This window comes from Thiobacillus thiophilus (assembly GCF_055378705.1).
The window spans coordinates 2,316,469-2,370,864 of sequence record NZ_AP042404.1; the positions used below are offsets into that span (position 1 = coordinate 2,316,469).

Annotated in this window: 60 protein-coding genes (2 of these 60 cut by a window edge); 35 read left to right on the forward strand and 25 right to left on the reverse strand. The window is 63.9% G+C overall.

The window, feature by feature from the left end; all coding sequences use genetic code 11:
- The 6 genes from ACZ41T_RS11385 to ffh all read right to left on the reverse strand — a co-directional run.
- Positions 1–47, reverse strand: partial view of a methylated-DNA--[protein]-cysteine S-methyltransferase gene (locus ACZ41T_RS11385; RefSeq protein ID WP_464921509.1) — the start only. 424 nt of this gene lie to the left of the window's left edge; 47 of the gene's 471 nt are visible here — the first part of the coding sequence; its start codon is at positions 45–47; its stop codon lies off the left edge, out of view.
- A gap of 75 nt (positions 48–122) precedes the next feature.
- A complete protein-coding gene (gene rplS, locus ACZ41T_RS11390; protein ID WP_464921510.1) occupies positions 123–518 on the reverse strand; it encodes a 50S ribosomal protein L19 in 396 nt (131 codons plus the stop codon).
- Positions 519–619: 101 nt separating this feature from the next.
- Entirely contained in the window at positions 620–1,387 is a 768-nt protein-coding gene (gene trmD / locus ACZ41T_RS11395; RefSeq protein ID WP_464923965.1) for a tRNA (guanosine(37)-N1)-methyltransferase TrmD, read from the reverse strand.
- A 10-nt stretch (positions 1,388–1,397) separates the two neighbouring features.
- A complete protein-coding gene (gene rimM, locus ACZ41T_RS11400; RefSeq protein WP_464921511.1) occupies positions 1,398–1,904 on the reverse strand; it encodes a ribosome maturation factor RimM in 507 nt (168 codons plus the stop codon).
- 29 nt (positions 1,905–1,933) lie between these two features.
- On the reverse strand, positions 1,934–2,188 hold the full coding sequence (gene rpsP / locus ACZ41T_RS11405) for a 30S ribosomal protein S16 (RefSeq protein ID WP_464921512.1): 255 nt from the start codon (positions 2,186–2,188) through the stop codon (positions 1,934–1,936).
- 74 nt (positions 2,189–2,262) lie between these two features.
- Positions 2,263–3,606 carry a signal recognition particle protein gene (gene ffh / locus ACZ41T_RS11410; RefSeq protein WP_464921513.1) on the reverse strand — a complete coding sequence of 448 codons (1,344 nt, stop codon included), beginning with the start codon at positions 3,604–3,606 and terminating at the stop codon, positions 2,263–2,265.
- Positions 3,607–3,722: 116 nt separating this feature from the next.
- On the opposite strand from ffh, the gene ACZ41T_RS11415 reads away from it, so the two are divergent.
- The 8 genes from ACZ41T_RS11415 (at position 3,723) to ACZ41T_RS11450 (ending at position 11,337) form a co-directional block, all read left to right on the forward strand.
- Positions 3,723–4,478, forward strand: a complete 756-nt coding sequence (locus tag ACZ41T_RS11415) for a cytochrome C assembly family protein (protein WP_464921514.1) — start codon at positions 3,723–3,725, stop codon at positions 4,476–4,478.
- A gap of 46 nt (positions 4,479–4,524) precedes the next feature.
- A complete protein-coding gene (locus ACZ41T_RS11420; RefSeq protein WP_464921515.1) occupies positions 4,525–5,823 on the forward strand; it encodes an HlyC/CorC family transporter in 1,299 nt (432 codons plus the stop codon).
- A gap of 94 nt (positions 5,824–5,917) precedes the next feature.
- Entirely contained in the window at positions 5,918–7,636 is a 1,719-nt protein-coding gene (gene pilB / locus ACZ41T_RS11425; RefSeq protein ID WP_464921516.1) for a type IV-A pilus assembly ATPase PilB, read from the forward strand.
- A 19-nt stretch (positions 7,637–7,655) separates the two neighbouring features.
- Complete coding sequence (locus ACZ41T_RS11430) at positions 7,656–8,876, forward strand: type II secretion system F family protein (protein ID WP_464921517.1); 1,221 nt, start codon at positions 7,656–7,658, stop codon at positions 8,874–8,876.
- Positions 8,876–9,727, forward strand: a complete 852-nt coding sequence (locus ACZ41T_RS11435; protein ID WP_464921518.1) for a prepilin peptidase — start codon at positions 8,876–8,878, stop codon at positions 9,725–9,727. Before ACZ41T_RS11430 ends, ACZ41T_RS11435 begins: the two co-directional genes overlap by 1 nt.
- Positions 9,727–10,335 (forward strand): dephospho-CoA kinase, encoded by a 609-nt coding sequence (gene coaE, locus ACZ41T_RS11440; protein ID WP_464921519.1) that lies wholly within the window; start codon positions 9,727–9,729, stop codon positions 10,333–10,335. Before ACZ41T_RS11435 ends, coaE begins: the two co-directional genes overlap by 1 nt.
- 52 nt (positions 10,336–10,387) lie before the next feature.
- Positions 10,388–11,143 carry a cell division protein ZapD gene (gene zapD, locus ACZ41T_RS11445; protein ID WP_464921520.1) on the forward strand — a complete coding sequence of 252 codons (756 nt, stop codon included), beginning with the start codon at positions 10,388–10,390 and terminating at the stop codon, positions 11,141–11,143.
- Positions 11,144–11,193: 50 nt separating this feature from the next.
- Positions 11,194–11,337: a DNA gyrase inhibitor YacG gene (locus ACZ41T_RS11450; RefSeq protein WP_464921521.1), complete on the forward strand. Its 144-nt coding sequence runs from the start codon at positions 11,194–11,196 to the stop codon at positions 11,335–11,337.
- On the opposite strand, the gene rpiA is transcribed toward ACZ41T_RS11450, so the two are convergent.
- Positions 11,338–11,994 (reverse strand): ribose-5-phosphate isomerase RpiA, encoded by a 657-nt coding sequence (rpiA, locus tag ACZ41T_RS11455; RefSeq protein ID WP_464921522.1) that lies wholly within the window; start codon positions 11,992–11,994, stop codon positions 11,338–11,340. It lies immediately after the preceding gene.
- 81 nt (positions 11,995–12,075) lie between these two features.
- On the opposite strand from rpiA, the gene ilvA reads away from it, so the two are divergent.
- Positions 12,076–13,593, forward strand: a complete 1,518-nt coding sequence (ilvA, locus tag ACZ41T_RS11460) for a threonine ammonia-lyase, biosynthetic (RefSeq protein WP_464921523.1) — start codon at positions 12,076–12,078, stop codon at positions 13,591–13,593.
- 3 nt (positions 13,594–13,596) lie between these two features.
- Here the strand turns inward: ilvA and ACZ41T_RS11465 are convergent, their stop codons facing one another.
- On the reverse strand, positions 13,597–13,785 hold the full coding sequence (locus ACZ41T_RS11465) for a YgaP family membrane protein (RefSeq protein WP_464921524.1): 189 nt from the start codon (positions 13,783–13,785) through the stop codon (positions 13,597–13,599).
- 138 nt (positions 13,786–13,923) lie between these two features.
- Between ACZ41T_RS11465 and ACZ41T_RS11470 the strand changes: the two genes are divergently transcribed.
- The 4 genes from ACZ41T_RS11470 to ACZ41T_RS11485 all read left to right on the forward strand — a co-directional run bounded on the left by ACZ41T_RS11470 (position 13,924) and on the right by ACZ41T_RS11485 (position 19,280).
- On the forward strand, positions 13,924–15,885 hold the full coding sequence (locus ACZ41T_RS11470; protein WP_464921525.1) for a transglycosylase SLT domain-containing protein: 1,962 nt from the start codon (positions 13,924–13,926) through the stop codon (positions 15,883–15,885).
- A 71-nt stretch (positions 15,886–15,956) separates the two neighbouring features.
- A complete protein-coding gene (locus ACZ41T_RS11475; protein ID WP_464921526.1) occupies positions 15,957–16,994 on the forward strand; it encodes a complex I NDUFA9 subunit family protein in 1,038 nt (345 codons plus the stop codon).
- A 14-nt stretch (positions 16,995–17,008) separates the two neighbouring features.
- Positions 17,009–18,238 (forward strand): multifunctional CCA addition/repair protein, encoded by a 1,230-nt coding sequence (locus tag ACZ41T_RS11480; protein ID WP_464921527.1) that lies wholly within the window; start codon positions 17,009–17,011, stop codon positions 18,236–18,238.
- A gap of 295 nt (positions 18,239–18,533) precedes the next feature.
- Entirely contained in the window at positions 18,534–19,280 is a 747-nt protein-coding gene (locus tag ACZ41T_RS11485; RefSeq protein ID WP_464921528.1) for a ferredoxin--NADP reductase, read from the forward strand.
- Between the two features lie 60 nt (positions 19,281–19,340).
- On the opposite strand, the gene ACZ41T_RS11490 is transcribed toward ACZ41T_RS11485, so the two are convergent.
- Genes ACZ41T_RS11490 through ACZ41T_RS11500 form a run of 3 tightly spaced genes read right to left on the reverse strand, consistent with a single transcriptional unit; the run spans position 19,341 to position 20,696 of the window.
- Entirely contained in the window at positions 19,341–19,730 is a 390-nt protein-coding gene (locus ACZ41T_RS11490; RefSeq protein WP_464921529.1) for a hypothetical protein, read from the reverse strand.
- Between the two features lie 49 nt (positions 19,731–19,779).
- Complete coding sequence (locus ACZ41T_RS11495) at positions 19,780–20,364, reverse strand: glycine zipper 2TM domain-containing protein (RefSeq protein ID WP_464921530.1); 585 nt, start codon at positions 20,362–20,364, stop codon at positions 19,780–19,782.
- Positions 20,365–20,399: 35 nt separating this feature from the next.
- Positions 20,400–20,696, reverse strand: coding sequence for a hypothetical protein (locus ACZ41T_RS11500; RefSeq protein ID WP_464921531.1), 297 nt, complete (start codon positions 20,694–20,696; stop codon positions 20,400–20,402).
- 151 nt (positions 20,697–20,847) lie between these two features.
- Between ACZ41T_RS11500 and ACZ41T_RS11505 the strand changes: the two genes are divergently transcribed.
- Entirely contained in the window at positions 20,848–21,561 is a 714-nt protein-coding gene (locus ACZ41T_RS11505) for a response regulator (RefSeq protein WP_464921532.1), read from the forward strand.
- A 112-nt stretch (positions 21,562–21,673) separates the two neighbouring features.
- A complete protein-coding gene (locus tag ACZ41T_RS11510; RefSeq protein ID WP_464921533.1) occupies positions 21,674–22,981 on the forward strand; it encodes an ATP-binding protein in 1,308 nt (435 codons plus the stop codon).
- Here ACZ41T_RS11510 and ACZ41T_RS11515 read toward each other — a convergent pair.
- Complete coding sequence (locus ACZ41T_RS11515) at positions 22,972–23,127, reverse strand: hypothetical protein (RefSeq protein WP_464921534.1); 156 nt, start codon at positions 23,125–23,127, stop codon at positions 22,972–22,974. The two genes, ACZ41T_RS11510 and ACZ41T_RS11515, sit on opposite strands and share 10 nt — an antisense overlap.
- Positions 23,127–23,279, reverse strand: a complete 153-nt coding sequence (locus ACZ41T_RS11520; protein ID WP_464921535.1) for a hypothetical protein — start codon at positions 23,277–23,279, stop codon at positions 23,127–23,129. Before ACZ41T_RS11520 ends, ACZ41T_RS11515 begins: the two co-directional genes overlap by 1 nt.
- Before the next feature lie 283 nt (positions 23,280–23,562).
- On the opposite strand from ACZ41T_RS11520, the gene ACZ41T_RS11525 reads away from it, so the two are divergent.
- The 7 genes from ACZ41T_RS11525 (at position 23,563) to gloA (ending at position 31,755) form a co-directional block, all read left to right on the forward strand.
- Positions 23,563–25,527: an ABC-F family ATP-binding cassette domain-containing protein gene (locus ACZ41T_RS11525; protein WP_464921536.1), complete on the forward strand. Its 1,965-nt coding sequence runs from the start codon at positions 23,563–23,565 to the stop codon at positions 25,525–25,527.
- A gap of 777 nt (positions 25,528–26,304) precedes the next feature.
- The gene (glyQ, locus tag ACZ41T_RS11530) at positions 26,305–27,228 is read left to right on the forward strand and encodes a glycine--tRNA ligase subunit alpha (RefSeq protein ID WP_464921537.1); all 924 of its coding nucleotides are present in this window, start codon (positions 26,305–26,307) and stop codon (positions 27,226–27,228) included.
- The gene (gene glyS / locus ACZ41T_RS11535; protein WP_464921538.1) at positions 27,225–29,330 is read left to right on the forward strand and encodes a glycine--tRNA ligase subunit beta; all 2,106 of its coding nucleotides are present in this window, start codon (positions 27,225–27,227) and stop codon (positions 29,328–29,330) included. The genes glyQ and glyS overlap by 4 nt, the downstream gene beginning before the upstream one ends.
- 30 nt (positions 29,331–29,360) lie before the next feature.
- Positions 29,361–29,903, forward strand: a complete 543-nt coding sequence (gmhB, locus tag ACZ41T_RS11540; protein WP_464921539.1) for a D-glycero-beta-D-manno-heptose 1,7-bisphosphate 7-phosphatase — start codon at positions 29,361–29,363, stop codon at positions 29,901–29,903.
- Complete coding sequence (locus tag ACZ41T_RS11545) at positions 29,900–30,622, forward strand: lysophospholipid acyltransferase family protein (protein WP_464921540.1); 723 nt, start codon at positions 29,900–29,902, stop codon at positions 30,620–30,622. Before gmhB ends, ACZ41T_RS11545 begins: the two co-directional genes overlap by 4 nt.
- 40 nt (positions 30,623–30,662) lie before the next feature.
- Positions 30,663–31,310, forward strand: a complete 648-nt coding sequence (locus ACZ41T_RS11550) for a M48 family metallopeptidase (RefSeq protein WP_464921541.1) — start codon at positions 30,663–30,665, stop codon at positions 31,308–31,310.
- A 31-nt stretch (positions 31,311–31,341) separates the two neighbouring features.
- On the forward strand, positions 31,342–31,755 hold the full coding sequence (gloA, locus tag ACZ41T_RS11555; protein ID WP_464921542.1) for a lactoylglutathione lyase: 414 nt from the start codon (positions 31,342–31,344) through the stop codon (positions 31,753–31,755).
- A gap of 41 nt (positions 31,756–31,796) precedes the next feature.
- Here the strand turns inward: gloA and ACZ41T_RS11560 are convergent, their stop codons facing one another.
- A complete protein-coding gene (locus ACZ41T_RS11560) occupies positions 31,797–32,408 on the reverse strand; it encodes a DUF4202 domain-containing protein (protein ID WP_464921543.1) in 612 nt (203 codons plus the stop codon).
- A 199-nt stretch (positions 32,409–32,607) separates the two neighbouring features.
- Between ACZ41T_RS11560 and ACZ41T_RS11565 the strand changes: the two genes are divergently transcribed.
- Positions 32,608–33,687, forward strand: coding sequence for an alkene reductase (locus ACZ41T_RS11565; RefSeq protein ID WP_464921544.1), 1,080 nt, complete (start codon positions 32,608–32,610; stop codon positions 33,685–33,687).
- 21 nt (positions 33,688–33,708) lie between these two features.
- Here ACZ41T_RS11565 and rsmA read toward each other — a convergent pair whose 3' ends face one another.
- From rsmA to ACZ41T_RS11585, 4 genes are read right to left on the reverse strand one after another with little or no spacing between them, the layout of a single operon-like run.
- On the reverse strand, positions 33,709–34,488 hold the full coding sequence (rsmA, locus tag ACZ41T_RS11570; RefSeq protein WP_464921545.1) for a 16S rRNA (adenine(1518)-N(6)/adenine(1519)-N(6))-dimethyltransferase RsmA: 780 nt from the start codon (positions 34,486–34,488) through the stop codon (positions 33,709–33,711).
- A gap of 55 nt (positions 34,489–34,543) precedes the next feature.
- On the reverse strand, positions 34,544–35,536 hold the full coding sequence (pdxA, locus tag ACZ41T_RS11575) for a 4-hydroxythreonine-4-phosphate dehydrogenase PdxA (RefSeq protein WP_464921546.1): 993 nt from the start codon (positions 35,534–35,536) through the stop codon (positions 34,544–34,546).
- A gap of 7 nt (positions 35,537–35,543) precedes the next feature.
- A complete protein-coding gene (locus ACZ41T_RS11580) occupies positions 35,544–36,887 on the reverse strand; it encodes a peptidylprolyl isomerase (protein WP_464921547.1) in 1,344 nt (447 codons plus the stop codon).
- Positions 36,865–39,066: an LPS-assembly protein LptD gene (locus tag ACZ41T_RS11585; RefSeq protein ID WP_464921548.1), complete on the reverse strand. Its 2,202-nt coding sequence runs from the start codon at positions 39,064–39,066 to the stop codon at positions 36,865–36,867. Before ACZ41T_RS11585 ends, ACZ41T_RS11580 begins: the two co-directional genes overlap by 23 nt.
- 57 nt (positions 39,067–39,123) lie before the next feature.
- On the opposite strand from ACZ41T_RS11585, the gene ACZ41T_RS11590 reads away from it, so the two are divergent.
- The 8 genes from ACZ41T_RS11590 (at position 39,124) to ACZ41T_RS11625 (ending at position 47,005) form a co-directional block, all read left to right on the forward strand.
- A complete protein-coding gene (locus ACZ41T_RS11590) occupies positions 39,124–40,131 on the forward strand; it encodes an aminoglycoside phosphotransferase family protein (protein WP_464923966.1) in 1,008 nt (335 codons plus the stop codon).
- Between the two features lie 457 nt (positions 40,132–40,588).
- Positions 40,589–41,287: a class I SAM-dependent methyltransferase gene (locus tag ACZ41T_RS11595; RefSeq protein ID WP_464921549.1), complete on the forward strand. Its 699-nt coding sequence runs from the start codon at positions 40,589–40,591 to the stop codon at positions 41,285–41,287.
- 40 nt (positions 41,288–41,327) lie between these two features.
- On the forward strand, positions 41,328–42,029 hold the full coding sequence (gene murU / locus ACZ41T_RS11600; protein ID WP_464923967.1) for an N-acetylmuramate alpha-1-phosphate uridylyltransferase MurU: 702 nt from the start codon (positions 41,328–41,330) through the stop codon (positions 42,027–42,029).
- Positions 42,019–43,320 (forward strand): aminopeptidase P N-terminal domain-containing protein, encoded by a 1,302-nt coding sequence (locus ACZ41T_RS11605; RefSeq protein WP_464921550.1) that lies wholly within the window; start codon positions 42,019–42,021, stop codon positions 43,318–43,320. Before murU ends, ACZ41T_RS11605 begins: the two co-directional genes overlap by 11 nt.
- Entirely contained in the window at positions 43,305–44,453 is a 1,149-nt protein-coding gene (locus tag ACZ41T_RS11610) for an FAD-dependent monooxygenase (protein ID WP_464921551.1), read from the forward strand. The genes ACZ41T_RS11605 and ACZ41T_RS11610 overlap by 16 nt, the downstream gene beginning before the upstream one ends.
- Positions 44,450–45,664 carry a UbiH/UbiF family hydroxylase gene (locus ACZ41T_RS11615; RefSeq protein WP_464921552.1) on the forward strand — a complete coding sequence of 405 codons (1,215 nt, stop codon included), beginning with the start codon at positions 44,450–44,452 and terminating at the stop codon, positions 45,662–45,664. The genes ACZ41T_RS11610 and ACZ41T_RS11615 overlap by 4 nt, the downstream gene beginning before the upstream one ends.
- 25 nt (positions 45,665–45,689) lie before the next feature.
- Positions 45,690–46,400: a DsbC family protein gene (locus ACZ41T_RS11620; RefSeq protein WP_464921553.1), complete on the forward strand. Its 711-nt coding sequence runs from the start codon at positions 45,690–45,692 to the stop codon at positions 46,398–46,400.
- Positions 46,397–47,005 carry an SAM-dependent methyltransferase gene (locus ACZ41T_RS11625; RefSeq protein ID WP_464921554.1) on the forward strand — a complete coding sequence of 203 codons (609 nt, stop codon included), beginning with the start codon at positions 46,397–46,399 and terminating at the stop codon, positions 47,003–47,005. Before ACZ41T_RS11620 ends, ACZ41T_RS11625 begins: the two co-directional genes overlap by 4 nt.
- Here the strand turns inward: ACZ41T_RS11625 and ACZ41T_RS11630 are convergent, their stop codons facing one another.
- Positions 47,006–47,863 carry a LysR family transcriptional regulator gene (locus tag ACZ41T_RS11630; RefSeq protein WP_464921555.1) on the reverse strand — a complete coding sequence of 286 codons (858 nt, stop codon included), beginning with the start codon at positions 47,861–47,863 and terminating at the stop codon, positions 47,006–47,008.
- Positions 47,864–47,969: 106 nt separating this feature from the next.
- Between ACZ41T_RS11630 and ACZ41T_RS11635 the strand changes: the two genes are divergently transcribed.
- Positions 47,970–48,308: a TusE/DsrC/DsvC family sulfur relay protein gene (locus ACZ41T_RS11635; RefSeq protein ID WP_464921556.1), complete on the forward strand. Its 339-nt coding sequence runs from the start codon at positions 47,970–47,972 to the stop codon at positions 48,306–48,308.
- 120 nt (positions 48,309–48,428) lie between these two features.
- The gene (locus tag ACZ41T_RS11640) at positions 48,429–49,166 is read left to right on the forward strand and encodes an HPP family protein (RefSeq protein ID WP_464921557.1); all 738 of its coding nucleotides are present in this window, start codon (positions 48,429–48,431) and stop codon (positions 49,164–49,166) included.
- 55 nt (positions 49,167–49,221) lie between these two features.
- Here ACZ41T_RS11640 and ACZ41T_RS11645 read toward each other — a convergent pair whose 3' ends face one another.
- From ACZ41T_RS11645 to ACZ41T_RS11655, 3 genes are all read right to left on the reverse strand, one after another.
- Positions 49,222–50,139, reverse strand: a complete 918-nt coding sequence (locus tag ACZ41T_RS11645; protein WP_464921558.1) for a ZIP family metal transporter — start codon at positions 50,137–50,139, stop codon at positions 49,222–49,224.
- A gap of 78 nt (positions 50,140–50,217) precedes the next feature.
- The gene (locus ACZ41T_RS11650) at positions 50,218–50,448 is read right to left on the reverse strand and encodes a catalase-related domain-containing protein (protein ID WP_464921559.1); all 231 of its coding nucleotides are present in this window, start codon (positions 50,446–50,448) and stop codon (positions 50,218–50,220) included.
- A complete protein-coding gene (locus tag ACZ41T_RS11655) occupies positions 50,346–50,618 on the reverse strand; it encodes a catalase (protein WP_464921560.1) in 273 nt (90 codons plus the stop codon). Before ACZ41T_RS11655 ends, ACZ41T_RS11650 begins: the two co-directional genes overlap by 103 nt.
- Here ACZ41T_RS11655 and ACZ41T_RS11660 point away from each other — a divergent pair.
- Complete coding sequence (locus ACZ41T_RS11660; protein WP_464921561.1) at positions 50,585–51,490, forward strand: LysR substrate-binding domain-containing protein; 906 nt, start codon at positions 50,585–50,587, stop codon at positions 51,488–51,490. The genes ACZ41T_RS11655 and ACZ41T_RS11660 overlap by 34 nt on opposite strands.
- Before the next feature lie 2 nt (positions 51,491–51,492).
- Positions 51,493–51,858, forward strand: a complete 366-nt coding sequence (locus ACZ41T_RS11665) for a YidH family protein (protein WP_464921562.1) — start codon at positions 51,493–51,495, stop codon at positions 51,856–51,858.
- Positions 51,859–51,906: 48 nt separating this feature from the next.
- Here the strand turns inward: ACZ41T_RS11665 and ACZ41T_RS11670 are convergent, their stop codons facing one another.
- The 3 genes from ACZ41T_RS11670 to modC all read right to left on the reverse strand — a co-directional run.
- Positions 51,907–52,704, reverse strand: a complete 798-nt coding sequence (locus ACZ41T_RS11670) for a class I SAM-dependent methyltransferase (RefSeq protein WP_464921563.1) — start codon at positions 52,702–52,704, stop codon at positions 51,907–51,909.
- Positions 52,701–53,123: a hypothetical protein gene (locus ACZ41T_RS11675; protein ID WP_464921564.1), complete on the reverse strand. Its 423-nt coding sequence runs from the start codon at positions 53,121–53,123 to the stop codon at positions 52,701–52,703. The genes ACZ41T_RS11670 and ACZ41T_RS11675 overlap by 4 nt, the downstream gene beginning before the upstream one ends.
- Positions 53,124–53,425: 302 nt before the next feature.
- Positions 53,426–54,396: the 3' portion of a molybdenum ABC transporter ATP-binding protein gene (gene modC / locus ACZ41T_RS11680; protein ID WP_464921565.1), read on the reverse strand. It continues 106 nt past the right edge of the window; 971 of the gene's 1,077 nt are visible here — the last part of the coding sequence; the start codon falls outside the window, past its right edge; it ends in the stop codon at positions 53,426–53,428.

The window sequence follows — 54,396 nt, forward strand, 5'->3', positions numbered from 1 at the left end:
CCGAGGTGGCAGGCTGGCGCACCCAGAATGGCATCGTAGATAGGCATGCCGCATTTTAGCGCCCCGCACAAACAAAAACGCCCGCATGAAGCGGGCGTTTTGCGTTGCGGCTGGAAGACTGCTTATTCGGCAGCTACAGCGGGTGTGCCGCCTTTGACCTTGCGGGCGGGCAGCTTTTCCTTGATGCGGGCGGACTTGCCGGAGCGCTGACGCAGGTAGTACAGCTTGGCGCGGCGGACGTCGCCGCGGCGCTTGATTTCGACGCTGGCGACCAGCGGCGAATGGGTCTGGAAGGTGCGTTCGACGCCTTCGCCGGCAGAGATCTTGCGCACGGTGAAGGCGGAGTTGAGGCCGCGGTTGCGCTTGGCGATAACGACGCCTTCATAGGCCTGAAGACGCTCGCGGGCGCCTTCCTTCACTTTCACCTGGACGACGATGGTGTCGCCGGGGGCGAAGTCGGGAAGGGTTTTGTCCAGGCGGGCGATTTCTTCCTGTTCGAGCTGCTCGATGATGTTCATGATGTTTCCTTGCATCTGGCGGGAGAGGTGCGCTACCGGGTCTGTTTGGACTGCCGGGCGGACGTCACGCCGTTTCACATGGCACGGGGTTCCGTACCGCTTTAATTCCGCGGCGCACCGGGCGGGTGCGCCGCGAGAAGTTCCTGTTCCTGCTTCGACAAGCCGCGCTTCGCCAGCAGATCGGGGCGATGGGTCGCCGTGATCGTCAGGCTCTGCTGCAACCGCCACTGGGCGATCGCGGCGTGGTTGCCGCTTTTCAACACGTCCGGCACCGCCATCCCCTGCCAGACTTCGGGACGGGTGTAGTGGGGGCAGTCGAGCAAGCCGTTGGCGAAGGAATCTTCCAGCGCCGAATCGGCGTCGTTCAACGCGCCCGGCAACAAGCGGATGATCGCATCCATCAGCGCCAGCGCGGGCAATTCGCCGCCCGACAGCACAAAGTCGCCGAGCGACAGTTCCTCGTCCACGCGGCGCTGCAACAGCCGCTCGTCGATGCCTTCATAACGCCCGCACAGCAAAGCCAGTGCGCGATTCTGGTTTAGCGCGGCTTCCTTCAGTTCCATCACCCGCTGGTGTGTCAGCGGACGCCCGCGGGGGGAAAAATGCACCACCCACGGCGTCAAGTTCTCGCTGGCCAGATCCTGCTGCACGGCGTTCAGCGCGCGCTCCAGCGGCTCGGCCTGCATCAGCATCCCGGGGCCGCCGCCGTAGGGGCGGTCGTCCACCGTGCGGTGCGGGTCGTCGGTAAAGTCGCGCGGATTCCACGACTTGAACCGGTACAGCCCGCGATCCAGCGCCCGCCGGGTGATGCCGTAATCCAGCACGGCATCGAACATCTCGGGGAAGAGGGTGACGGCATCGAAGCGCACCCCTTCCATCTTAGTAATCCTCGCCCCAGTCCACCTCGATCTGGCCGCCTGTCACGTCGACCTTGCCGACGAAGGCCGCGACGAACGGGATCAGGTGTTCGCGCGTTCCCTTGACGACCAGCACGTCGTGCGCGCCGGTTTCCAGCAGGCTGTCCACCCGCCCGAGTTCGACACCTTCGCGGTTGACGGCTTTCAGACCGATAAGATCCGACCAGTAAAACTCGTTTTCCTGCGGCGGCGGCAAGTCGCTGCGCGCCACCGAGATTTCCTGGCCGCGCAGGGTGTACGCCGCGTCGCGATCATCGATGCCGACCAGTTTGGCGACCAGGGTGTTGCTGTGATCCTGGACGGCCTCGACGGCGTAATGCACCTGCTGCTCGCCACGTCCGACGCGCCAGGATTCAAAATCCATCAGCGTTGCCGGGTCGTCGCTGAAGGTCTGGACCTTGACCCAGCCCTTGATGCCGAACGGGGCGGCGATGCGCCCCATCACGATCCAGTCGCTATCTTGGCTCAAGTATCTCGGCCCTGCTGTCCCGATTGAAATCAGGCAGCGGCAGCGGACTTGTTCTGCTTGACCAGGCGGGCGACGGTGTCGGACAGCTGTGCGCCGTTGCCGGTCCAGTAGCTGATGCGTTCCTGATCCAGGCGCAGCGCTTCGGAGCCCGCAGCGGCGACCGGATTGTAGAAGCCGACGCGCTCGATGAAGCGGCCATCGCGGCGGCAGCGCGAATCGGCCACCACCACGTTGTAGAAGGGGCGGTTTTTAGCGCCGCCGCGCGAAAGACGAATAACGACCATGATTTAACCCACTGGGTAAACGGAGAAAACCGGGAATTATACCCAAAAATCCCCGACTTGCCAGTGTGCCGGCATCACCGCATTCCGGGCAGCATGCCTTTCATGCCGCGCATCATTTTGGAGATGCCACCCTTGCCCATCATTTTCATCATCTTCTGCGCCTGCTCGAACTGCTTCAGCAGCTTGTTGACTTCCTGTACCTGCACCCCGGCGCCGGTGGCGATGCGGCGCTTGCGGCTGGCCTTGATGATGTCGGGCTTGCGGCGTTCCAGCGGCGTCATGCTGTTGATGATGCCCTCCAGCCGGTTGACGGACTTGTCGTCGGCGCCCGCCGGCACGGCCATTTGTCCGGCGCCGGGGAGTTTGTCCATCAGCGCCGAGAGACCGCCCATTTTGCGCATTTGCTGGATTTGCGACTTGAAGTCCTCGAGGTCGAAATCCTTGCCTTTCTTGACCTTGTCGGCAAGCTTCCTGGCCTCGGCCATGTCGACCGAGCCCTGCGCCTGCTCGATCAGCGAGAGCACGTCGCCCATACCGAGAATGCGCTGCGCCATGCGCTCGGGGTGGAAGGCTTCCAGTCCGGTAGGCTTTTCGCCGACGCCGATGAACTTGAGCGGCTTGCCGGTGATGTGGCGCACCGACAGCGCTGCGCCGCCACGCGAATCGCCGTCGAGCTTGGTCAGCACGATGCCGGTGAGCGGCAGTGCCTCGTTGAAGGCGCGGGCGACGTTGACCGCGTCCTGGCCCTGCATGGCGTCGACCACGAACAGGGTTTCGACGGGATCGACCGTGGCGTGCAGCGCGCGGATCTCATTCATCATCGCTTCGTCGATTGCCAGCCGGCCGGCGGTGTCGACGATCAGCACGTCATAGAACTGGCGGCGCGCATGCTCCTGCGCGGCCTGCGCGATTTTCAGGGGGTCGCGCTCGTCGCCTGCCTCGAAAAAGCCGACGTCGAGCTGGGTGGCGAGCTGTCGCAACTGGTCGATGGCGGCGGGACGGTAGACGTCGGCGGAGGCGAGCAGGACTTTTTTCTTGCGGTTCTTCAGCAGCAGCGCGAGCTTGCCGCTGGTGGTGGTTTTGCCGGAGCCCTGCAGGCCGGCCATCAAGATCACGGCGGGCGGCGTGGCGGCCAGGTTGAGGTCGGCGTTTTCGCCGCCCATCAGGCGGGTGAGCTCTTCGTGGACAATGCCGATCAGCGCCTGGCCCGGCGACAGGCTGGCGAGCACTTCCTGGCCCAGCGCGCGGGTCTTCACCGCTTCGATGAAGTCCTTGACCACTGGCAGCGCGACGTCGGCTTCCAGCAAGGCCAGGCGCACCTGGCGCAACGTGTCCTGCACGTTGGCTTCGGTGATGCGCGCCTGTCCGCGCAGGGACTTGACGACGCCGGCGAGGCGTCCGCTTAGATTATCTAGCATGGCGGTTCTTTAACACGTCTTCCTTGTTGCCGCTATGGGCGGCGTGGATAATGGGGCTGGCTGAATTCAGAGTTCCATTTTAACGAATGTCTCCACTATTGCTGGTTACTTTATGTGTGAGCGCGCTGTATGGCTGGGTGGCCTGGCGCCTGCGGCGCCCCTCGCCCGCCACGTCGGTGCGCTGGCTGCTGCCGCTGGCCCTGCTGGCCCACGGCGCGCTGATTTATCAGTCGATGCTGGGACAGGGCGATATCCGGCTCGGCTTCGGCAATTCCCTGTCGACGATTTTGTGGCTGACCGCGCTGACCTACTGGCTGACGAGCCAGAGTACGCCGCTGGCGCGCCTGCAGTCGTGGGTCAGCGGGCTGGCGGCGGTGTCGGTGCTGGTCATGGCGTTTTCCCCCGCCACCCATGCCATTCCCGACTCGCAGGCACTGGCGCTGCGCACGCATCTGGTCGTGTCTTTTCTCGCCTATGGCCTGCTGGCCGTAGCGGTCTTGCATGCGGTGCTGATGACCATGCTGGAAAAGCAGCTGCATCGCGGCGCGCTCATGCAGGACGGCGCGCCGCCGCTGCTGACGCTGGAAGCAATGCTGTTCAGGACCATCGGCGTCGGATTCGTGCTGCTGACCCTGGCGGTGTTCAGCGGCGTGTTTTTCTCGGAGGAGCTCTTCGGAACGCCTTTGCAGTTCTCCCACAAGTCCGTGTTCGCCATCCTGTCCTGGCTGGTGTTCGGCGGCCTGCTGGCGGGGCGGCATTTCCGCGGCTGGCGCGGGCGCACGGCGCTGGTCTGGACGATCACGGGCTTTATCCTGCTGCTGCTGGCCTATCTGGGGACCCAGTTCGTGATGGAAGTGCTGCTTGGGCGCTGAATTCCGCCCACCGGCGCCTTTGCGCCGCTTTTTTCGGGAATAGCCCTTGGAAGCCCTCTCTATCGATACCCTGTTCGGCCTGCTCGCGGGCCTGTTGTTTTTGTCGGCCTGCTTTTCCGCATCCGAAACCGCCATGATGGCGATCAACCGCTATCGGCTGCGCCATGCTGCAGAAACCGGCCACCGCGGCGCGATGCTGACGCTGTCGCTGCTGAATCAGACCGACAAGCTGCTGGGCGTGATTCTGCTCGGCAACAATCTGGTCAATATTGCGGCTGCGACGTTGGCGACGATCATTTCCATACGTCTGTTCGGCGAATCGGATCTTGCGCTGTCGCTGGCGACGCTGCTGCTGACCTTCCTGATCCTGGTGTTTAGCGAAGTCACACCCAAGGTGCTCGGCGCGTCCTATCCCGAGCGCGTCGCCTATCCGGCCGCGTATGTGCTGATGCCGATGCTCAAGCTGACGTATCCGGTGGTCTGGTTCGTCAACCTGTTCGTGCATGGCATCCTGCGGCTGTTGCGGATCAAACCGCCCGAGCCGGGGCACGGCAGCCGTCTCGGCCTGGAGGAGTTGCGCACCATCGTGCTGGAATCGTCCGGGGTGTTGCCGCGCGAACACCACAGGATCCTGGTGAATCTGCTGGAACTGGAAGACATCACCGTCGACGATGTAATGACGCCGCGCAACCAGATTGAGGCGATCGATATCGAGGACGCCCCCGAGCGGCTACGCCAGCAGATTTCCACCAGCCACCATACCCGGCTGGTGGTGCATGCGGGCTCGTCCGACAACCTGCTCGGCGTGCTGCATGTGCGGCGGGTGCTGCACGCGCTGGCCGGCGAGGAACTGGATCCTGAGACCCTGAAGGAAAATCTCGAGGAGCCCTATTTCGTTCCGGCGGGGACGCCGCTGTTTACCCAGTTGCGCAATTTCCAGGGCGGCCGTCGCCGCCTGGCGCTGGTAGTCGACGAATACGGCGAGCTGCAGGGACTGGTGACGCTGGAAGACCTGCTGGAGGAAATGGTCGGCGAATTCACCACGCAGGCGCCGTCGGACACGGGTTACCTGCGGCGTGAAGCGGATGGCAGCTGGCTGGCCGAGGGCTCCGTCCTGCTGCGCCATCTGAACCGCAAGCTGGGCCTGTCGTTGCCGCTGGACGGTCCGAAGACACTGAATGGCCTGCTGCTGGAGCATTTCGAGGACATTCCCGAGGCGGGAGTGAGCATCAAACTGGGCGGCGTGCCGGTGGAAATCGTGCAGACACAGGATCGGGCAGTGAAGATGGCGCGCATCTATCCGCCGCCATCCGATGCCGGCTCGTCCGGAAACACCTCAATTTAGGCGAAAGATCGCCGTTAAGGCCTGTGATCGCCCATTCGCCGCTTTTCGGCGAGTGAGGAATAACCTGATGCTGGACTTGTCTGGAACCGAGCTAATGGCTGCTGTGACAAACACCAATAATTTAACCGGACTGGCACGCGCCATGGTCAACCATGGCTGGCTGTCCGAGGACGATGCCGAGGGCGTATGGAAGCGCGCCAGCCAGTCGGGTGAATCGTTCGTGACCGAGCTGATCAAGGGAAAGCGTTTCAAGGCCGACCAGGTCGCCGAATTCGCGGCCATCTCGTTCGGCTACCCTTTCCTCGATCTGAATGCCATGGATGTGGAGAACCTGCCGCAAGGGGTGCTCGATCCGAAGCTGGTGCAAAAACGGCGCGTGATTGCCCTGTACCAGCGGGGCAACAAGCTGTACGTGGCGACCTCCGACCCGACGCATCTGCAGGCGCTGGACGAAGTGAAGTTCCAGACCGGGCAGGCAGTGGAACCAATGGTGGTGGAGGACGACAAGCTCGGCAAGCTGATCCAGAAAGCGGGTGAGGCAGACGACAACACGATGGCGGTGTTGAATACCGAGGAACTCAATCTGGATTTCGCCGACGAGGAAAGTGCCGCCGCTGCCCAGCAGGATACTGGCGGCATCGAAATCGACGATGCGCCGGTGGTGCGCTATCTGCAAAAGATCATGCTGGACGCCATTAATCAGGGTGCATCCGACATCCATTTCGAGCCCTACGAAAAATACTACCGCATCCGCTACCGCCGTGACGGCATCCTGTCCGAAGTAGCGCAGCCGCCGATGGCGATCAAGGACAAGGTGGCCTCGCGCATCAAGGTGCTGTCGCGGCTGGATATCTCGGAGAAGCGCGTGCCGCAGGACGGCCGCATGAAAATGGTGCTGTCGAAGAGCCGTGCCATCGATTTCCGGGTCAGCACCCTGCCCACGCTGTATGGCGAAAAGATCGTCATGCGGATTCTCGACCCAGCCAGCGCGCAGTTGGGGATCGAGGCGCTGGGCTACGAGCCGTGGCAGAAGGAACTGCTGCTGAACGCGGTGCAGCGTCCCTACGGCATGGTGCTGGTGACCGGTCCGACCGGTTCCGGCAAGACCGTGTCGCTCTACACCTGTCTGAATATTCTCAACAAGCCTGACGTCAATATCTCGACGGCGGAAGACCCGGCGGAAATCCAGCTGCCCGGCATCAACCAGGTCAACGTCAACGACAAGGCCGGGTTGACCTTTTCGGCGGCACTGAAATCCTTCCTGCGGCAGGATCCCGACGTCATCATGGTCGGCGAGATCCGCGACCTGGAAACCGCCGACATCGCCATCAAGGCCGCGCAGACCGGCCACATGGTGATGTCCACCCTGCACACCAACGACGCCCCCGGCACCCTGACCCGCCTGCTGAACATGGGCGTGGCGCCGTTCAACGTCGCTTCCTCGGTGATCCTGATCACCGCGCAGCGGCTGGCGCGCCGCCTGTGTTCCTGCAAGCAGCCGACCGACATTCCGCAGGAAGCCCTGCTGGCGGCCGGATTCACCGAGGACCAGCTGGACGGGACCTGGCAGCCCTATAAACCGGTGGGCTGCGACATCTGCGGCGGCACCGGCTACAAGGGGCGGGTAGGTATTTACCAGGTGATGCCGATCACCGACGCCATGACGCGCATCATCATCAAGGGCGGTAACGAATCCGATATTGGCGACCAGGCGCGACGCGAAGGCGTACGCGACCTCCGTCAGGCAGGCTTGTTGAAAGTGAAAGCAGGCCTCACCTCGCTGGAAGAGGTCGAGGCCGTTACCAACATCTAAGGTCTAAGGAATTTTCTGTATGGCTACAGCGGTAAAGGCAGTCAAGGACGCCACCTTCCTGTGGGAAGGCATGGACAAGCGCGGGAAGAAGGTCAAAGGCCAGATGATGGCCGGCGGCGAAGCCGTGGTCAATTCCGTGCTTCGCAGGCAGGGCGTCACCGTCACCAAGGTCAAGAAACAGAGCACACTGTTTTCGAGCGGCAAGCGCATCAGCGACAAGGATGTCACCCTGTTCACCCGTCAGCTGGCGACCATGATGAAGGCCGGGGTGCCGCTGCTGCAATCGTTCGAAATCGTGGCGCGCGGGCATTCCAACCCATCGATGCAGCGGCTGCTGCTGGAAATCAAGGCGGACATCGAGAAGGGCAGCAGCCTTACCCAGGCGTTCGGGCGCCACCCGCTGTATTTTGACGCGCTGTTCTGCAACCTGGTGGGTGCGGGCGAATCGGCCGGTATTCTGGATGGCGTGCTCGAACGCCTGGCGATCTACAAGGAAAAAATCCTCGGTATCAAGAGCAAGATCAAGTCGGCGCTGTTTTACCCGGTTTCCATCATTGTGGTGGCGTTCGTCATCACAGCCGTCATCATGATTTTCGTCATTCCGGCGTTCAAGGATCTGTTCAGCAGCTTTGGCGCGGATCTGCCGGGGCCGACCCTGGTGGTGATGGCAATATCGGACTTCTTCGTCGAATGGTGGTGGGCAATTTTCGGTGCCGTCGGCGGCGGGATCTATGCCTTGCTGCAGGCCTGGAAGCGCTCGCGCAAGGTGCAGATGTTCATGGACCGGGTGATGCTCAAGCTGCCGATTTTCGGCGCGGTGATCGAAAAGGCCACCATCGCGCGCTGGACGCGTACGCTGTCCACCATGTTCGCCGCCGGCGTGCCGCTGGTCGAAGCGCTGGAATCGGTGGGCGGGGCGTCGGGCAACCAGGTATTCGTCGAGGCCACCCAAAAGATCCGTGGCGAAGTTTCGACCGGCACCGCGCTGACGCAGGCAATGCAGAATTCCGGACGTTTTCCCAACATGGTGCTGCAGATGACCGCCATCGGCGAGGAATCCGGCGCGCTCGACTCCATGCTGGGCAAGGTGGCCGATTTTTACGAAGCCGAGGTGGATGACGCCGTGGCGGCCCTGTCCAGCCTGATGGAACCGATCATCATGGTGGTGCTGGGCGTACTCATCGGCGGCATGGTCATCGCCATGTACCTGCCGATTTTCAAGATGGGCTCGGTCGTCTGATGGAACTGCTGCACACCGAACCAGCCCTGTTCACCGGGCTGGTTTTTTTATTCAGCCTGCTGGTCGGCAGCTTTCTCAACGTCGTCATCCATCGCCTGCCCAAAATGATGGAGGCGGAATGGCATGCGCAGTGCGCCGAGCTGCGTGGCGAAACGCCTGCTGAATCCAGGCCTTACAACCTCGCCGTGCCGCGTTCGGCCTGCCCCCAGTGCGGCCATCGGATCACTGCGCTGGAAAACATCCCGCTGCTGTCTTGGCTGTGGCTGCGCGGACGCTGTTCTGCGTGCAGCGCACCGATCGGTGCGCGCTATCCCCTGGTCGAATTGCTCACCGCACTACTGTCGGCGGCAGTGGCCTGGAAGTGGGGCGTGAGCGTGCAAACGCTTGGCGCGCTGCTGCTGGTGTGGACGCTGGTCGCACTGGCGTTCATCGACCTCGACACCACCCTGCTGCCCGACAGCCTTACCCTGCCGCTGCTGTGGCTGGGGCTGCTGTTCAATCTGGACGGATATTTTGCCAGCCTGCCGGATGCTGTCATCGGCGCCATGGCCGGCTACGGGGTGTTGTGGTCGGTGTACTGGCTGTTCAAACTGGTCACCGGCAAGGACGGTATGGGCTACGGCGACTTCAAGCTGCTGGCGGCCATCGGCGCCTGGCTCGGCTGGCAGATGCTGCCCGTTACCCTATTGCTGTCGTCGGTGGTCGGCGCGGCGATCGGTATCGCGATGATCGTGCTGGTGAAGCACGACCGGCGCATGCCGATTCCCTTCGGCCCCTATCTGGCCGGCGGCGGGCTGGTGGCGCTGTTCTTCGGTGCCGACCTGACCCAGGCTTATCTCGCGCAATTCTGATGTTCACGGTCGGCCTCACCGGCGGCATCGGGTCCGGCAAGTCGACCGTCGCCGATTGCTTTGCCGCGCTGGGCGTGCCGGTGATCGATGCCGATGTCATTGCACGCGACCTGACCGCGTCCGGCGGGGCGGCACTGCAGGAGATCCGCGCGGTGTTCGGCGAGACACTGATGCAGGCCGACGGCACACTGGACCGCGCCGCCCTGCGTCGCCGCGTGTTCGCCGACAGTGCGGCGCGGCGTCAGCTCGAGGCCATCCTGCACCCGCGTATCCGGCGGGTGGTGGGGGACATGCTCGCCACGTTGACCGCACCCTATGCGCTTGTCGTGATTCCCCTGCTGGTGGAAACCGGCGGCTACCGGGAGATGCTGAACCGCGTGCTGGTGGTCGATTGCCCGGAAGATGTGCAGATCGCGCGGGTGAAGGCGCGCAGCGGACTCGCACATGACGAAATAAAAGCCATTCTCGCGGCACAGACCGGGCGCGCCGAACGCCTGGCGGTGGCGGACGATATCATCGCCAATACCGCAACGCCGGAGGCATTGCGTGCCGAAGTGGCTGCGCTGCACCAGCGTTATCTGGCCCTTGCCAGCGCGCCGCCGCCTTGATTTTCCATCTCAATCAGCGACAATCGACCCATCCGAACCAACGCGTCGCGGCGTGATCCATTACGAATATCCCCTGAGCGAACGCATCCGCACCCTGCTGCGGCTGGAGAGTCTGTTCGAACGTTTCGATGCCTATGCCGCATCGCCCGATCCGCATGCGCATCATGCGGCCTTGCTGTCCTTGTTCGAAATGGCGGAAGTGGCAGCGCGCGCCGACCTCAAGTCCGATCTGCTGCAGGAACTGGACCGGCAAAAAGCCGTATTGGCGGCGTTGCGCGGCAATCCGCATGTGCAGGGCGAAACGCTGGAAAAGGTGCTGGCGGCGATCGAGTCGGCGCACAATGGCATTTATCAGTTGCCAGGAAAAGTCGGCCAGCATCTGCGCGAAGACGACTGGCTGATGGCCATCAGGCAGCGCGCGGCCATCCCGGGCGGGATGTGCGAGTTCGACCTGCCGTCCTACCATTACTGGCAGCACCAACCGGCCGAACAACGCATACAGCAGTTGCAGTGCTGGCTGGCGCCATTTTCATCCATTCGTGCCGCGGTCGACATCGTGCTCGGCTTGCTGCGCGACAGCGGCCAGCCCGAAATCCAGCATGTAGACAATGGCCACTATCAGCGCATGCTCGAAGCGCGCAATCCTCAGCTGATCCGCGTCGCTCTGGGCGACAATCTGCCGTGTGTGCCCGAGATATCCGCCAACAAATACATGCTCAACATCCGTTTCGTGCCGGCGGGATCCGGGCAGCTGCGCGCCTGCACCGCCGGGCCGATCGATTTTGACCTGACCTTCTGTACCCTGTGAAGCCCGCTACCAAACTACCCGTTGTCAGTTGCCCGATATGCGGTGCGGCCGTGAAATGGACAGCGGAGAATCGCTGGAAGCCGTTTTGCAGCGAGCGCTGCAAAACGATCGACCTGGGACAATGGGCGGCCGAGAAATATCGGGTTCCCGCCGATAAGCAGGAACCCGAGGACGACCCCTCGCAAGCCCAGTAATTACTTCTTGTAGGTCTTGACGCCGGATTCTGTTCCCAGCAGCAGCACGTCCGCCCCGCGCCGCGCGAACAGGCCGTTGGTGACCACGCCGACGATGAGATTGATCGCAGTTTCCAGCGATACCGGATCGACGATCGAGAGGCCGTGTACGTCGAGAATGAGGTTTCCGTTGTCGGTGGTGAAGCCCTCCCGCAATCTGGGCTGGCCACCGAGTTTCACCAGTTCGCGCGCCACATACGAGCGCGCCATTGGAATCACCTCGACCGGCAGCGGGAACGTGCCCAGCACGCCGACCAGCTTGCTCTCGTCGGCAATGCAGATGAACTGCTTGCTGCACGCCGCCACGATCTTTTCCCGTGTCAGCGCGCCGCCGCCACCCTTGATCATGGCGAAGTGCTCGGTGATCTCGTCGGCGCCATCGACGTAGATTTCGAGTTCGCCCACACTGTTGAGGTCCAGCACCTGGATACCATGGCTTTTGAGGCGGGCGGCGGTGGCTTCCGAGCTGGCCACGGCGCCGTCGATGCGGCCCTTCACTTCGGCCAGCGCATCGATGAAATAGTTGGCGGTCGAACCGGTGCCTACCCCGATGATGCCGCCCTTGGCATAATCCACCGCGGCGCGTGCCACGGCTTGCTTCATTTCGTCCTGATTCATGATGTTTTCGTCGATTGGGTTGCAGCCGGCTAAGATAGCGGCATCGCTCCTTTTTTACAAACCCCGCACCCCCCTGCCGCCATGAGCCCACCTGACGATTACCTCGAACGCATCCTCACCTCGCGCGTCTACGACGTGGCGATCGAGTCGCCGCTCGACGTGGCCCACAATCTGTCGCGGCGTCTCAACAACCAGATTCTGCTGAAGCGCGAAGACCTGCAGCCGGTGTTTTCTTTCAAGTGTCGTGGCGCCTACAACAAGATGGCGAAGCTCACGCAGGCCCAGCTTGCGCGCGGCGTGGTGGCGGCCTCGGCCGGCAATCATGCGCAGGGGGTGGCGCTGGCCGCGCAAAAGCTCGGGGTGACGGCGATCATCGTGATGCCGGCCACCACGCCCAGGATCAAGGTCGACGCGGTGGTCGCGCGCGGCGCGCAGGTGATCCTGCACGGCGACAATTACGACGAAGCCTGCGCCCACGCCACCACGCTGGCCAGGGAAGCGAAAGCGACCTTCGTTCACCCTTACGACGACCCCGACGTGATCGCCGGGCAGGGCACGGTGGCGATGGAGTTGCTGCGCCAGCATCCCGGCCCGATCCACTCGATCTACATTCCGGTCGGCGGCGGCGGGCTGATCGCCGGCATGGCGGCCTATATCAAGCGGTTGCGGCCGGAAATCAGGATCATTGGCGTCGAACCCGAGGACGCCGACGCCATGGCGCGCTCGCTATGCAAGGGCAAGCGCGTCACGCTGCCGCGCGTGGGCATTTTTGCCGACGGCGTGGCGGTGAAAACGGTCGGCAGGGAAACCTTCCGGCTGGCGCAGCTGTATGTCGACGAAATCATCCGCGTCAACAACGACGCGATCTGTGCGGCGATCAAGGACGTGTTCGAGGACACGCGCTCGATCCTGGAACCGGCCGGCGCGCTGTCGATCGCCGGGATGAAGGCCGCGATCGCTGGCGACCGGCTCAAGGGCAGGACGCTGGTCGCGGTGGCCTCCGGCGCCAACATGAACTTCGATCGCCTGCGTCATATCGCCGAACGCGCCGAACTCGGCGAGAAGCGGGAAGCGGTGCTGGCGGTGACCATTCCCGAGACGCCGGGCAGCTTCAAGGCCTTCTGCGGCCTGCTGGGCGCGCGCAACATCACCGAATTCAACTACCGCTATTCCGACCCCAAAACGGCGCGCGTGTTCGTCGGCCTGTCGGTGCCGGGAGCGGGCGAGGGCGCGCGCGTGGTCGAGCTGTTGCAGCGCCATGGGCTGGAAGCGCTCGACCTCACCGACAACGAGATGGCCAAGCTGCACATTCGCCACATGGTCGGCGGGCGCGCGCCGGAGGCGGTCAACGAAGTGCTGTACCGCTTCGAATTTCCCGAGCGCCCCGGTGCACTGATGCAGTTTCTGGAAAGCATGAGCCGCGGCTGGAACATCAGCCTGTTCCACTACCGCAACCACGGTGCGGACTATGGACGCATCCTGGTCGGCATTCAGGTGCCGGAAAAGGAAAAGCCCGGCTTCCAGAAATTTCTGGACGGGCTGGGCTATCGTTATTGGGACGAGTCCCGCAATCCGGCTTACAAGCTGTTCCTGGCCTGAGCCTTACTTTTTCAGGCCGCAGGTGTTGATGCCGAGCAACTTGTAGGTGGGGCAGAATTTGAATACTCCGGTGGCGAGTGGCAGCACGCCGATCCAGGCCCATACCGGCCCTCCCATGAGCGCCCAGGCGATGAGCGCAATGCCTGCAAGAATACGGATGATGCGGTCGATGTTGCCGACGTTGGGGGTCATGTTGGGCTCCTTGAAAAACGAATAAGGTGCAGTCAATATAGTACGCATCCGGCGTTTTTGGCGCTGGAGTGAACCTTGCCGCCGCCACGATGGGTCTTGCTCGGGCGGTGCGTGCGGGCTGCATGCTACTCTCGTATCATGCTTCGAATTTTCGTTTTTTTGCTGCTGGGCGCATTGTCTGCGGCAACCGTCCAGGCGGCCCCGGGCGACACCGCCGTGCTGCAGGCGCAGCAGGCGTTTGCCGCGCGCAAGCCGGCAAATCTGGAACGTGCGGCGCGCGACGTCCCGGCCGATCATGTGCTGGCACCCTATGTCGAATACTGGCGCCTGATGCTGGCAAGCCGCACCGAAGATGCGCGTCTTGCCGATTTTCTGGCGCGCTACCCCGGTAGCCGCATGGCTGAAGCGCTACGCGCCGACTGGCTGCAATCGCTCGGCGCGCGTGAGGCGTGGCCGGCCTATCTGGCCGGGTATCCGCGCCTCGTCAAACCCGATGCCGCGCACCAGTGTTATGCCTACCGTGCCGAATGGGCGTTGGGCAATCGCAGCCATTTGCGCGAGGCGGTGACCGTGTGGTTTACCGGGCGCGACATGCCATCGGCCTGCACGCCCTTGTTCGAGCAGCTGATCGGGGCCGGATTGATCGGCCAGGAAGACGTCTGGCGGCGCATCCGGCTGGCGCTGGAAGCGGGTAACCCCGGCGTTGCCAGGACGGTGGCCAATGCCCTGCCGACAGGACAGCGTCCAGCCGCGGCGCTGTTCGATCTGGCCAGCCGCGATCCCGGACGCTTGCTGAAATCCGGACGGCTTGATTCCGGCAGGCGCGGCGACCGCGAAATCGCGCTCTATGCGCTCGATCAGCTTGCCCGGCACAGTTCCAGCGAGGCGGTGCAGGCGCTGCGGAAGTGGGCGCCGCAGTTCACCGCGGAGGAGCTGCAAGCGGCCTGGGCGCATCTCGCCGCCTGGGCGGCGCGCCGCCATGAGGCGGTTGCCCTGGAATGGTTTCAGCAGGCCGGTGTGGCGGCGACCAACGACTTTCAGCGCGAATGGTGGGCGCGCGCCGCACTGCGTGCAGGGGACTGGCCAGCCGTACTGCGGGCGATCGAGAGCATGGGCGAAGCCACTCGCACGCTGCCCGTCTGGCGCTACTGGCGCGCGCGCGCCTTGCAGGCTGCCGGCCAGCGCGCAGCGGCGAATCCGCTGCTTCTTGTATTGGCGCGCGAGCATCATTACTACGGCCAGCTGGCGCAGGAAGAGCTCGGCCCGGTGATGCAGGCGCCGGTTACCAACATCAAGACGGGTGGCGACGACGTCGCGGCCATTGCCCGCCAGCCCGGCATTGCGCGCGCACTGGCCCTGTATGAACTCGGCTTGCGCAGCGACGCCAGCCAGGAGTGGAACTGGACGGTGCAGGCGTTTTCAGACGCCCAGCTGCTGGCAGCCGCCGAACTGGCACGGCGCATGGAATGGTATGACCGCGCCATCAACACCGCCGAGCGCACCCGCGAGCTGCACGATTTCGAATTGCGGTTTCTGGCGCCTTACCGCGAACTGGCACAAAAGGCCGCGCGCGAAAACGAACTCGACGAAGCCTGGGTGTTCGGCCTGATGCGGCAGGAAAGCCGCTTTATCAACGTCGCGCGTTCCGGCGTCGGCGCGTCCGGGTTGATGCAGATCATGCCGGCGACTGCGCGCTGGATCGCAAAACAGCTCGGCATCAAGCGCTTCCATCCGCGCGAGATGCAGGATCCGGCAAAAAACATCCAGTTCGGCGCGTATTACCTCAAGTACGTTCAAACCAGCCTGGACGGTTCGCCGGTGCTCGCCACCGCCGCCTACAATGCCGGACCGGGACGCGCGCAGCGCTGGCGCGACAGCCGGCCGATGGAAGCCGCGGTCTATATCGAGTCGATTCCGTTTGCCGAGACGCGCGATTACGTCAAAAAGGTGATGAGCAATGCCATGTATTACGCGGCGCGTTTCGGCCAGCCATCGGTGCTGCTGACAGAACGGCTGGGCACGGTGCCGCCGCGCAAAGCCCCGGCAGACTCCACCCCCGACCCTGACGCCGCGCTGGAAGTCGAGCAGGCGGGCGACTAATCCGGAGACATCGATTGACGAAGCATCCGGGCTAAAATCGGCAACGCCTCATATTTGAAGCACCCCTTACCATGAAAATTGAACACATCTGCATCCTAGGCGGGTCCGGCTTTGTCGGCAGTCATCTCGTCGGCCAGCTCGCCGCGCGCGGTCTCCAGGTGCGCGTACTTTCCCGCCGCCGCGAAACGTCCAAGGAGCTGATTCTGCTGCCCACGGTGGAAGTGATCGAGGCCGATGTGCACGATCAGCAGGAACTCATCCGCCACTTCCGCGGCATGGATGCGGTCATCAACCTGGTTGGCATCCTGCACGAAAACAAGGTCGGCCGTATCGACCTGCCGGGCGCCCGCCGCGGCGACTTCCAGAAAGCCCACATCGAATTGCCGCGCAAGGTCGTCCACGCCTGCGGCGAGGCGGGCGTGCACCGTCTGCTGCACATGAGCGCGCTCGGCGCCAACCCCAATTCACGCTCGGCCTACCAGCGCTCCAAGGGCATCGGCGAAGCGCTGGTGCGCGAGGCCGCGATGCAGCACATCGAGCACGAAAACTGGTATTTAAACGGCCCCAAGTTTATCCACGGCTACGGTCTCGATGTCACGATCTTCCGGCCATCGGTGATCTTCGGCCGCGGCGATTCCTTTCTGTCGATGTTCGCGCGTCTGCTCAAGGTTTTCCCGATGCTGCCGCTGGCGAGTGCCGGTGCGCACTTTGCCCCGGTGCACGTGGACGACGTCGCCCGCGCCTATGCCGACAGCCTCGACAATCTCGCGACCTACGGCCAGACCTACGACCTGTGCGGCCCCAGGGCCTATACCCTGCAGGAGCTGGTGAGCTACGTGGGCGAGGTCATCGGCAAGCCACGCAGAATCGTCCCGCTGGGGGACCTGCTTTCCTACCTGCAGGCCTGGGCAATGGAATTCAAGCCCGGCAAAAAACTGATGACGCGCGACAATTTCTTTGCCATGTGCGTGGATAACGTCTGCAGCGGCGGCTGGCCGTCGGTGTTCGATTTCCAGCCGGCAGCGCTCGAAGCCATCGCGCCGGAATACCTGCGCGCCGACACGCCGCGCGCGCGGTACGAGGGCTACCGCGAAAACGCCCGTCGTTGAGGGCGCCCGCTGCCATGAAAACCTACATCGTCGGCGGCGCCGTGCGCGACCGCTTGCTGGGGCTGCCGGTGACCGACCGCGACTTCGTCGTCGTCGGCGCCACCCCCGACGATATGCTGGCGCTGGGTTTTCAGCCGGTCGGTAAGGACTTCCCGGTCTTCCTGCACCCGCACACCCACGAGGAATACGCGCTGGCGCGCACCGAGCGCAAGTCCGGCCATGGCTACAAGGGCTTCAAGGTGTATGCCGCGCCGGAAGTCACGCTGGAAGAGGACTTGCGGCGGCGCGACCTCACCATCAACGCGATGGCCGAGGACGAGGCCGGCGCCCTGATCGACCCCTACGGCGGCCAGCGCGACCTGGCCGCCAAAACCTTTCGCCACGTCAGCGCAGCTTTTGCCGAAGACCCGGTGCGCATCCTGCGGGTGGCGCGTTTCGCCGCCCGCTTCACCGACTTTACCGTGGCACCGGAAACCCATGCGCTGATGCGAAAGATGGTGGATGACGGCGAAATCGATGCGCTGGTGCCCGAGCGGGTGTGGCAGGAAGTTGCGCGCGGCCTGATGGACGCGCAGCCATCGCGCATGTTCCAGGTGCTGCGCGACTGCGGCGCGCTGACCCGACTGTTTCCCGAAATCGACCGCCTGTTCGGTGTGCCGCAGCCGCCCGAGCACCATCCCGAAATCGATACCGGCGTGCATACCATGCTGGTCGTCGACTGGGCGGCGCGGCAGGGCTTCAGCCTGCCGGTGCGCTTCGCAGCCTTAACCCACGACCTCGGAAAGGGCGTCACCCCTCCCGGACTCTGGCCCCGGCACCACGGCCACGAAGCGAAAAGCGCCGAACTGGTACGCGCGCTGAGCGAACGCATCCGCGTGCCTGCCGATTGCCGCGATCTCGCCGTTGCGGTGGCGCGTGATCATGGCAATGCGCACCGCGCGCTGGAATTGCGTCCCGGCACCCTCGTCGAACTACTGGAACGGCTCGACGCTTTCCGCCGCCCCGAGCGCTTCGAGGAATTCCTGCAAGCGTGTGAGTGCGATTTCCGCGGCCGGCCAGGCTATCCGGACAAGCCTTTCCCCGAGCCGGATTACCTGCGGCAGGCGCTGCAGGCCGCGCAGGCGATCGATGCCGCCGAGGTGGCGCGCAACGCCGACCCGGCGCGCATCCGGGAAGCCATCTTCCAGGCACGGGCGGCCGCGGTGGCAGCGTGGCGCGATCGGCTTCAGACGGACAAGCCGTAAGTGGCCCGGCGGCTTGGCGGTGTCATGGGCACAGCCCCTGCACGGACGTCCATAGGCGTCTATCCTTGCAAAGGGATTTGCTTATCGATCTGATTTTCAAGAAGAGTGTGTTCATGAATCCGGATGGCCTGTTGTTCTGCTGGCTGTCGCCTTGACGCCTGCCCTGGTTGAAAGATGAGCAGATTGAGAAGCGCCTGGCTTCGTATTGTGCTGGAACTGTGTCCTGTTCGTGCCGTCGAATCAGCTGGGTGCCCTGTGCGGTACATGGAAACAGCAGCGGAACACGGGAGAAATCATGCCTTACAGTGAACAAACGGTGCAGTCGGTACGGCCGTGGTCGGCCAGAACCTTCAGCTTCACGCTCAGCCGTCCGCAGGATTTTACGTTTGAGAACGGCGAATTCGTCACCATTGGCTTGAAGCGCGAAGGCAAGTTGGTGGCGCGCGCGTATTCCATCGTCTCCACCGCCGACCGCGATCATCTGGAATTCCTCAGCATCCACGTGCCGGACGGGCCGCTGACCAGCCAGCTGGTCCATATCCGCCCCGGCGACAACGTGTGGGTCAACAGCAAGGCCACCGGCTCGCTCACGCTCAATCATGTGCTGCCGGGACGCACGCTGTACCTGCTGGCCACCGGCACGGGGCTGGCGCCGTTCATGAGCCTGATCCGCGATCCTGAACTCTATGCCCGTTTTGAGAACGTGGTGCTGGTGCATTCGGTGCGCACAGTTGTCGAGCTGGCCTACCGCGACGAGATCGAATCGCTGGACAACCCCCAGCTTTATTACGTGCCGACGGTGACGCGCGAGCCTTTCCCCGTACCCGAGCGCGGTGGCGACCTGTTCCGTTCCGGCGTGCTGTCGCAACGCCTTGGTCTGCCCGCGGCGGATTCCGAACGGGACCGCGTGATGGTTTGCGGCAACCCGGCAATGACGCGCGAGCTGACGCATTACCTCAAGGGTTCAGGCTGGACCCCGACCAGCCATCGCGGCGTCGGTAACTTCACCACCGAAGTTGCGTTCGTCGTGCATCACGCGTAATCGCCCCCGGGCCGCTTGAACATACGAATGGGCACGGGAAACCCTGGGCCCATCGCCTGTCTAATCGCGGCCGTGGCGGCGCTGGTCGCGCCGGTCGCTACGGTGTTCACGACGATCCTCGCGCCAGTTGTCGCGCTGGTCTTTCCGGCCGCGGTCATCCCAGCCACGACCGTAATCCCGGTAACCGTAATCGCGGTAATGCCGCACATACGTTACCCGGTGCGGCGGCGGCAGCACAATGGCACGGCCAGGGTGGTGCGGCATGTCCGTCCAGTAGCGGGAGCCGCCGGATTCGACCAGCACGCGGAAGCCATCGTGGTAGCCCGTGCCAAACGAGACCGAGATACGCGGCTCGACGGCGATGACGCGGCCATAAGTGCGGTCATTGTGGGCGAGGGCGCTGCCGGAGGCGGCCAGCAGGGCGGTTGCAATCAGAAGGATGCGTAACATGACACTTCTCCTTTCAGGTTTCAGGTCCGACAGGCTGCCAGGCTGAGCGTCAGTCGTTCCACTTGTTGCGGCTGCTGTTCCAGCGCTCGCTGCGCTGGTCCTCGGCCACGGAAAAACGCACATCAAGGGTCACCCATCTGCCCGGATCGTAGGGCAGGTGGGTGTTGTATTCGCGGCCCTGGAAGCGGTAGCGCACGTCGTAGCCGCTGACCACCTGGCGGAAGTTGTCCTGGGTGCGGCAGCGTTCCACCTGCTGCGGCCGCGATTCGTAACGGGTGCCGCCGTCGTTCAAGCGGTCGCCCACCACGGCGCCGGTGGCGGCGCCGACCGCGGCGGCGGCAACCCGGCCGTCGCCCTTGCCGACGGTGGAACCGATCAGGCCGCCGGCAATGGCGCCGAGAATCGCGCCGCCGGCGTTGTTGCCCTCCCGATAGCTCTGCGTCTCGTAACCGACGGTTTCGGTCCAGCACTCGCGGCGCGGCTCGTTGATCGTCTCGTAGACCGGCGTGCTGGCCAGAACCTGGGCGCGGGCGGTAAAGCCGTCGCCGTTGCCACGGCCGGGACCGGCCTGCGCTGCGCCGCTGGCAGCAAGTAGTGCGGCGATCAGGGTGGTGTTCAGGGCGCGTGATTTCATCTTTACTCTCCTTGGTTGCTTCAAGTCAGTCGGGTTCAGCGGCGGTCGCGGGGGCGACTGCCCTCTTCAGGTTGCTGCGGTTGTTTCTGGCGGCGCCGTTCGTAGCCATAGCCGTAGCCGTAGCCTTGCGGCTCCTCGGTCCCGGCTTCGTGCCTGGAGGCGCGGCGCTCGTCCTTGCGGGCATCGCGCCGATCCGGGCGAACCTCGTCACCGCGGTCGCGCTTGGCCACGATGAACGCGTCATCCATCAAGTCCGGGGCGGCCTGAACCGGGGCGGCCAGGGCCAGTCCCAGTGCGGCCAGTCCAGAAATCCAAAGTTGTCGTGTGTTCATCGTGGTCTCCATTTCTATGGTTGCTGCTTCGCTTCCATGCTTCGCAGTCTGGTTGAGAGAAGTAAGTGCACTGTTTCACGCAAGAGCGATTTTGTAACAGTGTGTAACCGGGAAGGGAATGGCACCCTGTTGCCGCTGATATAGTTGCCGCATGGAAAAAAACGTGATTTACGTAACCGACGACGACCCCGGCATCCGCGAACTGGTGGCCGAATACCTGGCGGGTCATGGCTATGCGGTCGCGACCGCGGAAGATGCGGCTTCGCTTGATCGGCTGCTCGCCGCCCGGCTACCCGACCTCCTGGTGCTCGACTGGATGATGCCGGGCGAGGACGGCCTGTCGGTGGCGCGGCGGCTGCGCGCACAGCCCGGATTTCCGCCCATCATCATGCTGTCGGCCAAGGGCGAGGACATCGACCGCATCATTGGTCTCGAAGTCGGCGCCGACGATTACCTGCCAAAGCCGTTCAATCCGCGCGAGCTGCTGGCGCGTATCCGTGCGGTGATGCGCCGGCACGGCGGGGCAGCTGCCCCGGCGGCGGCCGGAACCACCCGGCTGGTGCATTTCGGCCCATTCAGCGCCAATCTCGACGCCCGCACGCTCAGCCGCGACGGTGTGGAAATCCCACTGACCGGTAGTGAGTACGAACTGCTGGAAATTTTCGTCACCCACGCCAACCGCGCGCTGTCGCGCGACTGGCTGATGGACCAGCTGCGCGGCTTCGAGCGCGACCCGTTCGACCGCAGCATCGACGTGCGGGTGAATCGTCTGCGCAAGAAAATCGAGGACGATCCGGCCAACCCGGCCTACATCCGCACCCAGCGCGGGCAGGGCTATCTGTTCGTGCCGCAGGGCAAGGGGTGATTCCATTTCAAAACCGGAAATCTCTTTGTCGGCTACGTCTCGCCGTGCAGTGGGTACTGTCTTCGGCTTGCCTTCGCGATCTTTCCGGTTTTGAAATGGAATGGGGCCAGCGATGAAGTCCATCACCCGCTCGCTGTTCGTCCGCACCGCGCTGACGCTGGCGCTGGCCTTCGTCGTGTTCCAGGCGGCGGCGTTTTGGGTAGTGACCCGCACCCTGATCATCCCGGTGGCGGAGCGCTCGGCCGACGACCTGGCCGGCCTGGTTGTGCTGTCGGCGCAGACCTGGGTGGAACTGCCGCCCGAGACGCGTCCGGCGTTCGAGCGCGAACTGGCGCGCCGTCACGGCCTGCGCCTGACCACCGCCGACATCGGGGCGACCGTGGATGCGCCGCAGTTTGCGTTCCGCAGCCAGATCGAAGCCGCGCTGAGCCGCCGCGTGGGTGAAACCATTGTGTTGCGTGGAGTGCCGGGAACCGTGGCGGCGTGGCTGGATATCCCGGTCGGCGGGCACGACCTGCGGGTCGGCTTCTTCCCCGACCGCTATGCCGTCAAGCCGCCGCTGGCCGCGACTACGGTCGTTGCGCTGGGCACGTTCCTCAGCCTGCTGACCGCCCTTTTTCTGGTGCGCCGCATCACCGTACCGCTGGCGCGCGCAGCGCAGGCGGCCAGCCAGGTGGGTGCGGGCGAGCTACCCGAGCCCTTGCCGGAAACCGGCCCCGCCGAACTCGCCGAACTGGCACGCCGTTTCAACACCATGGCGGCCGAAGTGCGCGATCTGCTGGATAACCGCACCACCTTGCTGGCAGGCATCTCGCACGACCTGCGCACTCCGATGACGCGCCTGCAGCTGAATCTGGAAATGCTGCGCGATGCGCCCGACCCTGCGCGCATCGACCGCGCGGTAGCCGATCTGGCCGACATGAACAGGCTGATTACCGGTTATCTGGAACTGGCACGGACCACGCAGACCGAAACGAAGGTGCGCTTCGATCTTGCGGAACTGCTGGAGGAGGTGGTGGCCGATGCGGGTCTGCCATGGGCGGGCGCGGCGCCGTGCGAGGTCGAGGTGGCGCGGCTGGCGGTGCGGCGGATCGTATCCAACCTGATCCAGAATGCGCAGCGTTATGGCGGCGGCACGCCCATCGAGCTGGCTTTGGAATGTTCGGATACATGGGTGCGGGTGACCGTGCGCGACGCCGGCGCCGGCATCCCCGACGACCAGATGGAAAAGGTATTCAGGCCGTTTTACCGGCTGGAGAGCTCCCGCTCGCAGGTTACGGGCGGAACCGGGCTGGGGCTGGCGATTGTGCGCCAGCTGACGGAAACACATGGCTGGAAAGTGAAGCTCAGGAACCGTGCGGCAGGCGGCCTGGAGGCGGTACTGGAAATCCCCCGCCAGCAGCCTGGCGGTCAGGTGTAGTAGGGCGTGCTCCGCCGCAGCACCCGGAATTCGATGAACAGCAGCGTCAGGCTGAACATCGACATGCGGTAGGTGCTGCCGCTGAAAAATCCCAGCGGCGAACGAGACAGGTTGATGCTCACGCGGGTGGATCGACCGACCTGCATCAGGCGGCGGGCTGGTGTGCAAACAGGGAAAATTGCACGAACAGCAGTGACAGGCTGGTGAGGCTCATGCGCTCGGTCTGGCCGTGAAACCAGGCGAAGGGCGAGGCGCTGAGTTCGAGAACCAGTTGGTTTTTACCGAATTGCAGTTTCATGCTGCGCTCCTTGGCGAGGGGTTGCCTGATTACTTGCATTACGTGCAATGCCTGTGCCAACCGGGCTGTGGCAATGTGACGAAAAAATAAATCGACAAAACAAAGGCTTGCAAAGTCCGGCTTGAAGGGGCCGGTTGGGGCGCTTGCGTGGGCTGACGAAAAACCGTCAACCGGCGTCGAAACGGCAAACGGTCGACTTCCCGAACGGGTGGGAGCCCATGTCGGGGTAAAATCCGGCTTTAACGATTTAAGCGGGGCGTGTTCTGCGCGCCGCATCTTCTGCATGATCATCCTCAAGAATCTCAGCCTGCGGCGTAGCGCCAAGGTTTTGCTCGACAACGCATCGGTGTCGATCAACCCCGGCGAGCGGGTCGGCCTGGTGGGGCGCAACGGCGCTGGCAAGTCCAGCCTGTTCGCGCTCCTGAACGGCACCCTGCACGAAGACAAGGGCGACTTCTCCATGCCGTCGCAGTGGCGCATGGCGCAGGTAGCGCAGGACATGCCGGAAACGAGCGAGCCCGCGACCGACTTCGTCATCGCCGGCGACAGCCAGTTGGTCGCGGCACAGGCCGAGGTGGATGCCGCCGAAGCCAGCGACGACGGCGAGCGCATGGCGCACGCCTACATGGCGCTGCACGACGCCGGCGCGCACGACGCGCAGTCGCGCGCGCAGGCGCTGATCCTCGGGCTTGGCTTCCAGGTACGCGAGCTGAACCAGCCGGTCAACAGCTTTTCCGGCGGCTGGCGGATGAGACTCCAATTGGCGCGGGCGCTGATGTGCCCGTCCGACCTGCTGCTGCTCGACGAACCCACCAACCACCTCGACCTCGATGCGCTGGTGTGGCTGGAAGCCTGGCTGAAAAAATACCCCGGCACCATGCTGGTGATCAGCCATGACCGCGAGTTTCTCGACGCCGTGACCAACGTCACCATCCACATCGAAAACGGCCAGCTCACCCGCTACGGCGGCAACTACAGCACCTTCGAGGACATGCGCGCCGAGCAGATGGCGCTGCAGCAGGCGGCGTTCGCCAAACAGCAGGACAAGATCGCCCACCTGCAGGATTTCATCAACCGCTTCAAGGCCAAGGCCAGCAAGGCCAAACAGGCGCAAAGCCGGGTCAAGGCGCTGGATCGCATGGAACGCCTGGCGCCGATGCTGGCGAGCGCGGATTTTACCTTCGAATTCAAGGAGCCGCTCAACCTGCCCAACCCCATGCTGACCATCGACGACGCCAGCTTCGGCTACCCGCCGCCCGCGGATGCGCCCCCAGGCACATTGCCGACGGTGATCGTGCAGAACGTCAGCAAGTCGGTCTTCGCCGGGCAGCGCATCGGTATCCTCGGCGCCAACGGCCAGGGCAAATCGACGCTGGTGAAGACCATCGCGCGCACCTTGCCGGTGGTTGCGGGCGAGGTGATCGAGGGGCGCGGCCTCAACATCGGCTACTTCGCGCAGCAGGAACTCGACGTGCTGCGCCCCAAAGACACCCCGCTGGAACACATGATCCGCCTCGCCCGCGACACCATCGCCAACGGCGGCGCCGGCCAGTTCAGCAGCCGCGAGCAGGATCTGCGCAACTTCCTCGGCACCTTCAACTTCAACGGCGACATGGTCAAGCAGGCCGTCGGCACCATGAGCGGCGGCGAAAAAGCGCGGTTGGTGCTGTGCATGATCGTGTGGCAGCGGCCGAATCTCTTGCTGCTGGACGAGCCGACCAACCACCTCGACCTCGCCACCCGCGAAGCGCTGGCGATGGCCTTGAACGAGTTCGAGGGCACCCTCATGCTGGTCAGCCACGACCGCGCCCTGCTGCGTTCGGTGTGCGACGAATTCTGGCTGGTCACGCGCGGCGGGGTGGAGCCGTTCGACGGCGACCTGGACGACTACCAGCGGTATTTGCTGGATGAGGGCAAGCGCCTGCGCGAAGAATTGAAGCAGGCGGGCAAGGGGGGTGAGACCCCGGTTGCCAGAGCGGAACCTGCATCGGTGGCGGCGAAGAAGCCGGTGTCATCGGGCAGGATCAAGTCGCTCAAGCAGAAACTGGAGAAGCTCGACAAAAGCATGGCTGCGCTACAAGGGGAAAAGGCGGCGTTGGAAGCCCGCCTGGGCGGGACGCTTTCTGTCGAGGAAATTACTGAAACCGGCAAGCAGCTTCAGCATGTCATTGACGAACTGGCGATTGAAGAGGGGGAGTGGCTGGAATTGTCGGGGGAGATTGAGGCGCTGGAAATGGCGAGTGCTTAGGGCTGGCAGCGCCCCTCAGCGCTGTTCGCCCTGAGCCTGTCCTGAGCTTAGCGAAGGTGGCTGTCAATACCAGTGAAGGATTTTGCAGGACCGCCGACCGTTGGCCGGGGGTAGCCCGGCGGCTAGTTACTTTCTTTTGCTTCGCCAAAAGAAAGTAACCAAAGAAAAGGCGACCCCGACAGTCCCGAATTCCCGAAGATCAAGCGCGTCGGGTGGGCGGCAAAGAACTCGCCCCGCCTGATTGTTTTAATTTTGTTTTTTGTGGGCGGGGCTCAAACACCTTTGCCGCTGATCCACCCGCCGCACTTGATCTTCGGCGGATCTGTAAGGGGAAGAAAGTCAAAACCAGTTTGACTATGCGCAAACGTCGCAGACCGGATTGAGTGCTTCGCAGTAAAGCTCGCCCAAGTACACAAACTGTCCCGTTACCACCGGCCTGGTTTTGTGTTCCCCCTTACAGCCACGCCGAGAATTGGCCCTGCCGGGCGGATCAGCGGCGAAGGTGTTTGAGCCCCGCTCACAAAAATTGAATCAGCTCAGAAAAAGCGGGGCGAGTTCTTCGCCGCCCGTCGCGGCAGGGCGGATTTTCGGGAATTCGTGGCTGTCGGGGTCGCCTTCTTTTGGTTACTTTTCTTGGCGAGACAAGAAAAGTGACTAGCTGCCTGGCTACCCCCGGCCCACGGTCAGCAGCTCGGCAGCATTCCCCGCTACAACCGACAACGAAACCCCTTCCAACCACGTTAAAATGCCGCTTTCCAGAAAAGCCGCTCATCCGCCGTGAAACCCACCTTTCAGGACATCATCCTCACCCTGCAACGCTACTGGGCTGAGCGCGGCTGTGCGCTTTTGCAGCCTTACGACATGGAGGTCGGCGCCGGTACTTCGCATACCGCGACCTTTCTGCGTGCGCTTGGACCGGAGCCGTGGAAGGCGGCCTACGTGCAGCCGAGCCGCCGGCCCAAGGATGGGCGCTACGGCGACAACCCCAACCGGCTGCAGCATTACTACCAGTTTCAGGTGGTGCTCAAACCGGCACCCGCCGATATTCTGGAGTTGTATCTCGGTTCGCTGGAAGCACTGGGCTTCGATCTGAAAAAGAACGACGTGCGTTTCGTCGAGGACGACTGGGAAAACCCCACGCTCGGCGCCTGGGGGCTGGGCTGGGAGGTGTGGCTGAACGGCATGGAAGTGACGCAGTTCACCTACTTTCAGCAGGTCGGCGGCATTGATGTGAAGCCGATCACCGGCGAAATCACCTACGGTCTGGAGCGCCTGGCGATGTATCTGCAGGGGGTGGAGAGCGTGTTCGACCTGGTCTGGACCGAGGGGTTGACCTACCGCGACGTCTACCACCAGAACGAGGTCGAGCAGTCGGCCTACAACTTCGAGCACAGCGACGTCGATTTTCTGCTCGCTGCCTTTTCCGCGCACGAGAAGAAGGCGCAGGAACTGATGGCGGTTCAGCTCGCACTGCCGGCCTACGAGCAGGTGCTGAAGGCCGCGCATACCTTCAACCTGCTCGACGCGCGCGGCGCGATTTCGGTGACCGAGCGCGCGGCGTATATCGGCCGCATTCGCAACCTGGCGCGCGCGGTGGCGAAGAGTTATCTCGATAGCCGGGCGCGGCTAGGTTTCCCGATGGCGCCCAAGGCCTGGGCAGACGAAGTGCTGGCACAGATTGAAAAGAAGGCTGCGGCATGATCACCGAAAATTTGCTCGTTGAACTCTTTGTCGAAGAACTGCCGCCCAAGGCGCTGAAGAAGCTGGGCGAGGCCTTTGCTGCCGAGCTTGCCGAAAGTTTGGTCGCGCAGGGACTGACCGAGGCGAAGGCTGCGGTCGCTAACTTTGCCTCGCCGCGTCGCCTTGGCGTGCACATCGAAGGCGTCCTGCAGCGCGCCGCCGACAAGCCGGTGTCGACCAAGCTGATGCCGGTTGCCGTGGGTCTGGATGCAGAGGGCAAGGCGACGCCTGCGCTGCTGAAGCGCCTGGCCGTGCTGGGTGCCGATACGTCCGCCGTCAGCCAGTTGCGCCGCGCGGCAGACGGCAAGAATGAAGCGCTGTTCCACGACAGCATCGCACCGGGCACGAAGCTCGCCGACGGCCTGCAGCACGCGCTCGAAGCGGCGATGGCGAAGCTACCTATCCCGAAGGTGATGCAGTACCAGCTGGCCGACGGCTGGAGCAGCGTGCACTTCGTGCGTCCGGTGCACGGGCTGGTTGCGCTGCATGGCACGGACATTGTGCCGCTGTCCGTGCTGGGCTTGACGGCCGGGCGCGACACGCAGGGCCATCGCTTCGAAGCGCGCGTCAGTCCGGTGGTGATCCGGAGCGCTGACAGCTACGCCAGCCAAATGAAAGACGAGGGCGCAGTGATCGCCAGCTTTGCCGAGCGCCGCGCCGAGATCGTTCGCCAGCTGCAATCTGCAGCTGCGCCCTCGGGTTTGACGCCGGTCGAGGACGACGCGCTGCTGGATGAAGTCACCGCGTTGGTCGAGCGTCCCAATGTGCTGGTCGGTACGTTCGAGGAGGCCTTTCTCGAAGTGCCGCAGGAATGCCTGATCCTGACCATGAAGGCAAACCAGAAATACTTCCCGTTGTTGGACGCGCAAGGCAAGCTGACTAACCGCTTCCTCATCGTTTCCAATATCTCGCCTGCCGATGCGTCTGCCGTCATTGGCGGCAACGAACGCGTGGTGCGCCCGCGTCTGGCCGACGCCAAATTCTTCTACGACCAGGACCGCAAAAAGGCGCTGGACTCGCGCGTGCTGGGGCTGGCCAGGGTCGTTTACCACAACAAGCTCGGCACCCAGGGCGAGCGCGTGACGCGGGTACAGGCGATTGCCCGCGCCATCGGCGAGCAGATCGGCGGCGAGGCCATTGCGCTGAAGGCCGATCAGGCTGCGCTGCTGGCCAAGGCCGACCTGCTCACCGATATGGTCGGCGAGTTTCCCGAGCTGCAAGGCATCATGGGGCGCTATTACGCGCAGCACGATGGGCTGGCCGACGACATCGCCTTCGCCATCGAGGACCACTACAAGCCTCGCTTTGCCGGCGACGCGCTGCCGCGCAGCGATGTCGGCGTGTGCGTGGCGCTGGCGGACAAGCTGGAGACGCTGGTGGGGCTGTTCGGCATCGGCGAGAAACCCAGCGGCGACAGGGATCCGTTTGCGCTGCGTCGTCATGCGCTGGGCGTGATTCGCATGCTGATCGAAAAGAGCTTGCCGCTGAGCCTGGACGATCTGGTTAATATCGCCTTCGCCGCCTTCCCGCAGGGATTGCTCGGACAGGCGCACACTGATGTGTACATGTTCGTGTTCGAGCGCCTCAGTGGCGCGATGCGCGAACAGGGCTATTCCGCGAACGAGGTCGATGCGGTGCTGAGCCTGAACCCGACGCAGATCCATCTGGTACCGAAGCAACTGGAGGCGGTGCGTGCCTTCGCAGCATTGCCGGAAGCCCCCACGCTCGCCGCGGCCAACAAGCGTGTCGGCAATATCCTGAAAAAGACCGAGGGCGAGGCGGGCGGCGGGGTCAACGCGGCATTGTTCGCCGAGACGGCGGAAACGGCGCTGTTTGCCGCGCTTTCCGAGATTGCCCCGCGCGCCGACGCCGCATTTGCCGCAGGCGACTACACAGCGTCGCTGCAGGCGCTGGCGGCGCTCAAGGCGCCGGTCGATGCCTTTTTCGACCAGGTGATGGTGAACGCCGACGATCCCACGCTCAAAGCCAACCGGCTGGCGCTGCTGTACCGGTTGCACCAGACCATGAACCGGGTTGCGGACTTGTCGCGGCTGGCGGCGTAAGATGGCTTTCTGCGCAGCAGGAGTCTCGCCATGAAACTCATCATTCTCGACCGCGACGGCGTCATCAATTTCGACTCCGACCAGTTCATCAAGTCACCCGACGAATGGAAGCCCATTCCGGGCAGCCTGGAGGCGATCGCGCGGCTGACGCGCGAGGGTTGGCGGGTGGTGGTGGCGACCAATCAATCCGGCCTGGCGCGCGGATTGTTCGAGATGGTGACGCTCAACGCCATCCACGCCAAGATGCACAAGGCGGCGGCACAGGCGGGGGGACGCATCGAAGCAGTGTTTTACTGCCCGCATGCGGCCGAGATGAACTGCGATTGCCGCAAGCCCAGACCGGGGCTGTTGAATGAAATTGCCGCGCGTTATGGCCATGACCTGCACGATGTGCCGGCTATTGGCGATTCGCTGCGCGACCTGCTTGCGGCAGCACGTGTGGGCGCGCGCCCTCTGCTGGTCAAAACCGGCAAGGGCGAAAAAACCCTGGCGGCCGGCGGCCTGCCCGAGAACACCCCGGTGTTCGCCGACCTGAGCGAGGTCGTCGATCACTTGCTGAAAACGGCCGCATGAGCCTGATCCGCTCGGTTGTTTTCGCAGTGATGCAGACTGCGCTGACGGTGTTTTTCAGTATGGTTGCGCTGTTCAGTTTTCCGTTTTCGGCGCACACCCGCTACCGCATGATCACCGGCTACAACCATATCGTCATCTGGCTTGCGCGCAAGGTGCTCGGCATCCGCTACGTGGTGCGCGGCCGCGAGAACCTGCCTGCCCGCCCGGCGGTGGTGCTGGCCAAGCACCAGTCGGCATGGGAAACGGTGGCGTTTCTGTTCCTGTTCCCGCCGGTGTCGGCGGTGATCAAGCAGGAGTTGCTGAACGTGCCGTTCTTCGGCTGGGCCTACCGCATGCTCTCGCCGATCGCCATCGACCGCGGCGCCGGGCGCGAGGCGCTGAAGCAGATCGTGAGCAAGGGCAAGGCCAAACTTGAGCAGGGTTTCTGGGTATTGGTGTTTCCCGAGGGCACCCGCGTCGCCCCCGGCGAGAAAGGGCGTTATGGCATCGGCGGCGCCTGGCTGGCGGCGGAGACCGGCACCCCCATCGTGCCGGTGGCGCACAACGCCGGCGAGGTGTGGCCGAAGAATGCCTTCGTCAAACGCCCCGGCACCATTACCGTCAGCATCGGCCCGGCCATCGAGACCGCCGGCAAGAGCGCGGCGGAACTCACCCGCGCAGTCGAGGCGTGGATCGAAACCGAAATGACGAGGCTGCCCCCTGCTGCCCCACGCCAATAGCGGCGTCCTGCAGATCGGTGACGCCGCCGTTCCGTACCAGTTGCGGCGCTCGCACCGCCGCCGTACGCTGGGCCTGACCGTCACACCGCGCGAAGTGCGCATCCACGCACCGAGCTGGACCCCGCGCGCCGAAATCGAATGCTATGTGCGGCAGCAGCATGACTGGCTGCATCGCACATGGACCCGCTTGCAGGCGCGTTCGCCGCAAGCGTGCGTCGACTCCGTGGCCGAAGTGCGTTTTCTCGGGCGCGCGCTCACGCTCGACATTCGGGCCTCCCTGTTCGTTGATATCCAGCGTCGCGGCGGCAGCCTGTGTGTGCATGCCCCGCTCGACGCCGATGTGGGTGCGCTGATCCGCGGCTGGCTGCACGGCCAGGCCATCCGCCTGCTGGCCTGGCGGATGGCGCGTATCGCGCGCCGGCTGGGGCGCGCACCCAGCCGCTTCGCCCTGTCCAACGCGCAGACGCAATGGGGCAGCTGCACCCGGCACGGCCATGTCCGTCTCAACTGGCGGCTGGTGCAGGCGCCGCTCGCGCTGATCGACTACGTTGCCGCGCACGAACTTGCGCACCTGGTTCACCTTGACCACTCGCCGCGCTTCTGGGCGCAGGTCGCCGAACTGTGCCCCGACGCGTTGGCAAGGCGCGCCGAATTGCGCACAATGACTGCTGTGCTGTTTCAGATTTGATGCGTCAAACAAAGACACAAAGGACTGCAAAATGAGACTACTTCATACCATGCTGCGGGTAGGCGATCTCGATCGCTCGATCAGTTTCTACACCAACGTCCTAGGCATGAAACTGCTGCGCCGCAACGACTATCCAGCCGGGAAATTTACCCTCGCCTTCGTCGGGTACGACAGCGAAGACAAGGCGGCGGTGCTCGAACTGACCTACAACTGGGGCGTCGACAAATACGAGCTCGGCAGCGGCTACGGCCACATCGCCCTTGAGGTCGACGACGCCTATGCCGCGTGCGATGCGGTCTCGGAAAAAGGCGGCAAGGTGTTGCGCCCGGCCGGGCCGATGTCGCATGGTACGACCGTGATTGCGTTCATTGAAGACCCGGACGGCTACCCGATCGAGTTCATCCAGAAGGGAACCGCGGGGTGGGTGAAAGAGTGGGCGGAGTGAAGTCGGCGCAGTGAAGTCGGCATGCGCCCGCGCCGCTGCGCTTACTGACTGATTGCCTTGGTGATCAGCGGCACCAGGGTCTCCGGCAGCTTGATCTTGCCGGACAGGGCAAAGGCCTGGGCGTTCTTCGACATCTTCTTCCACGTCTTGCGGATGATTTCCAGCCATTTCGCCTCATCGTAGTCGGGCTTGCTGTGGGCAAAGCCCAGCAGGTAATGCTCGATGAAGACCAGGTCGGCGATATCCTCCAGCAGCTGCGTGTCCGGGTTGCTCTTGATGCCGCGCTTGCCCACCGCCATCTTGACCCGTTCGATCATCGCATCGTCATAGCCGGCCTGGCGCATCAGCTCGCCGGCGGTATCGGCCTGGAGCGCGTACAGCCCGGTGCGCCATGCGTGATAGCCTTCCCTGGTCATCGGATAGGTGTTGCGCGGCACCTTCCAGCGCTGGATGTGCTGGGCGCGCACCGCGAGTTGTGCGGCTTCCGACGCATCCGGCGCAAAGCGGCCGATCATGTCGGACATGCGTTTGGAATACAGCAGTTCCTTCGGCTGACCCTCGTCCAGGTTGGGGTCTTCCGCATTGGCGGCATCGAACAGCGTCAGGGTTTTATTGAAACGGGCCTGGTTGACACTTTCCTGGTTTTCGATCATCTTGGAATCCTTGGCAGTGAGTTGATGTTGAGCTGCATGTGCAATTGTCACGAGTATAAAGGCAGCAGGTAAATCCCCCAGCGGGGTTATTGGCTGGGGAAGATCAGGAAACCGAATCTCGCCCCGCCAGGCGTGGCATCATGAATTTAAATGGCTGCGGGCTGACTTGCTCGCACGACTTAACCCAAAGGAACCCGACATGACCGATCTTTTTTCGCCAGCCCGCTTCGGCGCCATCGAACTGCCCAACCGCGTGGTGATGTCCTCGCTGACGCGTAATCGTGCCGCCGCCGGCAATGTGCCGACGCCGCTGATGGCCGAATACTATCGCCAGCGCGCGTCGGCTGGCCTGATCCTGACCGAGGCGACGCCGATCTGTCCGGAAGGTCACGGCTACCCGCGCACGCCCGGTATTCATACGCCCGAGCAGACCGCCGGCTGGAAGCTGGTGACGGACGCGGTGCATGGCGCTGGCGGCAGGATCGCGCTGCAGCTGTGGCACGTGGGGCGGATTTCGCACCCCGACCTGCAGCCGGGCGGTGCCCTGCCGGTCGCGCCGTCGGCGATCCGCCCGGCCGGGCAGGCGTTCACCGGGCAGGGCATGAAGGATTTCGTCACACCGCGCGCGCTCGATCTTGCCGAATTGCCCGTCCTGATTGAAAGCTACGCCCAGGCGGCGCGCAATGCGATGGACGCGGGTTTTGACGGGGTGGAAATCCACGCCGGCAACGGTTATCTGCTGGATCAGTTCCTGCGTTCGTCCACCAACCAGCGCACCGATGCCTACGGCGGCAGCAAGGAAAACCGCGCGCGCCTGCTGCTGGAGGTGATGGACGCAGTCTGCAAGGCAATCGGCAATGACCGCGTCGGCCTGCGGCTGTCGCCGGTGACGACCTTCAGCGACATCAGCGACGACTATCCGCAGGAGACGTTCGATTACGTTGTCACGCAGCTGAATTCGCTGAACCTGGCCTTCCTCGACGTGCTGCAGGGAACCGGCGGCGCGCCCAAAGAACAGTGGATTCCGTTCGACTATGACCAGCTGCGCGCGCTGTATTCTGGAAACCTCATCCGCAACAACGGCTACGACTTCGAAACGGCGCAGCAGGCGGTGATGTCCGGCGCGGCCGATGCGATTGCCTTCGGCCGGCTGCTGCTGGCCAACCCCGACCTGGTCGAGCGTTTCCGCCGCGGTGCGCCGCTTAATGCGCCTGACTACGAAACGCTCTACAGCGGGGAAGAGAAGGGCTACACCGACTATCCCTTCCTGCCGGACTGAGCGTTGCCCCGGAGGAAACGATCAAGCAGACTGCCGCAGATTGCCAAGGTGGCGGGTGATGGCCTCGTAGTCGGCGAGGGAAAGGTTTTCCGCGCGCTTGCCGGCATCGATTCCGAGTGCAGCGAAGTCCTCCGGCTTTATCAGACTGCCCAGCGTGTTTCGCAGCGTCTTGCGGCGTTGCGAAAACGCAGCGGCGACCACGCGCGCAAACAGCGCTTCGTTGAGCGTGACGATTTCAGCCGGGGTTTTTGGAATCAGCCGGACGACTGCGGAGTTGACCTTGGGCGGCGGGTCGAAGGCGGTGGGTGGCACGTCGAGTAGCCATTCGAGGTGGAAGCGGCGCTGCAGCATGATCGACAGCCGTCCGTAATCGTTGGTCGAGGGCTCGGCAACCATGCGTTCGACGACTTCCTTCTGCAGCATGAAGGTCATGTCGCGGATGTGCGCGGCGAACGCCAACAGGTGGAACAGCAGCGGCGTGGAAATGTTGTACGGAAGATTGCCGATGATGCGCAGATCGTGGCCGAGCTGGGCGAAATCGAACTTCAAGGCGTCGCAGCTATGCACGGTGAGGCGGTCGGCCGGCCATGCCCGCTGCAGGCGTGCGACGATGTCGCGGTCAAGCTCGACCGCATGCAGGTGCGGCAGGCGTTCGAGCAGGGGCCTGGTCAGCGCCCCGAGGCCAGGACCGATCTCGACCACGGTTTCCCCCGCCTGCGGCTGGATGGCGTTGACGATGGCGTGAATGATGCCGTCGTCGATGAGGAAATTCTGGCCGAAGCGTTTGCGGGGGGTGTGCATTTCAGGGATCAGGGTTTTTTGTGCGGCTTTTAGCCGCGTTTTATATTAACGGGCATCACGCTATTCCCTGACCCCTGCCAACCATCTCCATCGCCACCTCGATCGCCGCCAGCAGGCTGCCCACTTCCGCGCGTCCCGTGCCGGCGAGGTCGAGCGCGGTGCCGTGGTCGACCGAGGTGCGGATGAAGGGCAGGCCCAGGGTGATGTTCACGCCGGCGCCGAAGCTGGCGTACTTGAGGACGGGCAGGCCCTGGTCGTGATACATCGCCAGCACGGCGTCGCAGGGATCGACGCGGATGCGCGAGAACAGGGTGTCGGCGGGCAAGGGGCCGACGAGATCGATGCCTTCGCTGCGCAGGCGTTCAAGCACGGGTTCGATGACGTCGATTTCCTCGCGCCCCAGGTGGCCGGACTCGCCGGCGTGCGGGTTGAGGCCGGCCACCACAATGCGCGGCCGAATGATGCCGAACTTGTTTTTCAGGTCAGCGTAGAGGATGCGGATCACCTCATCGAGCAGTCCCGCCGTGATGGCGTCGGCCACCGCGCGCAGCGGCAGGTGGGTGGTGGCCAGCGCGACGCGCAGGCCACCGCCGGCGAGCATCATCACGACCCGCCTGGTTCCGCTGTGGTCGGCCAGGTATTCGGTGTGACCGGTGAAGGCAAAGCCGGCGTCGTTGATGATGCTCTTGTGCACCGGCGCGGTGACGACGGCGTGATAGGTGCCGTCCAGGCAGCCGGCAAGGGCGGCGTCGAGCAGGGCCAGCACGTGGGGACTGTTGCGGGGGTCGAGCCTGCCTGCGGTGACGGGTGCCGCGGCCGCAATGTGACGCACGTGCAGCGCGCCCCGCTGGTGCGCCGGGATGGCGTCGCCGAGGATGAAGTCGACCGCGATGCCCAGCTGCGCCGCGCGGGCGTGCAGCACCTCGACGTCACCGAGCACCGAGAGGCGGCATGGCAATGCCTGTTGCGACAGTGCAATGCAGAGGTCGGGGCCGATTCCGGCGGGCTCGCCTGCGGTGAGCGCGAGCACGGGCAGCGTCGCGGTCATGTCGAAATCAGTCGAGCGGACGCAGTTCGACGTAGGCCGAATCGCGGATCTGCCGCACCCAGTCCTGGAAGGCTTCTTCCCCCTTGCGCTCGCGAATCGCCTGGCGCGCCATCAGTTTCTGGCGTTCCTGCGTGACGTCCTGGTCGCGGCGTTCCAGCACCTGGATCAGGTGCCAGCCGAAGGGTGACTGGACCGGTGCGCTGACTTCGCCCGGCTGCAGGGCGTTCATCGCCTTCTCGAAATCGGGCACGGTATCGCCGGGGTTGATCCAGCCAAGGTCGCCACCCTTTGAGGCGCTGGCGTCTTCGGAATGCAGGCGTGCCAGTTCGTCGAATTTCACGCCGTTGTCAATGCGTTCTTTCAGCTGCAGCAGCCGGTTGCGGGCATCGGCCTCCGCGGTGAGCTCGTTGGTCTTGATGAGGATGTGGCGGGCGTGCGTCTGGGTGACGCTGAGGGTGGCGTCAAGCCCTCGCTTGTCGTTGAGCTTGAGGATGTGGAAGCCATTGCTGCTTTTAAGCAGCGGGCTGACCTGGCCGGGTTGCAGCGGCTTCAGGGCATCGGCAAACAGCACCGGTATCTTGCCGCTGGCGCGCCAGCCGAAGGCGCCGCCCTGCAGCGCGTTGGCGGCATCGGAATGGCTAGCCGACAGCTGCGCGAAATCGGCGCCCGCGGCGAGCTGGGCGAGGATGTCCTCGGCGCGGGCGCGGCGTGCCTGGATCTGCTCGGGCGAGGCGTTTTCCGGCACGGTAACGAGAATGTGGGCGAAGTCGTATTCCGTCTCCATGCCCTGCTGTACCTGCGTTTGCAGGTAGCCTTCGATCTCGGCGTCGCTGACCGAGATGCGGTTGTCGACGTCGCGTTCGCGGGCGCGTGCGATGAGGAGCTCGTTACGGATGGTGTTGCGCATGCTGTCGAGGCTCTGGCCTTCCTTTTCCAGCGCGGCCACAAGCCCCGCCAGGTCGAGCTTGTTCTGGGCGGCGATGCGCTGCAATGCACGCTCGACCTGCGCCGGGTCGACCCGGATGCCGGTGCTACGGGCATGCTGCTGTAGCGCCAGTTCGGTAACCATGCGTTCGAGCAGCTGCTTTTCCAGCGCCTCGCGCGACGGTAGCGGCGTATTCTGGCGCGACAGGTTCCGTACCACTTCCTGGTAGCGCCTGGCCAGTTCCTGGCGGGTGATGACTTCGTCGTTGACGATGGCGACGATGTGGTCGAGCGTCTGCACGGCGGCGTGGGCAGGAAGCAGGGTCGATGCGGCAATCAGCAGCGATAGCCCGAGCGTCAATTTATGAAACGTTTGGGCCAATACCCGCTGCGGGCGGCGCCATTCAGGGTGTTTGAATAATTTCATTGCTGGGCCTGTATCCGGGAACACTTTGTTTCAAAACGTCGAGCGGATTGGCGCCGAGACGCCCCATGCCGTTCAACTCGAGTTGGAAGAACAGCGCATCGGTGGACTGCTCTTCCTTGGTGGCCAGGCGCTGGAGCACTGCGCGTATCGCCCAGCAGCCACCGTTGTATTCAAGCCCCGCCAGGCCTTCGACCAGCTTGTCGTCCTGGAACGAATAGTTGTAGCGGAACATGCCATACCAGCGACGGCCCAGCGGCCATTGCCCGGACAGGTCGATCTGTTCGGTGGTTTGGTCTGTGAAGCGGTAGCCAAAGTTCAATACGCGGCCGGGGCCGGGCCGGTAGGACGCGCCAAGGTTCTGGCGGATGGTGGTGCCGTTCTGGGTGTCGAACTGCCAGGCGGTGCTGATGCGCCAGTCGCGCGTGATCTGTCCGCTGACGTCGGCGAGCAGGTCGGTGGCGTTGCTGGCGCGGACGGGATCGTCTGGCTCCAGGGTGACCTTCTGGGTGCTGAAGTAATAGCGCTGGCCGAGGGTGACCTGCAGGCGTTCGAGTCCGCTGGCCTCTTCGATGAAACGGCTGGTGACCGCGAGCGTCAGCTGGTTGGCATCGTTGATGCGGTCACCGCCGATGAACTGGTTTTCGGTGAACATCTGCGCGTAGCTGAAATCCTGCAGCGCGGTGTCAAATATTGGAATGTCGTCCTGATTACGGTACGGCGCGTATACATAGTAGGCGCGCGGCTCCAGCGTCTGTTCGTAACTCTGCCCGGCAACGCTGAACGGACGGTCGAAATAGACGCCGCTATCGAGACTGAAGATCGGCAGGTTGCGGGTGATGCGCGGCTCGGCCGCATCGTCGTCCAGCGCGTAGTAGGTGCTGTGCCAGCCGATTTGCGGGGTGAGGAAGCCGAACGAGTTGGTGAGCGGCAGGCGCAGCGTCGGGTAGGCCAGCACCCGCGTGCCTTCGGGGTTGGTGGAGTCGGGGTGGGCAAAGCGGGTGGCCTCGCTTTCCAGCTTGAATTCGAGGCCGTTGTCCAGGGTCTGTGTCGTTCCCAGGCGGACCTGCGGCAGGCGCGCATAGGGCTCGACAATGGATTCCTCCGCGGTGGAATCCTGCAGGGTCTGGAAGCTTTGCACCCGCAGTTCGGCATTCCAGTTGGCATGCTGCGTGACCACCCAGGCTTCGCGGTTGAGGTGGCTGACCGAGGTGATGGAAATCAGGTTGGACAGGTCGCGGAAATAATCGTCGTCGGACACACGGTTGAAAAGCATGCCGGCCTGGGTGTTGGCGTTCAGCTGGTAGCTGTTGTTCAGCGCCACGCTCCAGCGCGAGCGGTCGGCCTCGCGGTCGTCGGGCAGGTATTCGAGACGGTTCACGCCGCGGGTCTCGCCCAGCAGATAGCGGAATTCGCCGCCCAGCTGCACGCCGCGGCTGGACAGCAGGCGCGGGTACAGCGTGGCATCGTAATTGGGTGCGAGGTTGAGGTAGTACGGCACCAGGATGTCGAAGCCGCTACGCTCGGTGGTACCGATGGTCGGCGCCAGCATGCCGGTCTTGCGTGCGTCGTCGAGCGGAAAGTTCATCCACGGCGTATACAGGATGGGCACGCCGAGAAAATGCAGCGAGGCGTTGTGCGCGGTGCCGACGTTGCGGGTCTTGTCGATGTCGAGATCGCGCACCTTGAGAAACCAGTCGTCGTTGTCGACCGGGCAGGTGGTGTAGGTGGCGTCCTGCAGCGCGTAATGGGTTTTGTCGAGGAAATCGATGCGGTTGGCGGCGCCGCGTCCCGGCTGGGTCGTGAACCGGTAGACCGGCTGTGTGAGTTCGCCGCTGTAGTCGTTGAGGTTGAGCCTGAGCGAATCGCCCCCCACCCACAGCACGGGCTGTTCCAGCCTGACCTGGCCGCGTGCCTGCACTTCGTTCAGCGTGGTGTCGTAGAGCAGCCAGTCGGCAAAGAAATTCTGGCCGGCCTGGCGGGCTTCCACGCGGCCGCTGGCTTCGACGATGCCGGGCGTGCTCGATTCGATGCAGTCGGCCATCAGGAACAACGGCGCTTCCGGGCCCGCCACCGCGGCGTCGCTCAGTTCGGCATCGCGTTTCAGCACGAGCGACTCCGCGCCCGCGGAACCGGCGGACAGCAACAGCACGACGAGGGCAAAGCCGGGCAGGGTGGACAAGCGATGTAAAATCCGGGCCAAGATTATTGAAATAGCATTATTCGGAGCGGCATGGCAGTGGAACGTTTGCAGGCATTACAGGGCTGGGCTGCCCGACAGTTGGAGACGATATCGCTGGACATTGCCCCGGCGTCTGCGGACGCCAGCTTTCGCCGTTATTTTCGCGTCACTGCCAAAGGTCGCGATTATATCGTGATGGACGCCCCCCCGGCGCACGAGGATTGTCGCCCGTTCATCGCCGTCGCCCGGTTGTTCGGCGACGCCGGGGTGCATGTGCCGCAGGTGCTGGCGCAGGATCTCGATCGGGGCTTCTTGCTGCTGACCGATCTGGGCAACACCACCTACCTGACGGCGCTCAACGACGCCGCGCTTAATCCAGGCGTGGCGCGCGAGCTGTATCTGGCGTCGAACGACGCGCTGATCCGCATCCAGCAGGCGAGCCGCCCCGGCGTGCTGCCGGAATACGACCGCGCGCTGCTTACCCGTGAGCTGATGCTGTTTCCCGAGTGGTATGTGGCGAAGCACCTGGGCGTAACCATGACGGATGATCGGCGGGCCATTCTCGAGACCGTGTTCGGGCGCCTGCTTGCCAACAGCCTCGCGCAACCGCAGGTGTACGTGCACCGCGACTGGCATTCTCGCAATTTAATGGTGTCTGACCCCAATCCTGGCATTCTCGATTTCCAGGACGCGGTGTATGGCCCCATCACCTACGACATCGCCTCGATCTACCGCGATGCTTACATCCAGTGGGACGAGGCGCAGCAGCTCGACTGGGTGATCCGCTACTGGGAAAAGGCGCGCTCCGCCCGCCTGCCGGTGCCGGAAGACTTCGGCGCGTTCTGGCGCGACTTCGAATGGATGGGGGCGCAGCGCCACATCAAGGTGCTCGGCATCTTTGCGCGGCTGTATCACCGCGACGGCAAGGACGGCTATCTGAAGGACATGCCGCGGGTGATGCGCTACCTGCGCCGCGTGTGCGAGCGCTACGACGAGCTGAAGCCGTTGCTGTTTTTGCTGGACGGGTTGCAGGACAAACAGCCGCAGGTGGGGTATACGTTTTGAGGGCGGTGGTGAGTAGGGTGCGCCGTGCGCACCATTCACAGCCAATGGGTCAGCGGTATGTTGGGAGTATCAACGGGCATGAGTCCGTTGGCCGGGGGTAGCCCGGCGGCTAGTTACTTTCTTTTGCTTCGCCAAAAGAAAGTAACCAAAGAAAAGGCGACCCCGCTCATCCCCGAATTCCCGAAAACCGAGCCTGCCGGGTGGGCGGCAAAGAACTCGCCCCACTTTTGCTGCTTTTAATTTTGTTTTTTGTGAGCGGGGCTTCAGACACCTTTGCCGCTGATCCACCCGGCAGGCTCAATTTTCGGCGGGGCTGAGAGGGGAGGAAGGTCAAAACCAGGGCGGTGGTGACTGGCCGTTTATGGTTACTATTTGGTCTTCACACATCCGGCGCACCATGCCTGCGGCTAATGCGCCTACGTGGACTAATTTACAAACCGCTCGACCCAGAAACGACATGAAGCTACGCGATTTATTCGATCAATGTGCAACAGCCTATGACCGGGATCGACCGAAACTTGTCCCGTCATTTGACGAGTTGTACGGTACGGCTATGCGCGTAATACCGTTTACCGGCGAAGCGAGAATTCACGTTCTCGATCTCGGAGCGGGAACAGGCCTTTTTGGCGCGATGGCCTCAAAAGTTCTTCCTGCTGCAAGACTTCATCTTACGGATGTATCGGAAGCCATGCTTGCACAAGCGAAGCGGCGGTTTGCGAGCAATCCACTCGTGACATATTCGTTGCAGGAGCATTCTCAACTAGCCGCTATATCTGAATATGATCTCGTGCTCTCTGCTTTGTCGATCCATCATTTGGAGGATAAAGACAAGCGGATCCTGTTTCAAAAAATATACCATGCACTTCGCCCTGGCGGCATGTTCATCAATGTCGATCAGGCTCTGGCGCCTTCTCGTATAGGCGAGGACCAATACGAAAGAATATGGCTTGAGGATGCAAAGGCAAACGGCATATCTGAGTTGGCATTGACGCAAGCCCGGGAGAGGATGCGGGAGGACAAGAGTGCCTTGTTATCCGACCAATTGATGTGGCTTGCCGAGGCTGGGTTTGACGATGTTGACTGCTGGTACAAGCGCTTCCGCTTTGTCGTGTATGGGGGAGCCAAGAAGCAAGAGTTGAGAAACGAACAGCCGTAATGAGGTTTTCGCTTTGAACACTGCACAAACCCAAACCGCCATGATCCTCGCCGCCGGGCGTGGCGAGCGCATGCGCCCGCTCACCGACCATACGCCCAAGCCTCTGCTGGTGGTGGGTGGCAAGCCGCTCATCGTCTGGCATATCGAGCGCCTGTGCGCGGCGGGCTTCACGCGTATCGTCATTAACCACGCCCACCTCGGCCAGCAGATCGAGGCGGCGTTGGGGAACGGTGCGGGGTTCGGCGTGTCGATCGCGTATTCGCGCGAAGTCAGCGCGCTGGAAACGGCGGGCGGCATCGCCACCGCGCTGCCTTTGATCGATGCCGAGGTCTTTGCCGTGGTGAACGGCGACATCTACTGCGAATACGATTTCAGCCGGCTGGCCGGGCCGGCGGCGTGCCTCCCCGCCGGCCACGACCGGGCGCATCTGGTGCTGGTCGACAACCCGCCACAGCATCCGCAGGGCGATTTCGTGCTGGATGCGGGCCGGCTGTACAACCCTGGTTCTCGGCTCTCGGCGCACGACTCTTTGCTCACCTTCTCCGGCATCGGCGTCTACCACCGGGCGCTGTTCGCCGACACTGCGGTGGCTGAAAAGGCCCCGCTCGCGCCGCTGTTGCGGTGGGCGATCGACGCCGGGCGCGTGAGCGGCGAACATTTTGACGGGCGCTGGGTCGATGTCGGTACGCCGGCTCGCCTCGCCACCCTGGACGGAGAACTGAGACAGCACCATGCAGCCTGATTCCGCAATTTACCGCGCCCGCCGCCAGCGGGTGCTGGAGCAGATGGGCGAGGGGGTGATGGTCATCGCTACCGCGCCGGAGGTGCCGCGCAACCGCGACACCCACTACCCCTACCGGCACGACAGCTATTTCTACTGGCTGACCGGCTTCAACGAGCCGGAGGCGGTGCTGGTGCTGGTGGGTGGCGCCGCGCCGCGCCACGTCCTGTTCTGCCGCGAGAAAAACGAAGAGCGGGAGATCTGGGACGGCTTCCGTTACGGCCCGGCGGCAGCGTGCGAGGTGTTCGCCTTCGACGAGGCCTTCGCCTGCGACACGCTGGATACGGAGCTGCCCGGGCTGCTGGAGAACCAGCCGGTGCTTGCCTACATCATCGGCCGCGACATGGCCTGGGACACGCAGGTGATGGGCTGGCTCAACGCGGTGCGCGGCCGTGCGCGCAGCGGCGTGCTTGCGCCGTCCCATCTGGTGGACGCACGCGTCTGGCTGGACGAGATGCGGCTGGTCAAGGATGGCCACGAACTTGCCCTGATGCGCCGCGCCGCGGAGATTTCCAGCCGCGCGCACGGCATCGCGATGCGCGCGACCCGGCCGGGCCGCCACGAATACGAGGTCGAGGCGGAGCTGCTGTGCGCCTTCCGCAGCGGCGGCGCCGAGGCGCCAGCCTATACCTCCATCGTCGCCAGCGGCGCCAACGCCTGCGTGCTGCACTACGTCTTCAACAATCAGCCGCTGCGCGATGGTGACCTGCTGCTGATCGACGCCGCAGCCGAGTTCGGCAGTTATGCGGCCGACATCACCCGCACCTTTCCGGTGAATGGCCGCTATTCGGCGGCACAGAAGGATGCCTACGAACTGGTGCTGGCGGCGCAGGCGGCGGCGATGACGGCGGTCAGGCCGGGCGCTGCCTGGATCGCGCCGCACGATGCGGCGGTGCGCGTGCTGACGCAGGGCATGGTCGACCTCGGGCTGCTGGCGGGCGAGGTCGACGGCCTGATCGAATCGAAAGCCTACGACCGCTTCTACATGCACCGCACCGGCCACTGGCTGGGGCTGGACGTGCACGACGCCGGCGAATACAAGATCAAGGGCGACTGGCGCCCGTTGCAGCCGGGCATGACGCTGACCGTCGAGCCGGGCCTCTACATCCGCCCGGCGGACGACGTTCCCGAAGCCCTGTGGAACATCGGCATCCGCATCGAGGACGATGTGGCGGTGACCGAGTCCGGCTGCGAGATGCTGACCACGCCGCCGAAAACCGTGGCGGAGATCGAGGAATGGATGCGAGGCTGAGCGACATCCTGATCGTCGGTGCCGGCCCGGTCGGCGCAGTGTGCGCGCTGGCGCTGCAGCAGCAGGGAATTCGCGCGCACGTGCTCGAAGCCCAGCCGGAAGACGCGCGCGCCGACAGCCGTACCTTGGCGCTATCGCATGGCGCGCGCCTGATCTTCGAACGCCTCGGGGTGTGGGACGCGCTTGAAGGCGTCACCCCGATCAGCCGCATCCATATTTCACAGCGCGGCGCGCTCGGGGTGGCGCGGCTGGCCGCAGAGGATGCCGGGGTGCCGGCGCTGGGCTATGTGCTGCCCTACGCCACGCTGACCGCGGTGCTGAAACGAGCGCTGGTCGATGCAGGCATCGCGGTCGAGTACGGCGTGGCGGCTGAGCGCATCGAATCCGGCTCTGACATGGCGACCCTGCATGCTGCCGACGGCAGCACCCATGCCGCGCCGCTGGTGGTGGTCGCCGATGGCGGTCGCGGACACGCGGCGCCCGAACCAAAATTCGAACGTGATTACGACCAGACGGCGGTGGTGTGCGAAGTGCAGACCGAGCTGCCGCACGCCAACCAGGCCTATGAGCGTTTCACCCCGGAAGGCCCGGCGGCGCTGCTGCCGAAGGGCGATCGCTACGCTTTGGTGTGGACCGCCCGGCAGGAAGACGCCGAGCGCATTGCCCAGATCCCGGACGATGCGTTTCTCGCTGCCCTATACCGCCACTTCGGCGGGCGCCAAGGCCTTTTCCTGTCCGCCAGCCCGCGCAAGACCTTCCCGCTGAAGCTCGCCTACAGCGGCAGCGAGGCGGCCGACCGCGTGGTGCGCATCGGCAACGCCGCGCAGACGCTGCATCCGGTCGCGGGGCAAGGGTTCAACATCGGCCTGCGCGACGCCTGGGAACTGGCGAGCCTGTGCGGCGACACCCCGGCGGGCGAGATCGGCAGCGCGGCCATGCTGCGTGCCTACGCGCGCGGCCGCCGCGTCGACGTGCTCGGTGGCGTCGGCTTCACCGATTTCCTGGTGCGCGTGTTCTCCAACGACATCGCGCCATTGCGCCACGTGCGCGGCCTCGGCCTGCTGGCGCTGGAGGTGCTGCCGCCGCTGAAAAGCTTTGTCGCGCGGCGGATGATATTCGGGGCGCGCGGATGAGCGTCGAACGCTATCAGGTCGTCATCGTCGGCGCCGGGCTGGTGGGCTCGGCGGCCGCGCTGGCGCTCGGCCGGCAGGGCTTGCGGGTGGCGCTGATCGAACGCCAGCCGCCCCCGGTTCCGGATGACACCTGGGATACCCGCATCTACGCCATCAGTCCGGCCAGCCAGCGTTTTCTCGAACGCACCGGCGCCTGGCACCGGCTGGATGCAGGCCGCATCCAGCCGGTGTTCCGCATGGACGTGTCGGGCGACGCGTCCGGCGCGCTCAGGCTCGACGCCTATGAGGCGGGCGTGTCGCATCTGGCCACCATCCTCGAAAGCGGGCATTTGCAGCACGCCCTGTGGCAGGCGATCGAGGCCGACGGCAACGTCGCGCTGCATTGTCCGGCGACGATCGCATCGCTCGAACGCGGTGAACGTTTCACGCGGATCGCACTGGCCGACGGTTCGCAGCTGGAAGCCGAATTGGTCGTCGGTGCCGACGGCGCCGCCTCGCGCATCCGCGAATGGGCGGGCCTCGGCTCGACGCTGACGCCCTACGGCCAGAGCGGCGTGGTGGCGAATTTCACATGCGAAATTCCGCATCGCGGAACCGCGTTCCAGTGGTTTGCCGGCAGCGATATCCTTGCCTGGCTGCCATTGATGGGGCATGTGACTCCACGCGGGCCTCAGCTCGCAGTGGATCGGCGTCCCCCTTCAGGGGGGAACCTCATCTCGATGGTCTGGTCAACCCAGTCGGCGCATGCGGATGAACTGGTCGCGCTGGACCCGGCAGCACTGGCCGAAAAGGTGCAGGCGGCCGGCCACGACCGGCTGGGCGTCTTGTATTCGCTGACTCCAGCCGCGGCGTTTCCGCTGCGGCTGATCCGGGTGGCTTCGGTTGTGGCGCCGGGCGTCGCGTTGATCGGCGATGCTGCACATGGCGTGCATCCGCTGGCGGGGCAGGGCGTGAACCTCGGCTTTGGCGATGCCGAAGCGCTGGCTGATACACTGGCGCGGCGCCGTCACACCCATTGTGGTGATGTGCGTGTGTTAAAACGCTACGCCCGCCAGCGCGCCGAGCCGGTGCAGCGGATGCAGGCGCTTACCCACGGCCTGCATCATCTGTTTGCCGACGACCGTGCCGCGTGGCTGCGCAATGCCGGGATGACGCTGGTCGACCACTTGCCGCCGCTAAAGGCGGCGCTGGTACGCGAGGCAATGTCCTGATTTTTGTTTTTCTCTGGAGTCTCGAATGAAATTCACCCCCCTGGCGCTGGCCGCAACCCTGATGTTCGCTACGGCCGCGCAGGCCAACGAGGCCGTCATCCGCAAGGCGCTGACCCAGCAGTTTCCGGGGGCCACCATCGCCTCGGTGCAGAAAACGCCTTACAGCGGATTGTTCGAGGTCTATCTCGACGACCAGCTGATTTACGTCGACGGCAAGGCGCAATACGTGTTTACCGGCGACGTGATCGACTTGAAGAACCGCAGTAACCTGACGCAGGCGCGGCTGAACCAGCTGCAGGCGGTGAAGTGGGACACGCTGCCGCTCAACAACGCGCTGAAGACCGTCAAGGGCAACGGCGCGCGCAAGCTGGTGGTGTTCTCCGACGTCGATTGTCCTTACTGCCGCAAGTTCGAGGCCGAACTGACCAAGGTCGACAACATCACCGTCTACACCTTCCTCTACCCGATCGAGGGGCTTCACCCCAAGGCGGTGCAGGCCTCGAAGCAGATCTGGTGCGCGCCCGACCGCAACAAGGCGTGGGACGACTACATCAACAACGGCAGCGTACCGAAAAACGACGGCAAGTGCGCCAACCCGGTCGAAGCCACCATCGCGCTGGGCAACAAGCTGAAAGTCTCCGGCACGCCTACGCTGATCTTCGCCAACGGCCAGCGCGTGCCCGGCATGGTGCCCGCGGCGCAACTGGAAAAGCTCCTCACCGCCAACGCCCGGTGAGCTCCGATTTCTGGGACGCGCGTTATGCCACGGACGACTACATTTTCGGCACCGCGCCGAATGTGTTTCTGGCGAGCCAGGCAGCGCTGATCCAGCCCGGCATGCATGCACTGGCCATTGCCGATGGCGAGGGTCGCAACGGCGTTTGGCTGGCCGGGCATGGGGCCAGGGTGCATGCCATCGATTTTTCGGCGGCGGCGCTGGAGAAGGCGCGCAGGCTGGCCAGCGAACGGGGCGTGACGCTGGAAATCGAGCAGGCCGATGTGCTCGACTGGACCTGGCCGGAGGCGGCCTACGATCTGGTAGCGGCCATCTTCATCCAGTTCGCCCCGCCGCCCGGACGCGACCGCATCATTGCAGGCATCCGCCGCACCCTCAAGCCGGGCGGACTGCTGATCCTGCAGGGCTACACGCCGAAGCAGATCGAGTTCGCCACCGGCGGTCCGCCCCATGCCGCCAACATGTACACCGCCGATCTTTTGCGTGAATGGTTCGGCGACTGGGAAATCCTGCATCTCGCCGAACACGAATCGTTCATCGGCGAAGGCACGCACCACCACGGCATGTCGGCGCTGGTCGATCTGGTCGCGCGCAAACCCGACTGATCAGTCGGTGCGCGTCTGCTCCTCGCGGGCCAGGGTGCGCAAGCCGTCGAGTGCGCTTCTGAGCGTGGCGCTGTCGCTGTCGCGCGGAAACACGATCCACGCCGGCAGCCTGAACTGCGGGCTGTCGGGCACTAGCCACAACTGCCCGGCTTCGATGTAGCGCCGCACCAGGCGTTGCGGAAAATAGCCGCTGCCGCCGTAAATCAAGAGTTGCTGCACGCCCAGCCAGCCGATGTTGGCGACCAGCGTGGGCGGAGGCATGTCGGGAAAGCTCTCGCTGAACTGCACATGGAATTCAGGCTCCCAGTCGATGTGGATGTAGCCCTCGTCCGGCCAGCCGCGCGCCAGATCGCTGGTCACCAGCAGCAGGGTTTCCTCGAACAGCGGTTCCACCGCCAGCCCGGGACGCGAGGTGGGCGTGTACATCACGCCGATGTCCACCGAGCCTTCGATCAGGTTCTGCATGATGTCGGCCTCGAAACCGATTTCGAGGCGCAGCGAAACGTCCGGCGCGGCCTCGCGCATCCAGGCCACCCAGCGCGGCAGAAAACCTTCCCACAGCGCGATGCGGCCCGACAGTGTCAGCACATCGTGAAATCCCTGCGGCAGGCCGACGTCGTGCAGGGCCTGTTCGACAGTACGCATCAGGTGCTTGGCGTGACGCATGAAGCGCTTGCCCGATGGCGTCAGTTCTGCGCCGTTGCGCCCGCGCTGGAACAGGCGCACACCGAGTGTGGTTTCCAGCGTACGGATGCGCGCGCTCACGGTCGATTGCGTGATGTGGAGGCGGCTGGCGGCGGCGCCGAAGTTGCCGGTGGCGGCCACTGCCAGAAAGGTGCGGGCGAGTTCGGTGTCCATATGTTATTCATCGAGTTTTTCGATATTAGACACTAAAATTAATCGTTTGATGGATATATAAGAGATCTCTAAACTAGCCTCATTCCAAAAGCCAAAGGAGTCTGCCATGAATCAAGCCCCCGACCTCGCGATCTTGATGCCGGAACGTGATGTAGAAGGCTATCTGATCGAGCCCGCCGACTGGAACGAGGACGTGGCCAAGGCCTTGGCCCAGGAGGAGAATATCCAGCTTGATGGCGACCACTGGGACGTCATTCGCTTTATGCGCGACTACTTCGAGGAACACCAGGTCATCGCCGATGCCCGCTTCGTTATCAGGCATCTGGCCGAGCGCATGGGGAAAGACGCGCGCAAAAAGCTGTTCGAGCTGTTTCCCTACGGTTACGTGAAGCAGGCATGCATGATCGCCGGCATGCGGCGTCCGCGCGCCTGGAGCACGGGTTGATGTCGCGGCCCCCGCCGTATGCCCGACAGCTGCTTGAGGTGCGCCCCTGCGCTTGCCATCCCCGATTGACTCAGTGCTTTTACGCACACTCTGCTACATTCATATGGCGAACTCACGATAATGGTACGGAAACTGGCTTACTCGGTTTCGGAACGCGAACACTGGATTTCGGCGGCCGGCGGCCTGTTCGGCATCCTGGTGGTGCTATGGGTCGGCCATGTCTGGATCGGCAGCCATGCCGGCATGCTGGCGATTGCCTCGATGGGGTCTACCGCCGTGCTGCTGTTCGCCGCGCCTCACGGTGCGATGTCGCAGCCGTGGCCGGTGTTCGGCGGGCATATGGTGTCGGCGCTGGTAGGCGTCAGTTGTGTGCGCTGGCTGGGCGACGATACGATGCTGACCGCCTCACTGGCGGTGGCCTTGTCGATCGCCGCCATGTACAGCCTGCGCTGTTTGCATCCGCCGGGCGGCGCCACTGCGATGTATGCCGTGCTCGGGGGCGAGACGGTGCATGCGCTGGGCTACGGTTACCTGTTCAGCCCGGTGCTGCTGAACGTCATGGTGCTGCTGGCCGTGGCGGTTGTGTTCAACTATCCGTTCGCCTGGCGGCGTTATCCGCAGATGTGGTGGCATCAGGCGCTGGTGTGCGAGCCTTCGGCGACGGTAACTGCCGGTTCAGGCGAAAAATGCATGATCCCGCACAGCGACCTGGTCTACGCGTTGTCCCAGATCGACACTTTCATCGACATCAGCGAAGAGGACCTGCAGAAAATTTATGCGCTGGCGCTGGGGCATCACCAACATGCTGCCGAAACGGCGGGGCAGATGCCCGAGCTGGCCGTTGGAGCGGCAGGATAGCGCGAACGGCCTGATCCCCACAATCAACTGGATCGGGTTTCAGCCTTCACAAAAATTATCCCAGCGCAGTATCCAGCAGCATCATCACCACAAAGCCGCCGATAAGGCCGAGCGTGGCGGCCTGTTCATGGCCCTTGCGGTGGGTTTCCGGAATGATTTCGTGCGACACCACCCAGATCATCGCGCCTGCAGCAAAGCCCAGCCCGGCCGGGTAGAGCGGCGCAAATCCCGAGGTGAGCGCGACGCCGACGATGGCGCCGAGTGGCTCGGCCAGTCCGGTGAGTGCGGCGATGGCGGCCGCCCGCCACGGCGTATAGGCGACGGTGCGCAGTGCCACCGCCACAACCAGGCCTTCCGGGATGTCCTGGATGGCGATGGCGGCGGCTAGCGGGATGCCCACCGAGGTGTCGCCGCCGGAAAAGCCGACGCCGATCGCCATGCCTTCGGGGAAATTGTGCAGGGCGATGGCGAACACCATCAGCCACACGTGGCGCAACTGCATCCAGCCGGGGCCGTGGCGGCCGGCGCCGGGGTGCTCGTGCGGCAGCGCCTTGTCGGCCAGCAGCAGGAACAGCGCGCCCAGCACAAACCCCACGGCGACAATGGTGGTGCCTGCCAGTTTGCTGCCGAGAATGTCGGCGCCAGCAGCGGCGCCCGGCAGGATCAGCGAAAAACATGCGGCGGCCACCATCACCCCGGCACCGAACCCCAGCATCACATCTTCCCAGCGCGTGGAAATCTTGCGGATGAACAGCACAGGCAGCGCGCCCAGCGCGGTGGCCAGCGCCGCCGCGCCGGAGCCGGCCAGCGCCATCCCCATCGGCGTGCCGGGCCGGGCGCCGCCCTGCGCCCACGCCACCCACAGCAATGTCGCCAGCAGCGCGAGCGCCAGTCCGCCGCTACCGAATTTGAGCGTGGCAGCGTGGCGTGGGTCGCTGAAATAATCCTGCAAGATGCGGGCGGCGATGTTCATGGATTCACTTTAGGCCAATGCTCGACGTCTCGTTATCGCCCACAGCCGTGGCGGGGTTCGCGCCCGCTCCAGTTACTATCAGGCGGCCTTCGTCATTACCTCATCGATATCGAGTTTCAGGCCTGCGGCCACGCGGCGTCCATATTCCGGATCGGCCTTGTGGAAATGACCGCGCTGGCGTTCCTGGATCACGCGCGGCATCCCTTTTAACGCGCCCACCAGATTGTCGATGAGCTGTGCCTTCTGCCCGGCGTTCTCCAGAAGTTCCACTGCATGGTGTTGTCGCGCATACCGGTGGCCGGGTCGCATTTGTGCGAGCGGATGAAGGCGGAGAATTTAAGCGGATTGCTGACGAAGAAACCGGCGTGTTGTTGCCGACCGCAAATAAGAATTTGACTTATGAATAATCTAGAATGGGACGATTGATAAAGTCGAATGTTCAGATATGACCCTGCAAGAACTGAAATATCTGGTGGCACTCGCCGACCACGGACACTTCGGCCGCGCGGCAGAAGCCTGCTTCATCACCCAGTCGACGCTGTCCACCCAGATCAAGAAGCTGGAGGACTTTCTCGGCGTGACGCTGTTCGACCGCAGTCTCAAGCGCGTCACCCCGACGCCGATCGGCCAGGAAATCCTGCAGGCGGCACGCAGCATTGTCGAGGAATCCGAGCGCATCCGCGAACTGGCCAGGCACGCCCAGGACCCGATGGCGCGCACGATTCATCTCGGCGTGATTCCTACGCTGGGGCCGTATTATCTGCCGCATGCGCTGACCCTGGTGCATAAAAAACACCCCGACCTGCGGCTGCTGCTGCGCGAGGAAATGACGCCGCAGATCTTGCAGCACCTGGTTGACGGCAAACTCGATGCCGGCCTGCTGGCCTTGCCCGTCAGCGAGGACAGCCTGCGCGTCGAACCGCTGTTCTATGAGCCGTTTTTTGCCGCGCTGCCCGTCGGGCACCCGCTCGCCAAACGCGATGCGCTGAAGGTGTCCGACATCATCAACGAGAAACTCCTGCTGCTCGACGAAGGGCACTGCCTGCGCGATCAGGCGCTCGACGTCTGCAGCTCTGGCTCGCGCGGCCGCGAGGAAGTGCGCGCCACCAGCCTGGAAACACTGCGCCAGATGGTGGCGATGGGGCTGGGGCTGACGCTGCTGCCGGCGCTGGCGGTCGATGCCGGGCCGCGCGTCAGCAAAAAGGCGGTTGAAATCCGTCCGTTCAAGTCGCCACCGCCGGGGCGCAGCATCGCCTTGGTGTGGCGCAAGCGTGCGCCGTTCCCGGAGACCTTCGAGCAGCTGGCGCAGACCTTGAAAAGCGCACTGCCCAGCGAAGTGGAGTACGTCTAGACATGTCCGATCTCAACGACCCGCGCGTCTTTTTCGCCGCCGAACGCACCCTGATGGCGTGGAACCGCACCGGGCTCACCCTGATGGCATTCGGCTTCGTGCTGGAGCGTTTCGGCCTGTTTCTCCACTTGCTGCGTCAGGACCCGAGCCACTCAGGGCGCGATCTGTCGTTCTGGATCGGCATCACCTTTATCGTTCTGGCGCTAACGGTGATCGGGTTCTCCATTGTTCAGTTCCGGCGTGTGCTCGCTACGCTGAAACCGATCGAAATTCCCGCGCGCTATTGCACCTGGTCGGGGATCGCGATGAACCTGTCGGTGGTGGTGTTGGGCATCATGGTGCTGGTGTATCTGTTTTCCGAGTTGTAGGCACGGCGTACCTGCGCCGCAGCGAACGCGGTATGCACAGACGTTTATTCAGCCTGGCCGCGTGCCCCACGACACGAATGCCCAGCGGAAGGGCTCGCCGCCCTGCCGGGCGCGTTCCGGATTGGCGGCATACCAGTCGGCCAGGCATGCACGTTCGTTCTCGGATAATTTGCCCACGGAGAAGGCCACCTTGCGCAGGAACTCGTCGAGGTTCTCCGCGCCGGCCAGGCGGTTGTCGTTCTCGATGTAGTCGAGCCGGGGACGCCGCCCCATGCGGTAGAGGATATTGAGGATGTAGATGTAGTCCGGCAGCGGCGGTCGCGAGCGGCCGAGCAATTCGGCCACCTCGGCATCGATGAAACGGCCGCCAACCATGCTGGTGAGATAAACCCGTCGTTTCGCCTTGGCATCCAGTTTTGCCAGCGCATCGGCCATGTCCATCACCATGGTGGAGCGCGAGGCCACGACGATATCGCAGGCGGGCACGTCGCTCCAGTCGTCCTCCCAGGCGCACCGGATCGCTTCGACGTTTGCCAGGCCGCGCTGCGCGGCGCTGCCCAGCATGACATCGAGCATGCCCCGGCTGTAATCGAGGCCATACACCCGCGTCATGCGTTTGGCCAGGGCGAGGCCGATGGCGCCAGTGCCACAGCCGACATCAAGCAGGGTCGCGCAGCCGGACAGGTCCATGCGGCGGATGAATTCGGACACGTAGCCGCTGTCGCCCACGTGCACCTTCATTGAGGAAGCGCGGGCGTCCCATTCCTCCGGCGGTTTCTCACGCCCGCCGGCGGCAGACATGTGCTCGCGGTAGAGCTGGCCGAAGTCGATGTCGAAAATGTTCATTTCAGGGTCTCCTCACCACACGGACGCGCCGCGCGGCCCCAGGCGTAACTACGCAGCCGATCCGGCGCGTGGGCGAAAAATCCGGACAGGACGATGACCCCAACGAAGGCCGTGTCGCGCCAGTCCGGGAAATAAAAGTGGGCCAGGGCGAGCAACGCCAGTTTGAGCAGGATGGCCTGCCCTTTCAGTTTCAGCAGCCAGGCGAAATCGGTCCAGACATAGAGCAGCGCGAGCAACCCGCCAGTGCCCAGAGTCAGATGCCAGAACGGCCGCCATTGCGCCTCGGGCAGGTCAAACAGGAAACCGCCACCAATGCCTGCGATGCCGACAAGATGGGCGCAGCGCAGACCGATATTGAACCAGCGCTGACCGGGGCAGAAGCGCGGTGCAGGCGGCAGCAGGCGATACGGGCTGTTCATAAAATATCCTTGTCGTAAATCGGCGAGAATCATGGCCAGCGGGCGCGGGCGGTGTCCAGCAATTCGGGACGAACTACGACGATGGCCAGACGATAACGGCGCGCTTCGGTGGCAGCGAAGCCGGCGAGAAAGCCGCCCTCGCCCCGAAATTCCAGTGGCCCGAGTTCGTCGACCAGCAGCAGATCGCAAGCGGAGGTATTTTCCAGGATCGGGTTGCCCCAGGCCAGCGCCGCCAGGTCGAAGCGCCAGCCCAGGCCGGCGGTGCCACTGGATACGACGTCGAGCCGATCAGGATGTCGATCTCAACCGATCAGCGCCACGGACTTGATCTGGACCCAGACCGGCCTGCCGGGCGCAAGATCGAGCGCGGCGACGGAGCGTTTGGTCACGCGGGCGACGATGGGCGTGCCGCCTACCTCGACCCGGACCAGGGTCAGGGCGGGGTGGGTGTCGTCGGCCATTTCGGTCACCGCGCCCTGCAACAGGTTGAGGATGCTGGTGTCGTCCTGATGCGCCAGCGACAGGCTGACATCGCGCGCCAGGATGCGGATGCGCACACGGTGGCCGAGCGGCAGGCCGGTATCGCGCACCCAGAGGCCGCCGCCGGCGAAATCGACGCGAACCAGATGCCAGGCGGCATCGCGTTCGCCCACCGTGCCTTCCAGCACCGCGCCAACGTCCTCGCCCAGATGGATGGGCACGTCGACGCGCGCCAGCGTTTCGGTCAGCCCGCCTTGGGCAAGCGCACGCCCCTTGGAGAGGACGACGATGTGATCGGCCAGCCGCGCCACTTCGTCCGGGCTGTGGCTGACGTAAAGCATCGGGATGTCCAGCTCGTCATGCAGGCGTTCCAGGTAGGGCAGGATTTCCTGCTTGCGCTTGAGATCGAGTGCGGCCAGCGGTTCGTCCATAAGCAGCAGCCGGGGTTTGACCGCCAGGGCTCGGGCGATGGCGACGCGCTGACGCTCGCCGCCGGAGAGTTGGCCCGACTTGTGATCCAGAAGCGCACGGATGCCGAGCAAGTCGATGACATGATCCAGCGCAGCGCGGTCCAGCGGTTCAGCGGCGCGCTTCATACCGTATTCAAGATTGCCGCGCGCGGTGAGGTGCGGGAACAGGCTGGCTTCCTGAAACACGTAACCGAGCGGGCGGCGATGCGTCGGCAGGAAGTGGCCGGCGTCCTGCCAGACTTCGCCGTTGACGACGAGACGACCGGCGGACGCGCATTCCAACCCGGCGATGCAGCGCAGCAGCGTGGTCTTGCCGGAACCGG

Excerpts from the sequence above, each read along its gene's own strand:
- rplS (WP_464921510.1), bottom strand. The coding sequence starts at position 518 with ATGAACATCATCGAGCAGCTCGAACAGGAAGAAATCGCCCGCCTGGAC.
- rpsP (WP_464921512.1), bottom strand. The coding sequence starts at position 2,188 with ATGGTCGTTATTCGTCTTTCGCGCGGCGGCGCTAAAAACCGCCCCTTC.
- ffh (WP_464921513.1), bottom strand. The coding sequence starts at position 3,606 with ATGCTAGATAATCTAAGCGGACGCCTCGCCGGCGTCGTCAAGTCCCTG.
- pilB (WP_464921516.1), top strand. The coding sequence starts at position 5,918 with ATGGCTGCTGTGACAAACACCAATAATTTAACCGGACTGGCACGCGCC.
- ACZ41T_RS11430 (WP_464921517.1), top strand. The coding sequence starts at position 7,656 with ATGGCTACAGCGGTAAAGGCAGTCAAGGACGCCACCTTCCTGTGGGAA.
- ACZ41T_RS11435 (WP_464921518.1), top strand. The coding sequence starts at position 8,876 with ATGGAACTGCTGCACACCGAACCAGCCCTGTTCACCGGGCTGGTTTTT.
- coaE (WP_464921519.1), top strand. The coding sequence starts at position 9,727 with ATGTTCACGGTCGGCCTCACCGGCGGCATCGGGTCCGGCAAGTCGACC.
- rpiA (WP_464921522.1), bottom strand. The coding sequence starts at position 11,994 with ATGAATCAGGACGAAATGAAGCAAGCCGTGGCACGCGCCGCGGTGGAT.
- ilvA (WP_464921523.1), top strand. The coding sequence starts at position 12,076 with ATGAGCCCACCTGACGATTACCTCGAACGCATCCTCACCTCGCGCGTC.
- ACZ41T_RS11465 (WP_464921524.1), bottom strand. The coding sequence starts at position 13,785 with ATGACCCCCAACGTCGGCAACATCGACCGCATCATCCGTATTCTTGCA.
- ACZ41T_RS11470 (WP_464921525.1), top strand. The coding sequence starts at position 13,924 with ATGCTTCGAATTTTCGTTTTTTTGCTGCTGGGCGCATTGTCTGCGGCA.
- ACZ41T_RS11475 (WP_464921526.1), top strand. The coding sequence starts at position 15,957 with ATGAAAATTGAACACATCTGCATCCTAGGCGGGTCCGGCTTTGTCGGC.
- ACZ41T_RS11480 (WP_464921527.1), top strand. The coding sequence starts at position 17,009 with ATGAAAACCTACATCGTCGGCGGCGCCGTGCGCGACCGCTTGCTGGGG.
- ACZ41T_RS11485 (WP_464921528.1), top strand. The coding sequence starts at position 18,534 with ATGCCTTACAGTGAACAAACGGTGCAGTCGGTACGGCCGTGGTCGGCC.
- ACZ41T_RS11490 (WP_464921529.1), bottom strand. The coding sequence starts at position 19,730 with ATGTTACGCATCCTTCTGATTGCAACCGCCCTGCTGGCCGCCTCCGGC.
- ACZ41T_RS11495 (WP_464921530.1), bottom strand. The coding sequence starts at position 20,364 with ATGAAATCACGCGCCCTGAACACCACCCTGATCGCCGCACTACTTGCT.
- ACZ41T_RS11500 (WP_464921531.1), bottom strand. The coding sequence starts at position 20,696 with ATGAACACACGACAACTTTGGATTTCTGGACTGGCCGCACTGGGACTG.
- ACZ41T_RS11505 (WP_464921532.1), top strand. The coding sequence starts at position 20,848 with ATGGAAAAAAACGTGATTTACGTAACCGACGACGACCCCGGCATCCGC.
- ACZ41T_RS11510 (WP_464921533.1), top strand. The coding sequence starts at position 21,674 with ATGAAGTCCATCACCCGCTCGCTGTTCGTCCGCACCGCGCTGACGCTG.
- ACZ41T_RS11515 (WP_464921534.1), bottom strand. The coding sequence starts at position 23,127 with ATGCAGGTCGGTCGATCCACCCGCGTGAGCATCAACCTGTCTCGTTCG.
- ACZ41T_RS11520 (WP_464921535.1), bottom strand. The coding sequence starts at position 23,279 with ATGAAACTGCAATTCGGTAAAAACCAACTGGTTCTCGAACTCAGCGCC.
- ACZ41T_RS11525 (WP_464921536.1), top strand. The coding sequence starts at position 23,563 with ATGATCATCCTCAAGAATCTCAGCCTGCGGCGTAGCGCCAAGGTTTTG.
- glyS (WP_464921538.1), top strand. The coding sequence starts at position 27,225 with ATGATCACCGAAAATTTGCTCGTTGAACTCTTTGTCGAAGAACTGCCG.
- gmhB (WP_464921539.1), top strand. The coding sequence starts at position 29,361 with ATGAAACTCATCATTCTCGACCGCGACGGCGTCATCAATTTCGACTCC.
- ACZ41T_RS11545 (WP_464921540.1), top strand. The coding sequence starts at position 29,900 with ATGAGCCTGATCCGCTCGGTTGTTTTCGCAGTGATGCAGACTGCGCTG.
- gloA (WP_464921542.1), top strand. The coding sequence starts at position 31,342 with ATGAGACTACTTCATACCATGCTGCGGGTAGGCGATCTCGATCGCTCG.
- ACZ41T_RS11560 (WP_464921543.1), bottom strand. The coding sequence starts at position 32,408 with ATGATCGAAAACCAGGAAAGTGTCAACCAGGCCCGTTTCAATAAAACC.
- ACZ41T_RS11565 (WP_464921544.1), top strand. The coding sequence starts at position 32,608 with ATGACCGATCTTTTTTCGCCAGCCCGCTTCGGCGCCATCGAACTGCCC.
- rsmA (WP_464921545.1), bottom strand. The coding sequence starts at position 34,488 with ATGCACACCCCCCGCAAACGCTTCGGCCAGAATTTCCTCATCGACGAC.
- pdxA (WP_464921546.1), bottom strand. The coding sequence starts at position 35,536 with ATGACCGCGACGCTGCCCGTGCTCGCGCTCACCGCAGGCGAGCCCGCC.
- ACZ41T_RS11580 (WP_464921547.1), bottom strand. The coding sequence starts at position 36,887 with ATGAAATTATTCAAACACCCTGAATGGCGCCGCCCGCAGCGGGTATTG.
- ACZ41T_RS11595 (WP_464921549.1), top strand. The coding sequence starts at position 40,589 with ATGAAGCTACGCGATTTATTCGATCAATGTGCAACAGCCTATGACCGG.
- murU (WP_464923967.1), top strand. The coding sequence starts at position 41,328 with ATGATCCTCGCCGCCGGGCGTGGCGAGCGCATGCGCCCGCTCACCGAC.
- ACZ41T_RS11605 (WP_464921550.1), top strand. The coding sequence starts at position 42,019 with ATGCAGCCTGATTCCGCAATTTACCGCGCCCGCCGCCAGCGGGTGCTG.
- ACZ41T_RS11610 (WP_464921551.1), top strand. The coding sequence starts at position 43,305 with ATGGATGCGAGGCTGAGCGACATCCTGATCGTCGGTGCCGGCCCGGTC.
- ACZ41T_RS11615 (WP_464921552.1), top strand. The coding sequence starts at position 44,450 with ATGAGCGTCGAACGCTATCAGGTCGTCATCGTCGGCGCCGGGCTGGTG.
- ACZ41T_RS11620 (WP_464921553.1), top strand. The coding sequence starts at position 45,690 with ATGAAATTCACCCCCCTGGCGCTGGCCGCAACCCTGATGTTCGCTACG.
- ACZ41T_RS11630 (WP_464921555.1), bottom strand. The coding sequence starts at position 47,863 with ATGGACACCGAACTCGCCCGCACCTTTCTGGCAGTGGCCGCCACCGGC.
- ACZ41T_RS11635 (WP_464921556.1), top strand. The coding sequence starts at position 47,970 with ATGAATCAAGCCCCCGACCTCGCGATCTTGATGCCGGAACGTGATGTA.
- ACZ41T_RS11640 (WP_464921557.1), top strand. The coding sequence starts at position 48,429 with ATGGTACGGAAACTGGCTTACTCGGTTTCGGAACGCGAACACTGGATT.
- ACZ41T_RS11645 (WP_464921558.1), bottom strand. The coding sequence starts at position 50,139 with ATGAACATCGCCGCCCGCATCTTGCAGGATTATTTCAGCGACCCACGC.
- ACZ41T_RS11650 (WP_464921559.1), bottom strand. The coding sequence starts at position 50,448 with ATGCGACCCGGCCACCGGTATGCGCGACAACACCATGCAGTGGAACTT.
- ACZ41T_RS11660 (WP_464921561.1), top strand. The coding sequence starts at position 50,585 with ATGACCCTGCAAGAACTGAAATATCTGGTGGCACTCGCCGACCACGGA.
- ACZ41T_RS11665 (WP_464921562.1), top strand. The coding sequence starts at position 51,493 with ATGTCCGATCTCAACGACCCGCGCGTCTTTTTCGCCGCCGAACGCACC.
- ACZ41T_RS11670 (WP_464921563.1), bottom strand. The coding sequence starts at position 52,704 with ATGAACATTTTCGACATCGACTTCGGCCAGCTCTACCGCGAGCACATG.
- ACZ41T_RS11675 (WP_464921564.1), bottom strand. The coding sequence starts at position 53,123 with ATGAACAGCCCGTATCGCCTGCTGCCGCCTGCACCGCGCTTCTGCCCC.